Below are 57,671 nucleotides of genomic sequence, written 5' to 3'. Positions count from 1 at the left end.
TGGCATCTCGTCGTAGGCGGCCGTGCGCTACAGGTAAGCGGCTTCGGCGACAGCCCGTTTGCAACTTTCGAAACGGTACAGCTGGAAGAGAAGGCGTCATGGCGAGGGCTGCACCTTCCGGTCGGCCGATTGAAGGAGACGGTAATGGAGGTTCGCCTGGATGAGCGCGTGCTAACCAAAGAGGAAGCGATTTCCAAAGGAATTCAACAAGCAAAAGCTGATTTGATGACCAAAGCGGGGTCGGATGCCGTTATCCTAGCCGAAAAACTTTTGCATGAAAAGACGGAGAATGGTAAAGTTTATTTGAAAGTGCTTTTGGAAGTAGAGCAATCCATCGTTGCAGAAATGCCACTAGTACCCACGCAAGGAGAATGAGTCTATTTGCACAATGAGACGAAGATCGTAAAATTAACGCTGCGCAACGCAGCTGAGGGACTTGCTGTATTCGGCCCCCAAGATCGGTACCTACGGCTAATTGAAAGCCAAATGAACGCTACGATTCAGTCGAGGGATGCGGAAATCGTCATTACAGGCGAGCCAGCAGAGGCTGAATCGTTGGAGCAGCTATTTAGCGTGCTGCTTCAGCTTATCCGTGGCGGCTTTACGCCAACGGAGAGGGACGTGGCGTATGCGCTTGAGCTCTCACGGCAGATGCAAGCGGATCAATTGCTTGACCTTCTGACGTACACGATTACGACAACGTACAAAGGAAAACCGATTCGGGTTAAGACGATTGGGCAGCGGCATTATATTCATACGATCAAGAAGAAAGACATCGTCTTTGGGATTGGGCCTGCTGGAACGGGCAAGACCTACCTGGCAGTTGTCTTGGCTGTTGCATCGCTTAAAGAAGGCGCTGTTAAGAAAATAATGCTTACGCGCCCAGCCGTAGAAGCAGGCGAGAATCTCGGCTTCCTTCCAGGCGACCTGCAGGAGAAGGTAGACCCTTATCTGCGCCCGTTATACGATGCCTTGCATGATGTGCTAGGGCTGGAACAGACGACGAAGCTGTTCGAGCGCGGCATGATTGAGGTTGCTCCACTCGCATATATGCGGGGGCGTACGCTGGATGACTCGTTTATTATTTTGGACGAGGCCCAGAATACGACACCTGAACAAATGAAAATGTTTTTAACCCGGCTGGGCTTCGGCTCGCGGATGGTTATTACAGGCGACGTTACGCAGATCGACTTGCCTCGGGGCAAGAAATCTGGGCTGATTGAAGCGTCGCGTATTTTGCAGGGCATTGACGAAATCGGATTCATTACCTTCTCGGAGCAGGATGTCGTACGCCACACCTTGGTGCAAAAAATTATAACGGCTTACAACCATGACGCGGAAAACCAAGCATAGAGAGGATTGTACGCTGCATGAACCGGAATAAGGACAACCGACCAGGATATTCTTCAAGGACGACAGGATGGAAGCAGAGCGCGGGCGTACGCTACGCGCTGCTTTTTCTGTTCATGCTGCTATTTTATTTTAACTTGTCCCCTTATCTCGTGCCCCAAACGTACGATGTGAAGAAGGGGGCCGTTAGCGAGAAAACGATTGAGGCGCCTAAGCCGATTTTTGATGAGAAAGCGACGCTGCAAGCGCAAGAGAAGGCAGCCGAGGCTGTCGAGCCGAGCTACACCTACGTTGCGCTTCGTGGCGACCAGTTGATGGATCAAATATTCGCTCGCATGGACCAGTTGAATCTTGACGACGGCGTTAGCACAGCAGATAAGATCGAAATTTACCGCAATGAGATACCAGGCAAATATGATGAGTATCTCGACCGGTTCGCGAAGTCGAATCATGGGCTCGGCACTTATAACGACTCGTTGCTCGAAGAAATGCTCCGTACAGCGAAGGAGCAGCGGTACACGGTGCCGGAGGAGACGTTCTATAAGCTGCCGAAGCTGTCGCAAGAGCAGCTTGCCGATATGCGCAGCATTGCGATGGAAGTCGTTCGCAAGCTGATGTCGGAACAGCTTCGGGATGCGGAGACCGCCCGCACAAGAGTGGCGGAGCTGATCAATGCGAGCTCGCTCTCTAACCGTTCTGCACGGGAAGTCGTGCAGGAGCTCGCCCGTTATGCGATTATGCCGAATAAATTTTACGATAAAGAAGAGACCAACAACGCTAAAGCTGCGGCGCGAGAGCAGGCTCAACGGGTTGAAATCGCAGAGGGCGATGTCATCGTCGCGAAAGGCGAATTGATAACGGCTGAGAAGTACGAGCTGTTAGAGAATGCGGGGCTGCTTCAGGATAAACGTTCCTACTGGCCTCAGTTGGGCGCGTTTTTGCTGGCGTTGTTATTCGTCGTCGTATTGTTTAGCTATATGGCGCAATCTGGCGGAATAAGCGGGAGCAAGCCTAAATTCGGCAATCCGCAGTTGCTCATGCTGCTGCTCATCTTTTTTATTAATTTGACCATTATGCAAATCGTAAGTTTGGCGCAGACATCGGCGACCTCTTATGTGGGTTATGTGGCGCCTGTTGCGACGGGCACGATGCTGATCGCGCTCTTGCTAGACATGAATGTAGCCATTGTGGGCTCGTTCTTGTTCGCAATTGCAGGCAGCATCATATTTAATGTTAATCGGGCACAGATATTTGATTTTAATTTTGGATTCGTCATTGCTGTCGTCTCGTTCTCCGCTATTTTTGCCGTGCATCGTGCAAGCCAGCGTTCGACGATACTCAAAGCAGGCATCATGGCAAGCCTATTCGGTGCAGTGTCGGTATTAGCGATTCAATTGCTGGGAGAGAAGATCGACCAAACTGAGCTTATCTATGCGGCGGGATTCGCCTTCGCTAGCGGCTTGATCACTGCAGTATTGGTTATAGGCATTGTGCCCTTCTTCGAGGTTACATTCGGAATATTGTCAGCGCTCAAGCTTATTGAGCTTTCCAGCCCGAATCATCCGCTGCTGCGGAAGCTGCTGACAGAGACGCCTGGCACTTACCATCACAGTGTGATGGTAGGCAATCTATCCGAAGCGGCAGCAGAGTCGATCGGAGCGGACGGGCTGCTCTGCCGGGTCGGTTCGTTCTATCATGATATCGGCAAGACGAAACGGCCGAACTATTTTATCGAGAACCAGACCAATATCGAGAATCCGCATGATTCAATCGAGCCGAAGCTGAGCAAATCCATTATCGTTGCGCATGCGCGCGACGGGGTGGAGATGTTAAGAGGCTACAATATTCCGAAGCCGATTCGGGACATTGCGGAGCAGCATCATGGCACGACGTTCTTGAAGTATTTTTATCACAAAGCGCTGAAGCAAGCAGAAGAGCACGGCGTAGAGGCGGACTTTACAGCAGATGATTTCCGTTATCCAGGGCCAAAAGCGCAATCGAAGGAAGCAGCAATTGTCGGCATCGCTGATTGCGTAGAGGCAGCGGTGCGAAGCTTGCGGCAGCCAACGGTCGAACAGATCGAAACGATGATCCACAAAATTATAAAAGACCGTTTGGATGACCATCAATTTAATGAGTGTGACTTGACGATGAAAGAGCTCGATAAAATCGCGCAGACGCTGAAGGAAGCGGTCATCGGCATTTTCCATTCGCGAATTGAGTATCCAGAAGATGTCAAACCGAAGGAGCGGCTAGCATGAGCTTGCAATTGGATTGGAGCAATGAACAGGACAAAATCGAAATTCCCGAAGCATGGATCACCCGGATCGAGCAGCTGCTGCAGATCGCTGGAGAGCAAGAAGGGCTGACGGAGGGTGATGTATCGCTCACTTTCGTTGATGATGAGGAAATTCACCGGTTGAACCGCGACTTCCGGCATGTTGACCGCCCTACAGATGTCTTGTCATTCGCTATGCAAGAAGATGGCGAAGATGAACCTGAGATCGTATTTGAGGTGGAGTCAGAGGATGAGCAGGACCCATTCTCGGGCATGTTCGGCGATATTATTATTTCGACGGAGCGGGCGCTTGCGCAAAGCGAGGAGTACGGCCATTCCTTAGAACGTGAAATTGGTTTCTTGTTCGTCCATGGTTTTTTGCATTTGATCGGCTATGACCATCAGGATGAGGAAGGTGAAGCGGAAATGACTGCGAAGCAGGAAGCCGTGCTCCAGAAAGCAGGCCTGCCGCGTTAATGCGGACGTTCCTGCAGAGTGCGCGTTATGCGGCAGAAGGGATTGCTCATGCGATTCGAACCCAGCGGCATATCCGATTTCATCTTTCTGCTACTGTACTCGTATGTATGGCAGCAGCATGGGTTGGATTATCGCCACTGGAATGGGCGGTATTGCTGATGATGTGTGCTGTTGTCATTTCGCTTGAAATGATCAATACTGCGATCGAGCTGGCAATAGACCGAATAGGGCTAGAACGCCACCCTCTTGCGAAGGCGGCGAAGGATGTGGCAGCAGGCGCCGTGCTGCTTGCTGTATTATTTGCGATTGTGGTCGGCATCCTTCTGCTCGGCCCGCCAATCTGGCAGCGCTTCTAGCTGAACTGCATGTGGCCCAATAGTAAATGCGGAAGCAAGCAATAGCTTGAAGAAGAGGGGGAGACGGCATGATCGGCAAGGGCGAACAGCCTATGCAGCCTGAGTGGCAGCAACTGATGAATGCGGCACGGGAGGCTCGCGAGCGGGCGTACGTGCCGTATTCCCATTTTCAAGTGGGGGCTGCACTGCTAGATGCGAATGGCCATATTCATTATGGCTGCAATGTGGAAAATGCGGCTTACGGCCCAACGAACTGCGCGGAAAGAACGGCATTGTTTCGCGCAATTGCAGACGGATGTGCGCCACAATCGTTTCGCGCGATTGCGGTGATTGGCGATACAGCAGAACCGATCACGCCATGTGGCGTTTGCCGGCAGGTGCTTATTGAGCTTGGCGGGCCTGCGTTACCTGTCATCATGGGCAACTTGAACGGCGACATTATCGTTAAGACCGTAGGCGAGCTGCTGCCTGGCGCATTTACATCAGCAGATTTACATGATAAAACGATCTAATTGAGATCCGGACAGGAAGGAATTAATGAACGCAATGAAACAGGAATACAACAAGGACAATCAGAACGGCAAACGGAAGTTCCACTCCGGCTTTGTAGCAATTGTAGGCCGCCCGAATGTAGGCAAATCGACGCTCATGAACCATATTATTGGGCAGAAGATTGCGATCATGTCGGACAAACCGCAGACGACCCGAAACAAGATTCATGGCGTTTACACGAAGGATGACAAGCAGATTGTATTCCTTGATACACCGGGCATCCATAAGCCGCAATCGAAGTTAGGCAATTTCATGGTCAAGTCGGCGGTCAATGCGCTTGATGAGGTTGAAGCAGCGCTGTTCCTCATCGACGTGTCAGAGGGCATCGGGGGCGGAGACCGGTTTATTATCGAGCAGTTGAAAAATGTTAAAAACACGCCGGTTTTCCTCGTCATGAACAAAATCGACAAAGTAAAGCCGGAAGAGCTGCTTAAAATTATTACGCAATACAAAGATTTGTATGATTTTGCCGAAATTATTCCGATCAGTGCGCTTCAAGGCAACAATGTGGAGACGCTGCTGGAACAGCTTGGCCGTTATTTGCCGGAAGGGCCGCAGTATTACCCTGCTGACCAAATTACGGACCACCCGGAGCAATTCGTATGCGCGGAGCTGATTCGGGAGAAGATTTTGCACCAAACGCGCGAGGAAATTCCGCATTCCATCGCAGTTACGATCGAGGATATGCGTGTGCAAGAGAATGGCGTCGTCTACATCGGTGCTGTTATCTTCGTTGAACGTGATTCGCAGAAGGGAATCATTATCGGCAAGCAAGGTGCGCTGCTCAAGGAAGTGGGCAAGCAAGCCCGCCGTGATATTGAGACGCTGCTCGGATCGCGCACATTCCTTGAACTGTGGGTTAAGGTGAAGAAAGACTGGCGCAATTCGGACCGGACGCTGAAAGATCTCGGTTTCCGCCACGATTAAGCGCCGATCGATCGATTAACGAATTTTGTCACGGATACCGTGTCACCCTTTATCGCATCCTACGAATGTCAGGGCAATATGTTTGCGATTTCTGACAGGGCGGAAAGGGTGAATACGGAATGCGAGATTTTTCGTGGAAGTATTTTGCGTTAACCGGCAATGTTGACGCGTTTTTGCTCTACAAGGAAATGCACCAATTCAGTCAAGATGAGCTAGCTAGTGACGGCATTCCAGACGAGTTGCAGGAACAGGGCGAGGAAGGGGCGCCGTCCCTGGTGTAGTGACGTGCGGCAACGGGCATCTGCTGCTTACGGCTGGAGAGGCGATAGCAGCGATTGCCTGCGATGGGGGAAATGGGGATGCTTTACCGGACCAACGCCATAATTATTCGGAGCATGGATTATGGGGAAGGCAATAAAATCGTGACCCTGCTGACCGAGGGTGGGAGCAAAGCCGGCGTCATTATTCGAGGCGCTAAAAAAGCCCGAAGCCGGCATGGCTCGCTCGCCCAGCCGTTTACATACGGTGAGTTTATTTTTTTTCGCGGTGGAAGCGGCGGTTTGGGCACGTTGAATCATGGGGAAATTATGGCGTCGAATCATTTGCTTCGGGAACGGCTTGAATTAGCAGCCTATGCGTCATATGCGGCGGAACTTGCTGACCGGACGCTTCAAGATGACGAAGCGGATCCATTTATGTATTCGCAGCTCAAGGCTTGCTTTGAAGCGATGCAAGAAGACAAGGATCCGCAGATCGTCAGCCATTTATTCGAGATGAAAGTTTTACAGCGTGCTGGATACGATCCACAGCTCAATGCTTGTGTATCCTGTGAGTCAGAGGAAGGGCCCTTTGCGCTTAGTGCAGGCGGCGGAGGCGTGCTATGCAGGAGATGCATGCACCGTGACCCCTATGCGATTCGGCTGTCAGAAGGTGCTTTGAAGGTGCTTCGGCTATTTCGCTCGCTTGATTTGCGGCGGCTAGGCAATGTGACGCTAAAGCAGGAAACGAAGAATGAAGTAAAAAAAGCGATGCGGCGGTTGTTGGATACACATATTGGGCTCCAACTGAAATCGCGCAGTTTTTTGGACCAAATGGATAAATACGAGCTCTAACTGGCATAGTTGGATAAATGGAAGGGATGCCCGCATAATGCGGGCGTCTTTTTGTTTATTCAGCGATTATCGTCTCTAGACACGAAATATGCCCATAAATGCGGTTTGACCAACGTTGTTTATGCGCTTACAATGATTCGGAGACAGGGGGCATTGACAGCATGTTTAATAAAAAGAAAATGTCTACAGCGGCGCCCTCCATATCCATATGGGCGTTAACTTGGCCAATCATGATCGAGATGATGCTGCAATTTATGTTAGGCACAGCGGATACTGTTATGGTGAGCCGGATTTCCGACGACGCAGTCGCTGTGGTGGGGATATCGAATCAATTTTTTAACGCCGTCATTATGATGTTCTCGCTCGTATGCAGCGGCGCAGGCATTTTAATCGCCCAGAAGCTCGGGGCAAACAAACATTATGAGGCACGCCAAATCGGCATGATGTCGGTGTCCATAACGGCGATGCTAGGTGTTGTTATCTCGCTGGTTTTGATTTTTGCGACGAATCCAATCATCGCTATGCTGCAAGTGCCAGAAGCGATTCGGCCGCTCGCGCATACCTACATGTCGATTGTCGGCGGCGGCATGATCGTCACGGCGCTTAACTTGTCCCTTAGTACGGCAGTGCGCAATACAGGCGATACACGCTCGCCAATGGTGATTGCAGTCGGCATGAACGTGCTGCATATCGCGCTTAACTATGCCTTTATTTTTGGAGCGTTCGGCTTTCCGAAGTGGGGGCTGTTCGGTGTTGCGATCTCGATGATTATTGCGCGTAGCACAGCGATGCTGTTTCAATTCCGGTTGTTTAGGCATGCCTTCGGTGAACGCATTCAAATGCGCGAGTTTACACGATTCAACGGCAAGCTGCTGAAAGAAGTGCTGAAACTGGGGTGGCCCCTGAGCATGAATGGCGGCTCTTGGACTCTTTCACAGCTAGTTATTTATTCGATTATTGCCTCAATGGGCGCAGAAGAGCTTGCTACAAGAACGTATATGAATACGATTGAATCGTTCGCCTTTTTATTCGGTTGGTCGCTTGCGATGGGCGTTCAGATACGAATTAGTTACTTGTTCGGGGCTGGACGCTATCGTGAAGTTTATTATGATGCCTACAAGGTGCTTGGCTGGGGCGTTATCATCGTGCTCGCCAATACGGTGCTCATGCTCTTGTTCCGGAGCCAGTTGTTAGGATTGTTTACAGGGGACCAATGGATTATCGACACAGCGATGACGCTGCTGTGGCTTAACCTAGTGCTGCAGCCGGGCAAAATGTTAAATATGGCGCTTGGCCAATCGTTAAGCGCGATCGGCGACAGCCGGGTCATTATGCTATACTCGCTGCCGATCATGTGGGTGCTGTCAGTTGGGTTGTCCTACTTGCTTGCTGTACCCGCAGGGCTGGGCCTTCTCGGCATTTACGCAGGGATGATCGCTGACGAGTATATTCGCGGCACGGCAAGCCTTCTGCGCTGGCGATACCATCGCAAAAAAGCGTTCGCAAGCGAGTTTCCGGAACTTCATAACACGAATGCGCCCAATACCGCATCGATTTGACAATGCAGCCAAAAACGAATACTATATTTCAAGGCAATGTGAAATAAGGGCGTTTCCTATGCGCGTTGAAAGAGAAAGTAATCGATCTTGATCGGCCGTCAAGCGATTCGGGGACAGTGCGAGCCCGAGCGGATCATTCGATGAAAGGCACTCTGGAGTGCATACGAAGATTTGAACAAAAGAGGGCGTGAACGCACGGCAGCCGATAGGCTGGCGATGGCGGACAGCCAAGTAGGGTGGAACCGCGGGAGCATGCTCTCGTCCCTACGTCTGATTTATCAGGCGTGGGGGCGGGAGCTTTTTGTGATCTTTACATACCGGCACCTCTTGCTTGCAAATACGGAAGAAGGAGAGAATTTCATGAAAATGAACTTTCAAAACATGATCTTGACGCTGCAGCAATTTTGGGCAGAGCAAAACTGCATTCTCGTACAGCCTTATGATGTTGAAAAAGGCGCGGGAACGCTAAATCCAATGACATTCCTTCGCGTTATCGGTCCAGAACCGTGGAATGTTGCTTATGTGGAACCGTCCCGCCGTCCGGCGGATGGCCGTTATGGCGAAAATCCAAACCGGTTGTATCAGCATCACCAGTTCCAAGTTATTATGAAGCCTTCGCCAGACAATATCCAGGAGCTATATTTGGAAAGCTTGAAACGCCTGGGCATTGACCCTGCGCATCATGATATTCGTTTCGTCGAGGATAACTGGGAGCATCCAGGACTTGGCGCATGGGGCCTTGGCTGGGAAGTATGGCTAGACGGCATGGAAGTCACGCAATTTACGTACTTCCAACAAGTCGGCGGCATCGATATGAACCCAGTCGCAGTTGAAATTACGTATGGCATGGAGCGCCTTGCGTCCTATATTCAAGATAAAGAAAATGTGTTCGATCTGGAGTGGGTTGGCGACGTCAAATATGGCGATGTATTCCTGCAGCCGGAATATGAACATTCCAAATATACGTTTGAAACATCGGACAGCGCGATGTTGTTCAAGCTGTTCGGCATGTACGAGGAAGAGTCGAAGCGAGCGCTTGAAAGCAACCTTGTGTTCCCGGCTTACGACTACGCGCTCAAATGCTCGCATGCTTTCAACTTGCTGGATGCACGCGGAGCAATTAGCGTAACGGAGCGTACAGGCTACATTATTCGTGTACGGAATTTGGCTCGCGCTTGTGCGGCAACGTACTTGGAAGAACGCGAACGTCTTGGATTCCCGCTATTGAAGAAAGGGGATGAGCGCTAATGGCTAAGGATCTGCTGTTCGAAATTGGGCTAGAAGAAGTGCCAGCGCGTTTCGTGCGCGGTGCAGTAAATCAATTGAGCGACAAGCTGGCCAAATGGCTGGATGATTCCCGCATTTCACACGGCGCAGTAGAAGCATATGCGACGCCTCGCCGCTTAGCTGTCCTCGTCCGTGAGGTTGCGGAGAAGCAATCCGATGTGAACGAGGAAGTAAAAGGCCCATCACGCAAGATTGCACTAGATGCTGAAGGCCAGTGGAGCAAGGCAGCATTAGGTTTTGCCAAAAGCCAAGGCGTTGAGCCTGAGCAACTCTTCTTCAAAGAGCTTGCTGGCGTTGAGTACGTATACGGCAACAAGAGCAGCGTAGGCGTTGAGACGGCATCCGTACTGGCTGACGGGCTGACGGGCATCATTACGTCGATGACTTTCCCGAAAAACATGCGTTGGGGCAGCTACGACCTGAAGTTCGTACGTCCAATCAAATGGCTCGTTGCCCTGTTTGGCTCCGCAATCGTGCCACTTGAGATTACAGGCGTACAAAGCGGCAATGTAACGCGTGGCCACCGTTTCTTAGGTGCAGAGACAGCGATAGAAACGCCAAGCGATTATGTGGAAACGCTCCGTGCACAGCATGTTATTGCTGATATTGCAGAGCGTGAAGCAGAGATTGTTCGCCAGATCGAAGCATTGGCGCAAGAGAAGGGCTGGGAGATCGCAATCAAAGAGGATCTGCTCGAAGAGGTCTTGTTCCTCGTTGAGACGCCTAGCGTTCTGTTCGGCACTTTTGATCCTTCGTTCCTTCAAATTCCTCAGGAAGTGCTCATAACGTCGATGCGCGAGCATCAGCGGTACTTCCCTGTGCTGGATAAAGCAGGCAAGCTGCTTCCATTCTTCGTTACGGTACGCAATGGCGACCGTACTTCGCTGGAAGTTGTGGCAAAAGGAAACGAGAAGGTGCTTCGTGCACGCTTGTCCGACGCCAAGTTCTTCTACGCCGAAGACCAGAAGCTTGCGATTTCGGACGCATTGCAAAAACTGGAAACGATCGTATACCACGAAGAACTCGGCACAGTTGCAGATAAAGTGCGCCGGATTCGTGCAATTGCGGACCAATTGGCAACTCACGTGCAAGCGGATGCTTCGGCCGCAGCCGATATTAGCCGTGCAGCGGATATTAGCAAGTTTGACCTGGTTACCCAAATGGTCTATGAATTCCCTGAGCTTCAAGGCATTATGGGGGAAGACTATGCGAGAAAAGCTGGCGAACGCGAAGCGGTAGCTGTGGCAATCAATGAGCATTACCAGCCTCGATTCGCTGGAGACCGTGCACCGGCATCCTTAGCTGGAGCTGTCATTAGCCTATCTGACAAAATCGACACGATTGTAGGCTGCTTCTCGATCGGCATTATTCCAACCGGCTCGCAGGATCCTTATGCGCTCCGCCGCCAGGCGGCAGGCATCGTTCAAACGGTGCTCGCACAAGGGCTTCCGCTTGCGCTTGGCGATCTATTCGATATCGCACTGGCAGTGCATGGGCAACGTGGCTTGAAACGTTCAGCAACTGAAGTGCGTAAGGAGCTGTATGATTTCTTCGGCCTCCGCGTCAAGAATGTATTAACGGAGCAGGGCGTTCGTTATGACGTCGTGGACGCAGTAATGGCTGCGGGGTTTGATGACCTCAAGCTGACAGTTGAGCGGGCTTCCGTCTTAATTGGACGCGCTGCAAGCGAAGAGAAGAACGAGTTCAAGACTGTTGTTGACGCCTTTAACCGTGTCAATAATCTTGCTGCCAAAGCTGAATCCGAAGTGGTTGACGCGTCATTGTTCGCTGAACCAGCGGAGCAAGCGCTGTACGATGCGTATAAAGCTGCCCACCCTGTATATGCGGAACGTTTCCGCAATGGGGATATCGCAGGTGCGCTGGAGCTGCTGGCTGGTTTGAGAGAGCCTATTACCGCTTACTTTGATTCGGTAATGGTTATGGCACAGCAAGATGATGTACGCCGCAATCGTTTGGCGACGTTAGCGGTCATTTCAAGCGACATTGTGAAGCTTGCGGATTTTGCTAAGCTGGTCTGGTAATACGGCCCAATCATAGTGCAGGAGGGGATGGAACATGACAAGTGACGAGCGCAGTTTAGTCGTATATGTCGTGTCTGACTCGGCAGGTGAAACTGGTGAATTTGTCGTCCGGGCGGCAGCCGCCCAGTTCCATCCGATCCATGCCGACATTCGGAGAGCGCCATTTATTCAAGACGTTTCTGCTTTGGAACGGGTAGTTCTCCGCGCTAAGCAAACAGGCGGCATTATTTTATTTACATTGGTTATTCCAGCGCTGCGAGATGAGTTGAAGAAGTTAAGCCAGGCTTATGAAGTGGAGTGCATTGACCTGCTCGGCTCATTAGTATCTAGCTTCGAACGCCAGACAGGCAAGTCCTCCCGCCAAGAGCCAGGGCTTAATCATGTGCTGGATGCCGATTATTTCCGTAAGGTAGATGCAGTTGAATTTGCTGTCAAATACGACGATGCCCGTGATACGACAGGCGTCCTAAAGGCTGATATCGTGCTCGTCGGGGTATCCCGCACATCGAAAACCCCTCTATCGATGTATCTTGCGCATAAGAAGTACAAAGTAGCAAATGTGCCATTGGTCCCTGAGATCAAGCCGCCATCCGAGTTGTTCCATGTGAGGAAAGAAAAAATAGTCGGCCTGACGATTGGCGTTCCCTACTTGAATATCATTCGGAAGGAAAGGCTAAAGGCACTAGGCCTGCCGGATAGTGCGGCCTATGCAACGACACTGCGTATAGAACAAGAGCTAGCCTATGCTGAACAAATTATGAAACAGCTTGGCTGTGCAGTTATTGATGTTTCATTTCGTGCAGTTGAGGAAACGGCAAGCCTCATCATGGAGCAAATTCGGTTGCAATCTTAGCAAAAGCAGGAATTTGCCATGGCTTGCCGTATATACTTTTTAGTACGGCAGTGGATATCAATTTATGGCAATGGGAAAATGCTGATGCTACGATGGAGGCTCGATTTTGAATATGGCGGTTCCGGGATTTACGATATTAGTCGATGGCGATGCCTGTCCCGTCAAACGGGAAATTACAGTGACAGCCGCACAGTTCCATGTGCCTGTATTAATGGTGTCATCCTATGACCACCGGCTTGAGGCGGCAGAAGGTGTACAAGTCCTGCAAGTTGACCGAGGTGCCGATTCTGTAGACCTGCATATCGTTAATCGGGCCAAATCTGGCGATATTGTCGTTACACAGGATTTGGGACTCGGGTCGCTTGCGTTAGCCAGAGGCGCGATCGTATTGTCTCCCCGAGGCGAACAGATCGTAGAGGATGAGATTGGCCATTTGTTGGAACGGCGCCATGAATCGGCCCGAAGGCGCAGGGCTGGCGGGAAAACGAAAGGCCCAAGAGCGCTTACGGAAGACGATCGTCGTCGATTTCAGCAAAAACTGACAAAAGTTTTAATTGAACGGCAGGAGTTTAGCCAACCTTAGCGAATAGTTATTAGGTGCATAAGATAAGGGTGAGTAATGTGGCATACGGAAGAATTCCGGAGTCCGCCATCGATGCGGTACGCAACGCGCATGACATCGTGGAAACGGTAGGCAAATACGTTCATCTCACCAAAAACGGCAAATACATGAAAGGGCTATGCCCTTTTCATTCCGAACGAACGCCTTCCTTTACCGTAACGCCAGAATTGCAGATTTTTCATTGTTATGGCTGCGGCAAGAGCGGGAACGTTATCCGGTTTATCGCAGAAATCGAAGGGTATTCCTTCCCAGAAGCGGTACGTATGCTGGCAGAAGAAGCGAACATTCCGGTTACTTGGTCAGATCCTGCAGATGCAGGTCCGCCTGCCGACCCGAATCGCGATAAGCAGATTGAAGCACATGAGCTCGCTGCTAAACTGTATCATTACTTGTTAATGAATACAGAGCAGGGAAGGTCTGCTTTAAGTTATTTGCGTGACCGCGGCATGTCGGATCGGTTGATCGACCAGTTTTCAATCGGATACGCGCCAGAATCTTGGGATACGTTAGCCCGATTTCTCGAATCACGGCAATTTGCGTTGCCATTGATGGAGAAGGGCGGATTGCTGTCTGCCAAACAGGACGGAAGCGGATATGTCGACAGGTTCAGGGGAAGGGTCATGTTTCCGATATGGAACCGTGAAGGCAAAGTTATTGCGTTTGCTGGACGTGCTCTAGGTGATGTGCAACCTAAATATTTGAACTCGCCGGAATCTCCGTTGTTTACGAAAAGCCGAACCTTATATAACTTCAATAATGCACGCCCGGACATCCGAAAACGGCGTAAAGTTGTGTTATTTGAAGGGTATATGGACGTTATCAAGAGTTGGAGTGCTGGTGTCCATAACGGGGTAGCGACAATGGGAACGGCATTAACCGATGACCATGCTGCCATTCTTAGCCGTTCGGCAGAGGAAGTCATCATTTGTTATGACGGTGACAATGCCGGCAGAGCAGCCGCGATGAAGTCCATTCCAATGTTTGAGAAAGCGGGGATGACAGTACGCGTCGCTATGCTGCCAGGCGGGATGGATCCGGATGAGACGATCGACGCATACGGGCCAGATGCCTTTTTGCGTGACGTCATGGATCACCCTGTGTCCGCCGTGAAATTTAAGCTTATATATTCGCGAAAAAACCATATGCTAGAAGAAGATGATGGGCTTCGCAAATATTTGCTGGAAGCGGCGCGAATCATAGCGGAAGTTCCTTCTGCTATGGAACGTGAAGTATACATGAAAGAGCTTCATCGCGAATTCGAGGTTTCGCTCGAATCGTTGAAGCAGGACGTGCATGCCGTTCGCGAAACCATGCAAAATTTGCAACCTCCAAGGGATAATAACGGGTTTTCGTGGAATAATGGTAGGAATGAAAAGCGTCCCTCGTCCTCAGGGCCTCCTACGCTGCTTCCTGCGTATCAGCAGGCAGAGCGAAAGTTGCTCTCCGTCATGATGCGGGATATGGATACTGCCCGAGTTGTTCATGAACGATTGGGTGATGCTTTTAATGTGGAGGATCACGCAGCGCTTGCTGCTTATTTATATGCATTTTATGCGCAGGGTCATGATCCTGATGTCCAACGGTTCATCTCCACGCTCCAAGACGATCGGTTGGAAAGTACGGCCGCCTCTATTCTGTTAATGGACGGCGATTTCCCATTTAATGAACAATTGCTGGATGATTTTATTCGGGAGATACGTAAGCTGCCGCGCATGCGTGAGCTTGAACAGAAGAAGGAGCAGTTGGTGCGAGCGGAGCGATCCGGAGACATTGCGCAAGCTGTGCAAATTGCAAGTGAGATTATAGCCCTAGAGAGACAGCTGAAAGGACGGCAGGACGATCGTTTCTAGGGAGGAGGGAGTCGGAATATGGCGAATGATCAACATACTGAACTAGATACGGAGCAAAAGCTTGAGCTCATAAAAGACCAATTGATCGAACATGGCAAGAAAAGATCCTCCTTAACCTACAAAGAGATAATGGAGAAATTGTCTCCGTTCGATCAAGATCCGGAACAGATTGATGAATTTTTCGAACAGCTCGATGATCTTGGAATTGAAGTGGTCAATGAGAATGACGAGTCACCAATAAGCCGTGATGATCATGACCGTGAGCGGGATCAGGAAAACGACGAATTTAACTTCGATGACGACTTGGCATTGCCGCCGGGCATTAAAATTAATGATCCGGTTCGCATGTACTTGAAAGAAATCGGACGGGTACCCCTATTATCGGCTGATGATGAGGTGGAACTTGCTAAGCGGATTGAGAAGGGCGATGAGGAAGCGAAGCGTAGGCTAGCGGAAGCAAACTTGCGTCTCGTCGTTAGTATCGCGAAGCGTTATGTCGGACGCGGCATGTTGTTCTTGGATCTTATCCAAGAAGGCAACATGGGCCTAATCAAAGCAGTTGAGAAGTTCGACCATACGAAAGGATACAAATTCAGTACGTATGCAACGTGGTGGATTCGCCAAGCGATTACGCGGGCGATTGCAGACCAAGCACGTACGATTCGGATTCCGGTACACATGGTTGAAACGATTAACAAGCTGATTCGCGTATCGCGCCAATTGTTGCAAGAACTTGGGCGTGAACCTGCGCCAGAGGAAATTGCAGCAGAGATGGAGCTTAGCACTGAGAAAGTACGCGAAATTATGAAAATCGCTCAAGAGCCGGTATCCCTTGAAACACCTATTGGTGAAGAGGATGATTCGCATTTGGGAGATTTCATCGAAGATCAAGAGGCGCTTGCACCAGCAGATGCTGCTGCATACGAGTTGCTGAAGGAACAGCTTGAGGATGTGCTGGACACGCTCACGGAACGGGAAGAAAACGTGCTTCGTCTCCGGTTTGGGCTTGATGATGGACGGACTCGCACGCTTGAGGAGGTCGGCAAAGTGTTCGGCGTAACACGCGAACGGATTCGCCAGATCGAGGCAAAAGCGTTGCGCAAGCTGAGACATCCTAGCCGCAGCAAGCGATTGAAAGACTTTTTAGAATAGATATAAAGGACCTTCTGCTTGAAGCAGCAAGGTCTTTTTTTCCAAATCTGAAGGGGAGCGGATTATGGACCAGCAACGAAGGAAAATCATCGTACAAGAAATTGAGCAGTGGCAGAAGAGTAAACTTCTTCCAGATCGTTATTGTGATTTTCTGCTTAATTTATACTTAGAAGAGCCTGAACAGAAGCAGCCGGATCGATTATCCGGCAGGGCGGCGACTGCTGCAATGCGTGCCTCTGGCAAACAGTGGCTGTTTACAATTGCCTTTTTTTCCTTGATTTGCTTCGTTGTACTTCATTTTAACGCTTTTCATCCGCTATTGCAAATAGGGGTAAGCGTCGTTTCTTTCGCATTATTGCTCATATATGGGCAGCGAATTCGCAAGCGTAACGAGGCTGCGGGGCTTGCTATTATCGGGTTTGACATGCTTGGTTTGCTCGGGATAGGCACCTATTTGCTGAAGCAAAATGAGTGGGATAATTGGGGAGCAAAAGCTGGTTTGCTAATTGGATGCTCCCTTCTTTGGATTGTATACGGGATTTGGTCACGTATGTCATTGCTTCATTTGGCAGGCTGGGCAGCGATTGTATTATTATATGCTTGGGCGCTTTCCCGCCGGGATATGGAGCCAGCTTGGTATGAAGTACAATTGTATTGGGTGCCGATAACATTCGTGTTTGCTTGGTTTAGCTGGTTTGTGCAGCGATGGTCAAGGCCTGTCGCGATGGTGTTATTTGTAGTCGGCTGTTTGATTTGGTTCATGCCTGAATTATATGGGACTTTATTTGTTGATATTGATCTGTCATGGTCGCAGCTGCTTCTATTCGCCAAAATCGCGATCGGAGGGAGTTTGCTGTTCGCATTAAGAAAACAATGGATTGCGTGGGTAGCATAATGAGTGTGAATGTTAAATTATCGGAACGTCTTGAGACGATTGCATCGCTCGTGACGGCTGGTGCAAGAGTAGCAGACATTGGATCAGACCATGCTCTGCTGCCTGTTTATTTGGTATCCACAGGAAAATGCCCTTCTGCTATTGCAGGAGAGCTGAACCTAGGACCATTCGAAGCTGCATCGAAACAGGTGAGGGAAGCAAAGTTAGCTCAACTCATCAACGTCCGCAGAGGAAATGGCATGGCCGTGCTCACTCCGGGAGAAGCTGATACCGTAACGATTGCAGGGATGGGCGGTCAGCTCATTGCTACGATTTTGGAAGAAGGGCGCGTGCAAGGGAATCTGGAAGGGGTAAAAGAGCTAGTGCTTCAGCCGAATGTTGGTGAAGATACGGTCCGGTATTGGCTTTCGGAACACCATTGGTTGTTGGTTGAAGAGCGGATATTGGAAGAGGATGGCAAGATATACGAGATTCTTCGTGCGGTTCGGGCAGATGGGACCCGTGCTGCAGAGCAGCTTGCGCAGATATATAACCCCGCATTGCTGCCTCTTGCGATTGGGGCGGATGAAGCCGTAGGGCTGTTATACCGCTTTGGGCCATGGCTGATCCAACAGCCTTCTGATGTGCTGGTGTGCAAGTGGGAGAGCGAATGGCGGAAGCTTGAGCGCATCTGTGTCCAAATGGAGCAATCCGGCAATGCAGATGCAGTGGCAAAAGCGGTTGAGTTCCGCAATGATATGAAACGGATGGAAGAGGTGCTCGCGTGTTTGCGAAAGGACAAACGATAGCCCAGCTTATGGAGCAGCTTGCCCCTAAGCATTATGCGGTAGAGGGCGACCGTATCGGGCTTCAGCTTGGAACATTGAATAAACCAATACCTAAAGTGTTGGTCGCATTGGATGTTACGGATGAGGTTGTTGAAGAAGCCATTCGCGAAGGCGCGAATCTAATTGTTGCGCATCATGCCATTATTTTTCGGCCGCTTGCGAAGATCGATACTTCAACGCCAGCGGGACGTTTGTACGAGAAGCTAATTAAGCATGATATTGCAGTGTACATTGCGCATACGAATCTGGATGTTACGGATGGTGGCATTAATGATTGGATGGCGGATCTGCTTGGCATTGCACAGGATGGCCGCGCGAGCTTAGAGGATGTCCATATGGACAAGCTATTCAAGCTGGTTGTGTTCGTGCCGGCAACGCATAGTGAGCTAGTTCAGCAAGCGCTATGGAATGCTGGTGCGGGTACAATTGGACAATATGACCGTTGCAGCTTTTTAATTGAAGGAACAGGCACGTTCCGGCCAGGTGCAGGCACAAATCCGTTCATCGGTGAGCAAGGCAAGCTGGAACATGTGAAGGAAGTCAGGATTGAAATGATCGTTCCCCATAGCGTACATCGTGGAGCGATTCAGGCAATGTTGAAGGCACATCCTTATGAAGAGGTTGCGTATGATCTGTATCCGATCGATCTTAAAGGCCGTTCGGTCGGGCTTGGCCGTGTAGGCAAGCTGGAGGATCCGGCAACGTTAGGCGAATTGGCGGAACGCGTGAAGGCTGCGTTCGAAGTGCCCTTTGTTCGGGTTGTTGGCGATCTCGACGCAACGGTGCGCAAGCTTGCTGTACTAGGCGGTTCTGGTGCAAAATATGTGCGCCATGCGACGTTCGCTGGTGCAGACGTGCTGGTAACAGGCGATATTGATTACCATACCGCGCATGATGCGCTCGCAGCGGGCATGATGATTATTGATCCTGGCCACAATGTGGAGAAAATAATGAAGCAGCGCGTTGCACAATGGCTGTCAGAGAAGCTGGCAGAACGCAAATCGACGACAATTGTTATTCATTCGGCGTTGTCCACCGAGCCCTTCCGGCTCGTATAGCTTCAGCTATATGGTAGGCGATGCTGATATTGATCGCAATGCCAGAACATAAGTAGTTGAGCTTTCGTACAAATCCGAGTATACTTACTAAGCACCGGAAAGTTTGACAGACAATCGCTGGCGGCTATGCCGCGAGAGGAAAGTCCGGGCTCCGCAAGGCAGGATGCTGGATAACGTCCAGTCAGCGCGAGCTGAAGGATAGTGCCACAGAAATGGACCGCCGATGGCCGGCTTTCGAGCCGGATCAGGTAAGGGTGGAACCGTGGTGTAAGAGACCACGAGGAGCATAGGTGACTATGTTCCTGGTAAACCCCATCTGGAGCAAGACCGAGAGAATGCAGCGCCTTGTGCGCAGCCCTTGCCTGGGGCGCATTCGGGTTGGTTGCTTGAGCCGTACAGCAATGGACGGCCTAGATAGATGATTGTCGCTTTGTAGGTGGGAGGGTCGTTCCCGTTCGCACCACCGACAGCACAGAACCCGGCTTATGGCAAACTTTCCGCACGGCCTTAATGAACAAACAATAAGAGCTGGTCTAACGTCAGTATTCTGACAGTTAGAACCAGCTCTTTTTTGTTGTGAGGCGTTTAATTGCAGAGGCTTAGCTTAGTTTAGCTTCGCTAAACGCCTCGCTGCATTTTGTGGATAACGCTGCAGCGACACCGACGACTGCTTGGCAGCATCGAGCGCTTTTACAATATCGATCTGGCCGTAGCCAAAGTACTTATCTTTGCCTTTCGTGCCAAGGTCCTTGGCAGTCTGCCGCATAATGTCCATGACTTCGGTGTTCTTTAATTCCGGATTGACGGAACAAATTAACGCCGCGAGCGCCGCGACATGCGGACTAGCCATCGAGGTGCCTGACAGTGCTGCATACTGGTTGCCTGGGTAGGTGCTGGCTATGCCATCGCCTGGAGCCGCAACATCGATATATTCGCCGTAGTTAGAGAACGATGCACGGGCGCCTTTTTGATCCGTTGCGCCTACGGCAAGCACTTCTGGGTAAGCAGCAGGATAGCCAGGGCGTTCGGAATTGTCATTGCCGCTCGCAGCAACGATGACGACATCGTGATCGAAGGCATATTTGACTGCATCATGCAAGAAATCGGCTTGGGCATAGTTGCCCAAACTCATATTAATGACTTTGGCGCCATGGTCCGTTGCCCAGATTACGCCTTGGGCTACGGAGTAAGTCGAACCTGCGCCGCTAGAGTCGAGCACCTTGACCGGCATGATTTTGTTGTACCAAGTTAATCCAGCGACCCCTTCGCCATTGTTGACCGATGCGGCAATAATGCCAGAGACATGTGTGCCGTGGCCGACGTCATCATCAGGTGCGTTGCCGTCGTTTACGATGTTTGTCCCTTTTACCAAACGCCCTTTGAGGTCAGGGTGATTCGCCTGTACGCCAGTATCCAGTACCGCGACGATGACGGCGTTGCTGCCTTTGCCGACACTCCAGCCTTGCTCTGCATCAATGGAAGGCAAGTTCCATTGGTATTCTTCATATAATGCATCGTTCGGTATGACTGCCTGATGGCCTTCAGACATGGCAGTTGGCTTCGCCATAGATGAATGGCTGTGATGAGGGGAACTATTTTTCAAATCGTTGGTCATGTACAAATAATGAGGTTCAACGTAAATTGGATTCCAACGTTCGCGGAAGTAAGCCATCATCGCTTTCGCTTCCAGCTTGCTTGAACGGAATACATACGTGTAACCGAGCTTCTGAATCGTATCTGCTTGAACGTCCCGCTTAATGGCAGCCAATTGCTGTGGCGTCGGGTCCTTCCGGAATCGGACAACGACATCATTTACGTGATAATGGCTTGCGCCGCCATTATCTTCGCCCGTGCGTACTGTCGTTTCTTTGGTCGAATTAGCTTTGACAGACTCGATTTTGTAATGGCCTTCAGCGGGATAAGGGACGAGGCGCAAGTTGCGCCGCTGGTGGCGCTCGACTTGCCCGACGACATCTTGCTTCACAAGCCCGAGCACGCCGCTATTCACATGGCGAGGCTCAGGAACGCCAATAATAAAATAACGATGCCCTCCGTACAAGAAAGGCTTGGAAATAAAACGTTCGCCTTTAGCAGCGGTTTCACGGGCTTGCTTAAGCAGCTTGTCTGCTTTCTCATGCAGATCGGGCGGAACGCTTCCCCGAACGACGGAGCGCTTCGCATTAAACCAACTGACATAGAGCATATGGGGATGCATGCCCATCATATGGTTGATCTTCTCGCTTTTTGTTGCCCCTTCGGATTGGCCGGAAGCAAGCTTCGTAAAATCTTTGGTACATTCGGTCGTACATAACATGGCCGTGGCATCCATATCGCGTTGCAGCGTATGCAGCTTGAGCGTCGTTTCGTTTTTGACGGCTGCCGCCCGTTGTTTGGACGGCGTGTCGGTGTGCCCGGTTTTATTTGGGGCAAACCAAGGGGTAAACGGAATAACCAGTATTGCGGCTACTGCGATTGCCAGCCAGCCGATCCATTGTTTTCCTCGCATTCAAAGTCCTCCATCCCTAATGGGCGGTACACGCCTGCATACGGTTAGATTAAGGCATAGAGCCATAAATTATACGGGATGAAATGAAGGCAGGGCAGTACCACAACAGGTTGGTTTATGGTACGATAAGAAGGATTAAGATTTTTCTGTTTGTATCTAGAAAGGGGATCAACTTACTATGCCATCAACTAACATTAAATCGTTAAGCGAGTCCACTCACACCAAACTTAAAGAAGCTATCGTACAATTGGAATCGTTCCTGAATGAACATGCAGTGCCGCAATTGCTGAACGGAGAACAGAATGAAGAAGCGGCACTCTTCTATAGAGGCCTGCTCGCGGACCTTCGCCATTTGCTTGTATTCTCGGAGACGGTATATGAGAAAATCGGCATCGTGCTTCGCCGTCCAAACTTTGATACGGAAGCAGCAGAACGCAGCCTGTATGATGCTTACCATCAAGCAGTTGCAGCATTCTTCTATCCGAAAAATGAGTGCTACTCGGAAGATGGCCGTTACGCATACACCGGCCAAGATGCGATTCGCTTCCGTTTCAAGCCAATTCGCCCAGCGCGCGAGATCGTATTATCCGTATCCAAAGTATACGAGGAATTGCGTGATGACCTGTCTTACTATGAGAATGACTACATGACCCAGCGCCGTATGCAAGGGCAAAAATAACCTCGAATGCACTCACCTCCGTCATGGGCAACCTAATGGCGGAGGTGATTGTTTATGCCAAATGGCGTAAAATGCAGCGTTGCTAACTGTGCCTTCTGGGCCAAAGGAAACAATTGTAATGCAGACAGTATCTCGATTGATCTAGACAAACATGCCTCATCTTTTTATGCCGAATTCGCTAATGAATCTTTTGATGAACATCAAGATGAGGCGAGCCAATCGTCCGTCACATGCTGCCAAACGTTCCGTAAGGGGTGATCAGACATGGGAAACGATTGGGAAAACTGGTCGTCTCAGCCTGATGAATCTTCGCACGATGATGGGCAGCACCGTATAGATCCAGTGCCAAGAAGAACCGCATGGCGCCGCAAACGCCGTGAAGACGCTGAAATGTCTGCAGAAGCGGGCACATTCCCGACAAATACAGGTTATGTGCCAAGCGTGAAGCGGCATGAGTCGTATCAATACCGTGATTCTGATCGAAACTCGTTATCGTTCTCGTCAACGGTGGGTTGGATCGGGCTTGTATTTGCGATCGCGTCATGGTTTCTGTGGCCTGTCTTTTTGGGACCGACTGCAGCGGCGCTTGGTGTATATGCTTATTATTCCGGGAGCCGGGCGCTAGGGGCTTGGGCGATGGCATTAGGCTTGATCGCTGCAGCCGCTTACTTAGTGCTCATCCCGTTGTATTACGCAGTAAGGTGAATCCGTCTTCTATGGAGAAAACCGCTAGCCACCTGTGGGCTGGCGGTTTTTAGGTTATTCATGGAGGATGCGGTTGGGACTGGCGGACGGGGCGAAAACGATGTAAAATAAAATCGAATCCTGTATTATATATAGCCGATTACATGCCGTTATACATAGTAGTTAAAGCTATCATACCGATTGTCGGGAGTGTGAATATGAGCATAGATCCGCGTTTACTCAAAACGATGCTGCAATTGCAATGGATGAATAGTTTGGACAATAACGCTTCCTCGTCGCCGCTCAGTTCGGCTGATTCGACAGGCAGCACCTCTCTGTTTGACTCCATTTTATCGCAATACATGGCGACAGGCGGCCAAGTGGGCGACCTGAGCGGCTTGAATGAATCATTAACTTCATTAACCTCATTGTCGCAATTTGGCGATACGATTGCCCCTCCGCTAAGCGGGGTTGGCTACGATGCCGCCAATACGCCATACAGCAGCACAGCGCCAGCGGAATTGAACAGCATTATTCAAGCCGCGGCTGCCAAATATGGCGTAGATCCTAATTTGGTACGGGCGGTTATTGGTACGGAGTCGTCCTTCCATACGGATGCTGTGTCCGGCGCTGGCGCCAAAGGGCTGATGCAACTGATGGATAGTACAGCTAAGAGCATGGGGGTTACGAATCCGTTTGACCCGATTCAAAATATCGACGGCGGTACGCGTTACCTGTCTTATCTGGTGAACAAATACAACGGCAATGAAAAAGTTGCATTGGCTGCCTATAACGCAGGGCCTGGCCGCATTGATCGGCTGGGGATTTCGACAGACGAAGAACTTATGGCGAACTTGTCGAAGCTGCCTGCCGAGACGCAGCGTTACGTTTCCAAAGTGCTTGCAGCACGTTAAGATGTAAGCAACTAGCATGGCACGGCCTAGTGCCCTGTTCCATTCGTTGTCGAGAAGGCTCCGTAAGGGGCTTTTCTTGTTTGTAATGGAAAAAATGGTAAACGATATGAATAAGAAGGGGGCGCAGCTTGATGCGTTATTTTGATCATTGTGCCTCGACTCCTCCTCATGAAGATGTCATCGTTACGCTCGCAGAAGTGATGCGAATGCATTATGCGAACCCGTCATCCATTCATCAAGCGGGGGCGGATGCGGGGCAGCTTATTGAACGGGCGCGTGCTTTAATCGCCAAACAGTTTGGCACGAAGCCGGAAGAGTGGCTGTTCACGTCCGGAGGGACGGAGAGCAATAACTTGGCGATCAAAGGAGCAGCACGCAAATATGCAAATCGCGGCAAACATCTCATTACCAGTGCTGTCGAGCATGCTTCGGTCTACGAGACGTTTCAGCAATTGGAGAAGGAAGGCTTCCGTGTTACTTATGTTCCAGTGGACGAGCAGGGGGCTGTCTCTGTTCAGGAAGTTGCAGCAGCACTGACGGATGAGACGATACTCGTTAGCGTGATGCACGTGAATAATGAGGTGGGAACGGTTCAACCGATTGCTGCGATTGGAGCACTGCTTGCCAGCCGTCCGAAGACGCTGTTTCATGTCGATGCTGTCCAGAGCATTGGCAAGCTGCCAATCGATATAAAGGGCTGGGGAATCGATTTGCTGTCAGGCTCTGCACATAAAGTGCGCGGTCCCAAAGGAGTCGGCATTCTGTATGTAAGAGCCGGCGTGAGCCTTGAACCGCTCCTTACGGGCGGAGAGCAAGAGCATGGCTGGCGTGCAGGAACGTCCAATACGCCTGCAATTATCGCCTCTGCTAAAGCGTTCCGAATCGCAATGGAGGAATCGGGCATGATGCATGAACAATATATGGCGCTGCGGGAACGTTTAACGGATCATATCGCCCAGATGCCAGAGTTGGTTCTCAATAGCGCCACAGAGCGTGCGCACGGTGCGCCACACATCGTCCATTTTAGCTATCCAGGCATGAAGCCGGAAGTTATCGTGCATTCGCTGGAGCAGGAAGGCTTTATCGTTTCGACGAAGTCGGCATGCTCATCTAAGGATGAGAAGCCAAGCCGGGTGTTGATGGCGATGTCGAATGACCATCGGCGTGCAGCAAGCGGCATACGCGTAAGCTTTGGGCATGAGCATGCGATTTCGGATATAGACGCATTGGCTGATGCGATCCGCAAGACGATCAGTGGGCTTAAACCGCTGGAGAGGAGAATTTAATTGTCGAACATGATTTATGATATGGTACTGCTGCGGCTTGGCGGCGAAATTACGGTAAAGGGGAAAAATCGGGCGAGGTTTGAGAAGGTGCTGGGGGACCATGTGCGTAAGGCGCTGCGCTCATTTGAGAACATTGTCGTAAAGCAAACATACGGCCGATTGTATGTGGAGCTGAATGCCCATCCCTATGAGGCAGTAGCTGATGCGCTTCGGGACGTTTTCGGGCTCGTTTCGTTCAGCCCTGTCAAACGGACAGATGCGGAGCTTGATGCGATACAGGCAACTGCATTGGACGTATTCCGCGCGCATGGCAAACAGCCCGAAACATTCAAAGTTACCGTCAAACGCGGCTGGAAACAGTTTCCCCATGATTCGATGGAAATGAATCATTTGGTCGCTTCCCATGTGTTGCGGGAAACGCCAGAACTAAAGGTTAACATTCGAAATCCAGAAGTTGAACTGCGAGTGGATATCCAGAAGGAAGCCGCTTATGTGTATTGTGATACGGAAGCGGGAGCCGGGGGGTTCCCATACGGAGCGAATGGCAAGGCGATGCTCTTGCTCTCAGGCGGCATTGATAGCCCGGTAGCGGGGTGGCTTGGCATGCGCAAGGGACTTGAACTGGAGGCGGTACATTTTTACTCCTACCCATTTACGAGCGAGCAGGCTAAGGAGAAGGTAGTGACGCTGGCCAAACGGTTGCTGCACTTTACAGGCGGCAAGTTTAAGCTTCATCTGGTGCCATTCACCGAGATTCAGACACGATTCGCGCAATCGGACCAAGAGCGGCTCATTATTACGCTAATGCGCAGGGCGATGCTCCGGATTACTGAAATCATTGCAGCCCGCGAGAGCGCGCATGCGATCGTCACAGGCGACAGCCTTGGACAAGTGGCAAGCCAGACATTAGGCAGCATGACTGTTATTGGGCGAGTCGCCGAGCTGCCTATTCTTCGCCCCCTTGTCATGATGGACAAGATCGAAATTATTCGAATCGCGGAACGGATTGGGACGTACGAAACGAGCATTTTGCCATTCGAGGACTGCTGCACGCTATTCGTGCCGAAGTCGCCAAGCACGAATCCGAACCTGTCGATCGTTGAAAGCGTTGAAGCGGGCATTGACAACCTTGATGCAATGATTCAACAAGCGGTGAAGGACACGGTTACCGTTGTTATGAAACGAGAGACTGTGAAGGCAGCACCAGAAGGCGCAGAAGCAGCAGCAACAGGAAGCAATGATACGAGGGCGGAAACAGATGAGGACCGTTGGTTCTAAATCTCACATAAACTAACAGGCCAGGGGCTCCTAAGCGGAGTCCCTGGTGCTGCTTACTGCAGCTTGTTTATTGCGTTTAACGACATTCGTCAACAGGCCTGCCAAGACAACAACGACGATCATTACGGCAATGAAAGACCAAGAGAAGAAGCTGCTGCGCTCGAAGTAATGTTTAATTTCAGGCTCATGCGTAATCATTTTGGCTGCGGTATAAGCAAGAACGCCTGATCCAATGTAGACGATCCAGGGGAACTTATTGATGAGTTTGATGAACAGCGTGCTGCCCCACACAACGATTGGAATGCTGATTAATAAACCGAGGACTACGAGCAGGTCATTGCCATGGGCTGCGCCTGCTACTGCGATGACGTTATCCAGCCCCATTGCAGCATCTGCGATGACAATCGTTCGGATCGCCTGCCATAAGGTGCTGCCGGCTTTAATGTTATCGTGGGTTTCTTCCTGTACGAGCAGTTTATAAGCAATGAACAATAGGAGGAAGCCCCCCACCAATAGCAACCACGGTATTTCAAGCAAATGGACGACGAGCAGCGTGGCGACGGCACGAATGACGACCGCGCCCACTGTGCCCCATAGGATCGCTTGCTTTTGCTGTGATTTTGGCAGGCTGCGTGCGGACATGCCGATGACGATGGCGTTATCCCCTGCAAGGACAAGGTCGATGAAAACGATTTGCATGAGTGCTACAGCGAATGCCCATGATAAAATTTCCAACTCCATGATACGTACCTCCTAATTGGCGAGCAGAATATGTTCTCCTTTACGAGCCTTTCGAGCAAGCGTTCCAAAATATATTCCTCTCATATTGGCGGCAATTTGGACATACAGCTGTTGAAGAGGGGAGCGTGTACAAGTTGGATAGCTTAATCGTATTTATGCAAATCGTGTTGATTAATATGCTGCTTAGTGGAGATAACGCCGTTGTAATCGGGATGGCGAGCAACCAGCTTCCTCCGGCACAGCGCAAACGTGCAGTCTGGTGGGGAAGTGCTGTTGCGGTACTGCTGCGGTGCGTTCTGACAATCGTCGCGGTTACGCTGCTGCAAATTCCGTATTTGCAAGCGACAGGTGCCGTGCTGCTTGGCATTATTGCGGTCAAGCTGTTTCGGGACGCGTTTAATGGGGTGGAAGAGGAAGGCAAGCCGCTTGGAGCCAGGAAGGCGACGTTGTTTGCTGCAATCCGGACGATTATTGCAGCCGATTTTGTTATGAGCTTGGATAATGTGCTTGCAATAGCAGCGGTAGCTGATGGTGAGCCTGTACTTATTATATTGGGGATTATTGTAAGCATACCGATCATTATTTGGGGGAGCCACTTCGTAGGGGCGCTGCTGCGCAAATATCCTCCGCTTGTCTATCTAGGATCAGCATTGCTGGGCTATGCGGCTGGAGAAATGCTCGTCAATGATCCAGGGCTTAGCCGATTGCTGTATCATGGCACGTCGACGATGCATGACGCGATCCCACTGTTTTGCGTCCCGATCGTATTGATTATTGGCCTTATTTCACGCCCCAAAACGGCACTCCGATAACCAAACTGATGAACGAACGCCGGCTACTCCGTGCATAACGGGCAGCCCGGCGTTCTTCTTTTTGTTTCACCGCATGTTTGCTCTGGTTTTTTACGCTCAGTTCTATTACACTAGAGGTTGCGAGAAGTTACGGGATCGTGTCGTCTTTCGTCGAATGCGGAAGGCATCGATACCGATTGTAACCGGAACGATCGGGGGGAGGCTTTTTGTCTAGACAACATTATGCGGGAATTGCTCTGCTAGGAGCAGGGCTTGTTATTCTGCTTGGCAAAATGGGCTTTTTCAGCTTTATCGGCAGCGTGTTATGGCCAGTCGCGCTGCTCGTTGGCGGCATATTGCTACATGTGCTGTACTTCGGAAGGCTTTTGCCTACGGCAACTTTAGTGCCAGCGGGCATACTTTCTGTATACGGGTTGCTCTTTTTGTTCTGCAATCTGTTTGGATGGTCGTTTTTTCATCAGCTTTGGCCGTTACTGCTGTTCGGTCCTGCTGCCGGGCTGTATGAATACTATGCGTTTGAACCGTTCAAGCCTAGAATGGCACTGCAGTTAGCGATAGGCTTAGGCGTTGTGACAGCCGTTTCGTTCGGATTTATTCTGATCACGAGCTGGAGCATCTACCTGATCGCGTTATTGCTAATCGGAGCCGGCGCTTGGCTAACGTTTGGACGCGGGCGCAGATCGCAGTGGTAAAGCGCGCCCATCGATTGTTTACCGGTATATCCTATAGAAGAGAAATTGGAGTGGATGATGACAATGAAGGAAAGACAAAGCATTCGCAATATCGCAATTATCGCACACGTTGACCATGGCAAAACGACGCTGGTCGACAAGCTGTTGCAACAATCCGGCACGTACCGCGATCACGAAGCGGTTCAAGAGCGCGCGATGGACTCGAACGATATCGAACGCGAACGCGGCATTACAATCCTAGCGAAAAACACGGCAATCAACTACAAAGACTACTTGATCAACATCGTGGACACGCCTGGACATGCTGACTTCGGCGGCGAAGTAGAACGTATTATGAAAATGGTTGACGGCGTATTGCTCGTTGTTGACGCATTCGAAGGCTGCATGCCGCAAACGAAATTCGTATTGCGCAAAGCGTTGGAATCGAATCTGACGCCAATCGTAGTCGTAAACAAAATTGACCGTCCGAATGCTCGCCCAACGGAAGTTATCGATGAAGTGCTTGACCTGTTCATCGAGCTTGGCGCGAACGACGAACAACTCGAATTCCCAGTCGTATACGCATCGGCGCTTATGGGAACATCTAGCCTTGATCCAGAGAAACAAGACGAAAACATGCAAGCCCTGTATGACACGGTTGTTGAGCATATCCCTGCGCCGACGGAGAGCGTAGAAGAACCGCTACAATTCCTCGTAACGCTGCTCGATTTCAATGAGTACTTGGGCCGTATCGCAATCGGCCGCGTTAATCGCGGTATCGTAAAGCAAGGCCAGGCGATCGCAGTCATGACGCGCGAAGGCGCTGTAAAGCAAGCCCGTATCGAGAAATTGTTCGGCTTCCAAGGCCTGAAGCGGGTTGAAGTAGAAGAAGCAGGCGCAGGCGATATCGTTGCAATCGCAGGCATCAAGGACATCAACATCGGTGAAACGCTTGCTGATCCAGCTAATCCAGAAGCGTTGCCAGTCCTTACAATTGACGAGCCTACGCTCCAGATGACGTTCCTCGTTAACAACAGCCCGTTCGCAGGCCGTGAAGGCAAATGGGTAACATCCCGGAAGCTTCGCGACCGCCTGTTCAAAGAGCTGGAGACAGACGTAGCGCTTCGCGTAGAAGAGACAGACAGCCCGGATGCATTCGTTGTATCGGGACGCGGCGAGCTTCACTTGGGCATTCTCATCGAGAACATGCGCCGTGAAGGGTACGAGCTGCAAGTATCGAAGCCAGAAGTTATCATTAAAGACGTTGATGGCGTAAGATCCGAGCCGTACGAGCGCCTGATCATCGATGTGCCAGAAGAGCACATGGGCGCTGTAATGGAAAGCCTGGGCTCGCGTAAAGCGGATATGGTGAACATGATCAACAACGGTTCGGGCCAAGTTCGCCTTGAGTTCATCATTCCAGCACGCGGCCTGATCGGCTACCGTACGAACTTCCTGACGCTTACGCGCGGCTATGGCATCATGAACCATGCTTTCGACAGCTACGGCCCAGTGGCAGGCGCCCAAGTTGGCGGACGTCACCAAGGTGTGCTCGTATCGAGTGAAAACGGCACATCAACGTTCTATGGCATGATGGGTGTTGAGGATCGCGGCATCTTGTTCATGGAGCCGGGCATGGAAGTATACGAGGGCATGATCGTCGGCGAGCATAACCGCGACAATGATATCATCGTCAACATTTGCAAAGAAAAAGCGCTTACGAACGTACGTTCGTCCGGCAAGGACGATACGGTTAAGCTCAAAACACCGATCTTGTTCTCGCTTGAGGCAGCATTGGAATACTTGAACGATGACGAATATTGCGAAATTACGCCGAAGACGATTCGCCTTCGCAAGAAAATTTTGAACAAAAGCGAGCGCGAGCGTGCGGAGAAACAACGCAAAACGGCGCAGGCTGGCGTTTAATGCGCTTTCAGTTAAGGGAGGTCTAGCGCGATGCAGGATTGGTTCAGCAACCATCCGGTCATTACGTACGTCTTAATATTGGCGTGTATCCTTTACATTTTTAACGCGGTGTTCCGTGTTCAACGGCTGCCAATATTGAAGGAAGTCCTCGTTCACATCATTATGATGATCGGTGCTTTCGTATTGTTCGTTCTACAAATCGACAAGCTGCCGATCATCCAATGCATGTCAGTTGCCATTATCATGATGCTGATGCTTCGTGGGCGGCAATTGTACGATAAGCTGCGCAACAAGAATGGCAAGACGGAGGCCAATACGGAAACCGGACAGCCTTAAGGCGTGCCGTTCGGAGACAAGGAGCGGATCGGATCGGATGAAGCTCGAGGATGCTCTCTTTAACTGGTTACAGATTGATCGTGTAGCAGAGGCGCGCCCGGATGACCGGGCTGCCCTCGATACGCGGGATTTTTTCCTGCAAGTGCTGCAAGAGGATCACGGTGTCGTCCGCGTCAGCGTCTCAGCAGAGGATGCGACAATGATACATGTTCGAATCGAGAAGGAGAGCGGCACGAAGCTCTTCTTTTTCGATAGAGAGGCAGCTGAAGGGCTCGTTAATGACATTGCCGCCAACCCTCGATATCAAAGTTGAACGACATGGATTGAAGGTGACAGACGATGGATTCAAATACTCCACTGCCGCCCCGGTCCTCCAACAAGCGAGCAACCGGGAGCGCACAGTCGAACAAACCGATTAAAACGGGCAAACCGATGAAGAAACGCAAACGCATTCGCTGGGGAAGAATCATTCTTCTTCTCGTCGTAGCTGTCGTATTATTCGTCGGTTGGTTCGTCGTTGACCTATACTTCAAGGCAGATAAGGCCATTGGCGAGATTGCCCTTCCTGGCCAGAAAGTAACGGTTCCGCCAGACCAATCCGTAAAAGTTAAGCCTACTGCGGTTCTGCTGCTGGGGCTTGATTCACGGGTAGCGACCGGCACGATGAATACCGATGTCATCATGATTGCGGCGATGAACCCGCGCACGAAGAAATCGACAATCGTTACTGTGCCTCGCGATACGAGAATTGAGATTAATGGATATGCAAGCCACAAAGCCAACAGCTATTATTCTGCTTTCTATCACCAGGCATTAAAGGATACGAAAGATAAGGACCAGGCTAGGCTCGAGGCGCTTGATGAGATGAAGACGATGTTCGGCAGGTACTTTGGCATCGAGATCGGATATGCGTCTATCATCAATTTCCAAGGCTTCTCTGATGTGGTCGATGCGCTTGGCGGCGTTGAGGTTGATGTCGATATGGATATGCATTACGTCGATAAGGCGGATAAAACGACGATCAATCTAACGAAAGGCCGCCATACGCTGGATGGAGACGAGGCGTTGGACTTTGTCCGTTACCGCAAATCAAATGACGGCAAAAACATGTCGAGCGATTTTGATCGCAATAAGCGGCAAGGTGAAGTGATTGGAGAGATCGTCGATCGGCTGAAATCGCTCGGGGGAGCGACGAAGATCGGATCGGTAATCGAAGCGGTAAGCGGCAACTTGAGGACGGATATTCCGGAATCGGAGCTGCGCCAATTTATGTTCACGTATTTCGGCATGGGACGCAGTGATGTGGCATTCAAGCCGCTTGAAGGCAAATGGGTAAGCCCTTATGTGCGCGTCAACGAACAGAGCTTAGCCGACACCCGTCAAGCGCTCCGCACACAATTGTCCGAATAGCTGTAGTAGGAATGAAGTGGACTATGCTATACTAAGCATACGCACAGGTCGTAACAGAAGACAAGGGGGTCATGCGGATGGCCGAACCGATCGTGGTAATGCCCGAATCGTTGTTCGCGAACATGCAGCAATCTTTCGTTACTCTTCATGGGATTGGCCATGCGGTGCCTGCCGAACTTGCAGCGGCTGCCGTATACAGTTGTGCTGTGCTTGAAAGCGAACGCATCAAAGGTATGCCATGCAACAAAACAGATAATAAATGGGCGGCAGAGAACTGGGATGGACGAGTTTCTGCTGCGATAAAAAAAGCCTAGCGGTGATCGCTAGGCTTTTTGTGTACTTTTCATGAATTTGGTGCGGTTAGAGGTGTTTCTTCATCTTAGGGCCATCTTCCTTGCCAGGTTCAGGCTCATGCGGAATCGTATCCCGCGGCATCTGCGGCACGATCCGGCCGATGATGTCGGACATTTCTTCCGCGAATCCAGCGAACGGACGGCCACGCCGGATATCGGCTCCAATTTCCTTGAGCCGTTGGGACAAATCCATGTCTGCTGTTACAACCGCATCGATCCCGTAAGGGTCCTTGCGGAAGGCCTCTGCGACGGAATATTTGATCGTGCCGATCCGGGCTCGATCGAGCGTACTTTCCACGTCAATGCCAACGACTGCAAGATTGCCAGCGATGACACAATGAGCATTTTTAACGCCCTTAATGCCTTTCGCTAGCGCTTCAAGATGAGCCTCTACTTGCTTAGGATCGCTAATCTTTTTAGCTCTAGGCTCTGTCTGTTGAGCTTTGACGTGATTATTATTCTGAGGAGAGGGTGATGTTTCGTTGCGTGCAACGGTGCCGCATCCTGCCACCAGCAGGCAGATGGCTGTCGCCGACGCTAGGCAACTGAGGAACGAGCGCATATGGCCACCAGACCTTTCACTAGTCACTTTTTGTCGTCGCTGCATAGTTTGCCCGAAGTTGAATATGGTTATGTATGCCTTTCGTTACCAGTTCTATTTCCGGCGCCAGGAGGGTCCGCGATGAAAAAAATTTTCGTGCTCGATACGAACGTGCTGCTGCATGATCCGCAAGCGATCTTCGCATTCGACGACAATGAGGTCATTATACCGGCGGTGGTACTCGAGGAGATCGACTCTAAGAAGCGGCTCGCCGATGAGCTTGGCCGTAATGCACGCTCCGTTTCGCGCCTGCTTGATGGGATGCGCGAGGAAGGGCATCTGCATGAGGGCATCCTATTAAAGAACGGTGGCTTGCTCAAGGTTGAACTGAACCACCGGAGCTTTGTCCGCGTCCAAGAGATGTTTGGTGAAATGTCAAACGATAATCGCATACTGGCTGTCGCACTGAATTATCATTTGGAAGAGCTAGAGAAGGGCACCAATGCCCACACCGTACTGGTAAGCAAAGACGTGCTGGTTCGCATTAAAGCGGATGTGCTTGGGCTGGAGGCGCAAGATTACTTGTCTGACCGGACAGTATCGGCCACCGATCTTTATGCAGGGTACTCGACGCTGCATGTCCATCCTTCTGTGATCGATGAATTTTACACCTATCGGTTCTTATCCGTCAAGAGCTTACAGATTGCGTCCAGGCTTTATCCGAACGAGTTTATTATTCTGCGCGACGAGATGGGAACATCAAAATCAGCGCTGCTGAAGGTTAGCCAAGACGGTGTTCGGCTCGAGCCGTTATATCTCAGCAACGATGCGATTTGGGGCATTACAGCACGCAACGCACAACAGCGCATGGCACTTGAGCTGCTGCTCAATGACGATGTGCCGCTCGTTACGCTGACGGGCAAGGCAGGGACTGGCAAAACGCTTCTCGCGCTTGCTGCGGGTCTGCTGAAGGTTGAGGATGAGCATAAGTACAAGAAGCTGCTTATAGCGCGTCCAGTCGTGCCGATGGGCAAAGATATCGGGTATTTGCCAGGAGAGAAGGAAGAGAAGCTGCGGCCTTGGATGCAGCCGATCTACGATAACCTGGAATACTTGTTCGATACGAAGAAAAGCGGCGATATCGATAAAATTTTGATGGGGCTTGGCAGCATTCAGGTCGAAGCGCTCACGTACATTCGCGGACGCTCGATTCCTGGCCAGTTCATCATTATTGACGAGGCGCAAAACCTGACGAAGCATGAGGTGAAGACCATTGTGTCGCGTGTTGGGGAAGGAAGCAAAATCGTTCTGATGGGGGACCCCGAACAGATCGACCACCCGTATTTGGATTCCATCAGCAACGGGTTAACCCATATTGTCGAAAGGTTCAAGGCAGAGGGCATAAGTGGCCATATGACGCTGGAGAAAGGCGAACGCTCTAAGCTGGCACAGCTGGCGGCGGATTTGTTATAAGGGCTAATAAGGAGGCGGACGCGGCTGCGCGTGCGCCTTCTTTTTTTAATAGAGACAACAAACGTTGCCGTTTGCTATGATGGAGATATACGTTTTACAAATATACGACAAAATAGGAAAGGAAGGTAGCCGTGTATCGCAAATCCTCGATGCTGATGTTAATCCTATCGTTCGTGGCGGTCATCATTGTCTTGTTGTCTCTGCTGAGGCTTCCTGTTGGTCCTGCCTCCGATTCGAAGCCAGGGGGCAAGCAAGCCGTACTGCCCCCTTCGGGAGAGAAAATAAGCGAGCCACAAGTGATTAACGTAAGCGTTTCCTTGCCAGAAAGCCAATATGAAAGCATGATGAGGTCGGTTGATCGATTTGAGGAGCAGAATCCAACGATTACTGTCGTGCTGTCTAATATAGAGCAAGATGAGGCATATGCCCAATGGAAGAAAGATGGCCAGCTTGGGAGCGGGCCTGATGCCGTATTGATGGATAACGCATGGGTTAGGGAGTTCGCCGTGCTAGGCTATTTGAAACCGTTGGATGACATGATGTCCAGCCTGCCAGCACAATGGCTAGATGGGCTCGTTGAGCCGGTGAATTGGAACGGTTATTGGTGGGGGGTTCCCAAGGATGCAGACCCACTGGTTGCTGTATGGAGCCTTCCATTGCTCGATTCATTGACCAGTAAAGGAGTGCCGGGCAATTGGGGCTCATTCGTTCAGCTCGCCGTCTCGGCAGGCACTTCAGCACCGAAGGTGCCAATCGTCCATTGGGAGGAAAATCAGAGCGAGCAGATGCTTGCATGGCTTGATTCCTTCGGGATCGAGGGGCAAAGGACAGAAAAGCTGGGGGCATTTGACGAGGAAACGTTGAAACGGTTCGATTTTCTGGCAAAAGGTTCCGGTTCCGTATTTACGGTCAGCCGATCTCATGAGCCGAATCTAGCGGACAAGCTGGCTGAAGGCAAAATATTGTCTGCTGTGATGCGGTGGTCGGATTATGAGCAATTGTCGCCAGAGCTTCAATCGCTAATTGGAGTCGGTTATCCTCACGGCTGGTATGGCGGGCGCAGCTTTGTTGTGTTGGCGCATAGCGAGGGCAAGGAGGAGGCGCTGAACCGCTGGATGCAGCATATAGCTAGCGAAACGGAGCAGCAGGCTACATACGACCAGTTCGGGCTCCTGCCAGTGATCAAGCCCATATATACGCAGTTTCCAGGGCAGCTGCAAGAAGCTGGCGGAAGCAGGAGAGGGAGCAAGGAATGGCTGGATGATTTGAGCCGGAAACCTTCCCAAACGCCGGATCCGGCTTGGCCACGGCGCCTAGAGCGTTGGCAACAATTATGGAGGAATAGTGTTGGATCAGGCGATTGGCTAGAAATATTGGCATTACAATGGCAAAATGGCAAGGATGAAGCAAAAAGCTCCGGTTCATCCCAGCCATAGGGACGGGAATAAACGAGAGCTTTCGGCGGCATTGTTATAATTTTACTTTCAAGGTGAGAATCAATGTGCCATTCTCGATGCTGACGCTCTTGGCGGTCAGGAAGGAAACGATTTTTTGGGGATAGAAGTTCAGGTCGAATTGCTTCTCCAGTTCCTTCCTTGTCGTGTCGGGCAGCGCTAGATCGTTGAATTTTAACGACTCGACATGGAACTGAATGCTGCTGCTTGGTTCCGTTTCGACTGTGTAGCTTCCGGATACCTCGACAGATATGCCATCTCGCTCTCCGCTGGCAATGACTTTGCCGTCTTTGAATTGGAAAGCGAAAGCGTTGAAGAGCTCATTTTGTTCGCGCAAGAAATCATTCAGCGCTTGCTCAGGTATGCGCAACGTGTACTCGAAGCCACTGATCTCCAATAACTCCTTATGATCTTGCACCCAATCGGGCAAATGCTGCATCGCTTCCGACAACGCTTTGAAGTATGTCCGAACCTCGGTTAAGCCGACATTGTTCCAGTAGCTGTTCATTTCTTCCATCAGCAGGCGAAGTTTATCCGCATCGGAGCGTCCTTCAAGCGTAATATTCATTTCTTGTTGCAGTTTTGCAACGCGTTCCCGCTGCTTGCGCAGATTAGCCTCTGTCTCAGCCAGCTTGTTCTTTTCTTTGGTTTGCCGGTCATATTGTTTGCGCAGCAACAGTGACTGCTCGGCATATTGTTCGAGCACTTCGCGGTCACGGGCCAAAATAAGATCCATATAGTCCAGCAGCATAAACCATTGCTGCAAGGAGTTGAAAGAGAACAATGCGGCCAGCAGCCAATCGCGTTCGCCCATATAATAGGAGCGGAGCACTCTGCCTGCTTTTTCGCGCTGCTTCACGGCAGCCTGCTCTTGCTTGCTTATTTGGGCAGAAGTATCCGACAAGGAAGCTTCCAGCTTTGTTTGTTCCGCTTGAACGCGGGTGATCTCTTTATCAATTTCTACGACTGACAGGCTCTTTTCAAGCAATTCCTTGACGGCTTGTTCAGCAGGCGTTAGTGCAGCGGCTGCTCCGACTGTTTGTCCGAAAAATACAGTAACGGCTAAAGCGAATACAGCGGCACGACGCAGGAAAGCAGGCATGTTCGAACCCCCTTATTCGCCATCATTGCCCCTAATGTGCATGAGACAAGCATTTATTCAATGTATGCTTCCAATTCTCCTATTATATCTCATTAATCTCAAGGGGGAAGTGCAAATATGAGCGATAGATTGGAAACGAAAGCAACGATGGGCCAGAAAATAAGAGAAGCAATTGGGAGGGAGGGCGTATCTGCCATCCCTTGCCCTATAGAGGGCGTACAGTTGCCTGTCTCCTGTACAGCTATTCCATTCCAACGGTATATGGAAATTTGTTTATATGATGAGCAGTGGGGCTATTATCGCAGCGGCGATGTTCGTACAGGCGCAGATGGCGATTTTTATACGAGTGCTGCGATTGGCGGCTTAATGGGGGAGCTGTGGGCCCGAAGGCTGCGGGAGCTAGCGGCGATCCAACAAGGTGATGGGGCGAATGTCCATATAGGGGAATGGGGGGCAGGGGCTGGAGCGATGTCAGGGCGCATGCTCGATTATTGGGTGAGTGAAGCGCCGCAGTGGCTCGCTTCGATTCATTTTTTTACCGTGGATGACCATTTGAATCATGTAGCGGCAACCCGATCTAGGGTAAATCAGCTCATTTCCGGGAAAGGCCTTGAACCAGCATCGGTCCAGCATATGGGCTCAGCAGAAGCAGCCGGATATTTAAAGGATTTGGCGGAAGATGCAATCGTGATGGTCGCTGCAAATGAACTGCTGGACGCAATGCCCGTCCACCGCATTGCCATGCACGAAGGCAATCTGATGGAGCTTGGCGTATATGCCCATCCAAATTTAGAAGGCAGCACTTTAGGCGAAGGCAAGCAGCCGACGGCCATGTTTGGCTACGCCTATATGCCATTAAGCACTCCGGCGCTTGCAGCTTCGCTTGAGGCGGATGGCGTGCCGCTGCTGGAGGGGCAGGAGACCGAAATGAATTTGGCTGCCGAAGCGTGGCTTGCCCAGATGGGGCAAGTGATTCGGAATGGCATGCTGCTCATCTTCGATTATGGGCACGAAGCGGAAGAATACCGTGCTGAGCATCGCATGAAAGGAACATTGCTTTGTTATAAGCGGCATATCGCGCATGATGATCCGTTTCTTGCGCCAGGCGAGCAGGATTTGACCGCGCATATCAATTTCACTGCAATGATGCGTGCGGCTCGTAGAGCGGGCTGGGAAGTTGCTTATATGGAGACCCAGAAGCAATTTCTTCTCGATGAGGGCATCTTGCAGCTGTTGTCTGACGATGCGGGGCGTGACCCGTTTAGCGAAACAGCCAAACGCAACCGTGCGATTCGGCAATTGCTGCTGTCGGATAACATGAGCGAGACATTCAAAGTGATGGTGTTGACGAAAGGTTCGTTCCGATGGGCGAGTAATGGGGCATAACAGATGGGCTAGAAGGCGTGCAGCAAAAAAACAGCCGGAATCTTGAGATTCCGGCTGTTTTTTCTATGGTGTCATTCGTCTGAAGTTGTATTAGAACGGGAGTCCCATTTTGAATACGGTCCAGTAACTGAATCCTACAAACGATACGACCATGTAGCCCCAGAACATCAATATGTATGTACGTTCTGAGAAGTTCAGATAGCCGAGCAAGATGAACGCGGCGGCTTGCATGAAGAACAAGAGCGACATTTCGGTCATGTCTCCTGCAAACGACATCAGTGCAATCACTAACGTCCAAAAGCCGAGAACTCGAAACATGCGTGCCATTCCCCATCCCCCTCTCTTTCATTCGACCTTTTTTTCTATTGCCAATTATAACGTTACGTACAAGCAGTGTAAACAGTATCCACGACAATCTGGAAACTTTTTTATGGACGCGCGGCAGGCGTGTCTTTTATAAGTTTGTGCATTTGCCTTAACAATCATGTATGAGCACAGAAAAAAATGGATATAAGAAATAGTATCCGATAGATTCTATGAATTCTACCAAGGGCATAGAGATAATTAAGCGCCTTTAACGTTAGGAGGTTTGGGTAGCATGACAGCAGTCAGACAAGATGCGTGGAGTGCGGATGATGATATCATCCTAGCTGAGGTAACGCTACGGCATATTCGTGAAGGGGGCACACAATTAGGTGCCTTCGAGGAGGTGGGCGAGCGGATCGGAAGAACCTCGGCTGCTTGTGGATTCCGCTGGAACAGCTGCGTACGCAAGCGTTATGAAGATGCGATCCAGATCGCGAAGCAGCAACGGCAGAAACGCAATTATTTGAAGAAACAATCGCTTGTGGCGGCACCGCATGTCTCGTCTCTATCGATTGTAGACGAGGATTCGAAAGCGATAAAGCACGAGACGCTTTCCGAAGAGAGTATAACGATAGAGGGCATTATTCGGTTTTTGCGGCAATGGCGCGGTGCCTACCAAGAGCTGCAACGCCAAGTGAAGCTGTTGGAGAAAGATTTGCTTGACCGCGAGGAAGAGGTTGCTGATCTTCGCGATGAGAATCAACGGCTTTCAAGTGAAGTATCGAATGTGCAAACGGATTATCGGACGGTTAATGATGATTATAAGACCCTTATCCAGATTATGGACCGAGCGCGTCGCTTAACTGTACTGAGTGAAGAAGAGGAACAGAAGCAGCGGTTTAAAATGGATGCGAACGGGAATTTGGAACGCATTGAATAATTTAATGGCCTTGCCTAAGAAGCGCCCCTTGCATGAGTAGATGCGAAGGGCGCTTTTGCGTTAGGATAGAAGGATATAAACCATCAACAGGTTGGGAGAGTGGCAGCATGCGTGTAATGGTCGTAGGCGGCGGGGCGATTGGCCTCTTATTTGGAGCGAGGCTAGCGATGGCAGCGCATGATGTGACGATCTGGACGAGAACGGACAAGCAAGCAGCGCTATTAGCGGAAGAAGGAATCGAATTCGTCGAACGGGATTGCGTGCATGCCGTACCGGTCGCTGCTTTTGCTGTAATGGACAAGCATCAGGTTAACCATAAGTTATCGCAAGTCCGAAGCGTTGTGTTCGTGACGGTTAAACAGCCACAGCTCACGGACGGTTTGTTGAGCCATATTGCTTCCATCACGCAGAGCGGCGATGTGGTCGTTGGCATGCAGAATGGGATTGGGCATATGGAGAAGTTGAAGCTTGCCTTGCCAGGACGGATCGTATTAGCGGGCGTTACGACGGAAGGCGCCCTTCGCCATCATCCTCGAACGGTTGAGCATACGGGCGAGGGACAGTTGTACATAGGGGATATTGAGGCGGGCGCAACAGCGATTCGCGGCGGATCGACGCAACTAGACGGGAGTGCGCAGGAATCCGGGCAAAAAATGTTGGTGGACATGCTGCAGAAGGCAGGATTTACAACGATTCTGTCGAATGACATGAGTAATCGCATTTACCAGAAATTGCTCATCAATGCGGTTATTAATCCATTAACAGCTATTTATGATGTGCAAAACGGGGCATTGCCTAATCACTCAGCACGGCGATCTCTGATGCGTGCGCTTCATAAAGAGACTTATGACGTGTTGGCTGCCGCGGGTTACCAGGATCAAGGGGATGCCGATAGCTGGGATCAACTGCTATTGGTATGCGAGCGAACAGCGCAAAACGTTTCGTCTATGTTGGCGGATATCAGGCGCGGGTCGGTAACGGAAGTCGGTTGGATTAATGGCGGCGTTTGCCGGCTGGCAGATCAGCTCGGTTTAACAGCCCCATTGAATGCGGCGGCCGTATCGATGGTGAAGGCATTAATGAAATAAGGGGAGGGGACGGCAGGCATGTGGTTATGGGAGAGCGTTCGGCTTATTTATGCGTTCCTTGCGGTCATTCCGGTCGTTCCGTTCGCCATTATTTATTGGGCATACGGTGCCTACAGCAATAACCGCAAAAAAGCGTTCGGAATCGCGATGGATGTTACGACCGTTTTGTTGATCGGTTGCGTTGCCGTGCTGTATGACTACATATTTGTTAGTGATTTTGGCTTATATTTAATTTTATTAGTGCTTCTTTTATTAGGCGGCTTCATCGGCAATATGCAATTTAGAAAGCGGGGCGCCGTTGATACGAAGAAGGTTGTTCGCGCGGTGTGGCGCATCGGATTTTTGTTTATGAGTGTACTTTACGTGCTCTTTATGTTTATTGGGATTGGCAAAGTGCTGCTCGCGCCGATGTAATCGTAATAACGTAATGGCGCGCTGAGCGGCTGAATCGGCCGTTATTGAATGGGCCTTCCTGCGGGAAGGCTTTTTATTTGGGCATTTTTATAGGCTGTTGCTTTGACGCTGCGCCGTTCGATTGTGTACAATGGGAGTTATGGCAAGCCAAATTCAGCGAATAAGCGCAGATGCGCATTTCGTGGCTTACCACCCATTTTGATGCGGATCGAGGGCTGATTAAAGAAATGACATCTACGGATTATTACGAGTTTCCTTCTTCACAGCCTCTGAGCGAAGCTTATGGGAAGCGTACAGACAGCCGGTTGGACTCGTTGCTGCATAGCGGCCATCCTTCTGTCAAACAAGCGTGGCTCGCGCGAGCAGAGCGGCTTGATCAATCGGCAGGGATGCGCGTGCCAGCGTCTAACGCCGCTGAGGCACTGCGCAGCTATAATGCCCGAATTGGCATGTCTCCTGAAACAGAGTCTCAACTAGATGTAATCGAACAAGGTGCATATGTCGTCGTGGGCGGCCAACAGGCCGGCTTGTGGACGGGACCTCTTCTAGTTATACATAAGGCTGTTACTGTCATAAGTGCAGCCAAGCATGCATCGTCCATACTCGGCAAGCCTGTTGTCCCTGTATTTTGGATCGCGGGCGAGGATCATGATTGGGATGAAGCCAATCATATTGCCGTGTCATCCGAACAAGGCGTTCGAAAGCTTGCAGTAGCAAGGCCAGAAGGCCCGAGAACGTCAGTGAGCCGTACGGCGCTGGGGCTTGAAGCGTGGGAAGCGGCGATCTCTGATCTGGAAGGGCAGCTCTCTGGCTCGGAGTTTAAAGAGCCCATGCTGGAGAAGCTTCGTTCGTGGATCGGAGAGGGCGTCACGCTAAGTGACGTTTTTGCCCGGATCCTCGCATGGCTATTTGGCAAGGAAGGCCTTGTGCTGCTTGAAGCCGATGATGCGGCGCTTCGCCGTGTAGAGTCGCCGATGTTCCGTAGGATGCTCAGCGATAATGATGCGTTGGAAGCTGCATATGCGGAAGCTGGCAAACAAGTGCAAGCGCTGGGCTATTCCACGCAAGCTGCTGCGGTGCCAGGCTGTGCCAATCTATTCTTGTTCCGGCCAGAGAGCCAAGGTGCCGGGCAAGCAGGGGACCGCGTGCTGCTCTATAAGCGTGACGGCGGTTTCACGGATAAGAAAGGCGAAGCCTTCTGGAGCTCGGATGAGCTGCTGGCTTTGGCTGAAAGCAATCCAGAGCAATTCAGCAACAACGTATTAACGCGGCCGATCATGCAAGATTATGTGCTGCCTGTCTTGGGCGCTGTTCTTGGCCCTGGAGAAATTGCATATTGGGCGCAGACGGGCGAAGCGTTCCGCCGCTGCGGGATGGAAATGCCAATACTTGTGCCGCGTATGTCATTTACGCTTGTCGAAGGTACGGTAGCTAAGCATATGGACAAATATGGGCTAACGTTCGAGGATGTCGCCGTCCGATTCGAGGAGCGCAAGCAGGCTTGGCTGGCGGAGCAGGACCGATTCGATATCGCGAATCGATTCGCTGAGGTGAAACGGGAATTTACTGCGCTATACGAGCCAGTGGTAGAGCTGGCAGCTGAAGTGCAAGCAGGCTTGAAGGCGCTCGGTACGACGAATATGAACAAAATCGTTGAGCAGATCGCGTTTCTAGAAGCCCGTACGACGGATGCATTCCGTAAAAGCAATGAAGCGTCCATCCGGCATTGGGACCGAATAGGGGCTGCGTTGTGGCCTGCTGGGAAGCCCCAAGAGCGTGTATTAAACATGACAGCTTATTGGAACCGCTATGGCTCCAGCTGGCTGGAGAAGCTGCTGGAACTGCCGTATGATCCGAATGGCGGCCATCGCATTGTGTATTTATAACTTTCATTATTAAATAAAATGAATAAGAAGGGCAGTGGAATCATTGAGTATTGATGCAAAACAAACAAGTATCGTAGCAGACATGGCGCTTGCGCCAGAAGGACATTTGAAAATCGATTGGGTTAGCGCACATATGCCGGTACTGAACCGGATTCGCGAGCAGTTCGAGAAAGACCAGCCGTTCAAAGGCCTGAAAGTAACGATCGCCCTCCACTTGGAAGCGAAAACGGCTTATTTGGCGAAGGTTGTTAAAGCCGGTGGAGCAGAAGTAACGATTACGGGCAGTAACCCGCTCTCTACGCAGGATGATGTCTGCGCGGCATTGGTCGAAGACGGCGTAACGGTATTTGCGAAATACAATCCAGAGCCTGCCGAGTACAAAGCGCTTATGCTCAAAGCACTCGATACGAAGCCAGACCTCATTATCGATGACGGCGGCGATCTCGTAACGATTCTTCACTCCGAACGCCAAGACCTGATCCCTAACATCCGTGGCGGCGCAGAAGAGACAACGACGGGCATTATTCGCCTGAAATCATTGGAGAAGGAAGGCGCTCTGCAATTCCCAATGGTTGCTGTTAACGATGCGTTCTGTAAACATTTGTTCGACAACCGTTATGGCACAGGCCAATCGGTATTTGATGGCATTAATCGTACGACGAACCTTGTTGTATCGGGCAAAACGGTTGTTGTCGTCGGCTATGGCTGGTGCGGCAAAGGCGTAGCGATGCGTGCAAAGGGCCTCGGCGCGAACGTTGTTGTAACCGAAATCGATGCAATCAAAGCGGTTGAAGCATACATGGACGGCTTCGCGGTTATGCCAATGATCGATGCGGCTAAGGTGGGAGACATCTTTGTAACGGTAACAGGCAACCGTGATGTTATCCGCGGCGAGCATTATGAAGTGATGAAAAACGGCGCTATCTTGTCCAATGCTGGCCACTTCGATATTGAAGTTAACAAGCCAGAACTTGAGGCGCTGTCGACGAATATTCGTACGGTACGCAAAAATATCGAGGAATACCAACTGAAGGACGGCCGCAGCATCTATCTGCTCGCAGAAGGGCGCCTGGTCAACCTTGCAGCTGGTGACGGGCATCCAGCTGAAATTATGGATATGACGTTCGCGTTGCAAGCATTGGCGCTTCGTTTCGTAAACGAACAATATGCGTCGTTGGGCAGCAAAGTGGCGAACGTGCCTTATCATCTCGATGAGCAAGTGGCTCGTTTGAAGCTGGAATCGCTTGGCATTGGCATTGATGCATTGACTGATGAGCAGAAGGCTTACTTGGAAAGCTGGAGCTCCCACGAGTAATCAAGACTATAGAAGTAGGACTTAAGACGGATCACCATTGGGCGATCCGTCTTTTTGTTGTGGCCTTCTACGTAATTAATGTTTTATCACATAAAATTTATGATTTAATCACGTTAGTTGAGAAGGAGTTTTATGATAGGTGGCGAATAAGTGTGACTTAGTGGTGAAAAGTGGGGCGATGTGGAGGACTTAGGGGGAGAGGTGGAGCGGTCGTGTTCATGGGTGAGCATCAACACAGCATTGACGACAAAGGCCGCATCATTATTCCGTCGAAGTTCCGGGAATCCCTTGGCGACACCTTCATCGTTACGCGAGGCCTTGATAACTGTTTGTTCGTGTATCCAAGAAGCGAGTGGAGTGTGCTTGAGCAGAAGCTTAAAGCGCTGCCGCTAATGAAGTCGGACGCTCGTGCGATTACGCGGTTCTTCTTCTCAGGGGCGACCGAATGCGAGCTGGATAAACAGGGAAGGGTAAATTTGCCGAAGCATCTTTGCGAGTACGCGAAGCTGGACAAGGAATGTGTCGTGCTAGGCGTTTCGAGCCGCGTGGAAATTTGGAGCAAGGAAACGTGGGCTGGCTATTATGAGCAGTCTGAGGAAGCATTTAATGAAATCGCCGAAAAGCTCGTCGATTTTGATATCAACTTTTAGATGATCAGCTAGAATAAACAGCAGGAATGGGAGGCCTACCGCGTGTTTCAACATGTTACAGTGCTCATGGAAGAGGCGATCGATGGATTAGCCGTTAAGCCGGATGGAATTTACGTCGACTGCACTCTAGGCGGTGCAGGCCACAGCTCGGGGATCGTATCCCGGCTAGGTGTTGGCGGTCGGTTGATCGCATTTGACCAGGATGATTGGGCGCACGATAATGCGCGTGTTAGACTCGCATCCAGCATGGATAAAGTCACGTTAATCAAAAGCAACTTCCGTTATCTAGAACAGCGTCTGCTCGAGTGTGAGGGCGTCCCGCAGAAGGATGGCGTTCCGCAAGTAGACGGCATATTGTTCGATCTCGGCGTATCTAGCCCGCAGCTTGACGAAGCGGAGCGTGGGTTTAGTTATAACCACGATGCACCGCTCGACATGCGGATGGACAGGGATATCGGGCTAACAGCAGGCGACATCGTCAATACATGGGACGAGCGCGACATCGCGCGCATTCTAATGGAATATGGCGAAGAGAAGTTTGCGCGCAAAATTGCACGGGAAATCGGTGCTGCAAGAGCGAAGGCGCTGATCGAAACGACAGGCGAGCTCGTCGAATTAATCAAAGCAGGCATTCCTGCTGCTGCACGCCGTACGGGCGGGCATCCGGCCAAGCGTACGTTCCAAGCGCTGCGCATCGCGGTGAACGATGAGCTTGATGCGGAAGAGGATGCTTTGGAGCAGGCGATACGGTGTTTGAAGCCTGGCGGCCGTGCATCCGTCATTACGTTCCACTCGCTGGAGGACAGGATTTGCAAGCAAACGTTTGCGAAGTACTTAGAAAAGTGCAGTTGTCCGCCAGATTTTCCGTTATGCGTATGCGGCGGGAAAGGCACGCTTAAGCTTGTGAACCGGAAGCCGATCGTTCCAAGCGATGAAGAGCTTGAGGTAAATCCTCGCGCCCGTTCAGCCAAGCTGCGTGTAGCAGAAAAGCTTTAATCTAATTTCGGACACAATGAATAAAACATATAGAGCATGTCGTCGATCCAGTTGAGCGGGATTTTAAAGGGGGGATCATCATGCCTTACACGAATGGGAACTTGGCATTGCAGCCCAAGCGTAAGCATGAACAACAGAAGCAGGTCGTCCGGGAAACGACACGTACGGTTGTTACGAAACGTACACTGCCAATGGGGGAAAAATTGAGGTATTTATTAACGATTGTTGGTGTTGTGCTCGTTCTATTTTTTATTGTTTTTCGTTATGCGGATGTGTATCAAATTAAATATGACACGAAAAAGATGGCCGATGAGCAATCGAAGCTAGCTACGGATATCCAAGAATTGCAGCAGCAAGTCGAGACGTTGAAGAGCCCTGATAATTTCAAAAAGCAGGCTGAGAAGCTAGGTTATTCTTTTCCGGCAGATGACAAAGGCAAAGAGATAACCGTTCGCAAAAAAAACACCGAGTCGGCGCAGACCGCTAGAAACTAGGTGACAAGATGAGAAAAAGAATACAATTGCGTGTGATCTTCATGATCGGAGGGTTCGTAACCCTCCTTTTTGTTATCCTCATTGGCCGCCTCTATTGGGTACAGGTAGTGAAAGCAGATTTCTGGCTAGGCAACGCAGAGGTGTATTGGTCGGCATCCGAGAAGCTCGTCGCCAAGCGCGGCGAGCTGCTGGACCGAAATGGCAATGTGCTGGCGATGGATGGAAAGTCGTATACGGTGGCCGTTAGCCCCAAGCAGCTAGACAAGCTAGGCATTTCAGACAAGGTATCTTCGAAGCTAGCGCAGTTGCTAGGCATGTCAGAATCAGATATGAGGGCGATTGCGACAGCAAAAAATAACGGTGTCTTATACCCGCAGAGAGAGGTTCGCCCAAAAGGTTGGAAGATAGACAAATTATTGGGTGATAAAATAGACGCTTACAAGTTGGAATTGCAAAAAGCGACGAAGAGCGTTGACGTTGGCATTTATTTGATCGATGAGACGAAACGCTATTATCCGAAAAACAGCATGGCTGCACAATTAATCGGATATGTGGATAAGGAAGGCGATGCAAAAACGGGTTTGGAGTCATTCTTTAACGATGAACTGAAGGGCGAGAATGGTTACCGAAAGTATCAGAAGGATGGAAACCGCATCCAACTGGACAGTGGGAAACTCGACTATAAACCTTCACGGGATGGCAAGAACGTAACGTTAACCATCGATTCTGAAATTCAGAATTATGTGGAGCAAGCGATTCAGAAGGCAAATGATACTTATCGGCCAAAGAGCATCACGGCTATTGCGGTTGATCCGAACACGATGGAGATTTTAGGTTTGGCGAATTTGCCGAGCGCGAATCCGAATGTGTATTGGACACAGGAGACGAGTGGCTTCTATAACCATGCGACTCGCTCCTTATATGAGCCGGGGTCAACGTTCAAAATCGTCACGCTGGCTGCTGCCGTACAAGAAGGGATATTTGATCCCAATGCTAGCTACATGTCTGGTCAGATCGATATCGGGCATCACGAAGTTATCAGGGACATCAAACGTGGCGGCTGGGGGTCAATCACTTATTTGGAAGGGCTGAAACGCTCCAGTAACGTTGCTTTCGTCCACCTTGGCTACGAGGGGCTTGGTGAGGAGAAGCTTCTTAGCTATATTACGAATTTCGGGTTTGGCGTAAAGACAGGTGTCGAAATGCCGGGGGAACTGGCTGGCAGAATTCGATTGCAATTTCCTCGGGACTACGCAAATGCAACGTTCGGGCAAGGGGTCTCGGTTACGTTGATCCAGCAGGTAGCTGCGGTTGCTGCTGTAGCTAACGGAGGCAAGCTGTTAAAGCCACAAATTATTAAGCAGATTGAAGACCCGATAACGGGAGCGGTTGAGGTGCGTAAAACTGAAGTCGTTCGGCAAGTCATTTCGCCGGAAACATCGCGCAAGGTGGGCGAGTACTTGGAGCAGGTCGTATCCGACAAGGATATTGGCACAGGCAAAAATGCTTATATCGAAGGCTATACGGTTGCCGGCAAGACGGGTACAGCGCAAAAATGGGATAATACATTAAAAGGCGGAATCGGAGCCTATTCCAATGAAAAGTATGTTATGTCGTTCATCGGCTACGCGCCGGTAGAAAATCCGAAAATTCTCGTTTACGTCGTTATCGATGAGCCGAACGATAAAGATGCAGGCGGCGGCAAAGCGGCAGCACCGGTATTCAAAGAAATCGTTCAGCAAAGCCTGCGCTATATGGGCGTGAAGCCGCAGTATCCGGATGGCGTTTCGGAAGAAGCGGTCGCAGCTGGCAAGTCGCCTACGATGACGATGCCGGATTACAGCGGAATGAATCTTGCGAATGCTAAGTCCAAGCTGGACAAAAACGGGTTGCAATACGAGGTTGCAGGCAAGGGGGCGACTGTGCTACAGCAAATCCCGAGCCCAGGGACGGTTATTTCCTTGTCCCAACGCGTCTATCTCATTACTGAGAAACGCGACCAACTCGCAGTGCCGAACATGGTTGGATCATCACTGCGGGATGCGATGGAAGTGAGCACGCTGCTAGATATTCGTACGGTTACCGAAGGGCAAGGATACGTGGTTTCGCAAACGATAACGAAACAGAATGGCGAACGTGTACTGAAACTCGTTCTGTCACCGGATGTAAAGGATATTCCTGCTGATAGCAAAACTGATGCTGATAACAAGGCATCTGGAGCGGAAAGCGATAAATCCAGCAAGCCCGGCAGTCCTTAACGGACGCGGGCTTGTTCTATTGCTCCCTTGTCCCGAATACGATTTTCGTAAGGTCGGGAGGAGGAGAACGATAGTGAAAGTATCGAATGTAACCGTGCGAAGGCGCATGTTTATCGCATTATTATGCGGCATTATCGCATTCGGGGGCTTAATTGTCCGACTAGCTTACGTGCAGCTCGTGAAGGGTGAAGATCTGTCAGCTAAAGCGGAAGATTCATGGCGCCGGGAAGTGCCGTTCACGCCTAAGCGGGGCGAAATTTTGGATCGGAACGGATCACGGCTTGCTTATAATATTAGCTCGCCGACCATTTGGGCGATTCCTGTTCAAATTAAGGACAAGGAAGGCACGGCCAAAGCGTTAGCGCCATTACTCGGCATGACGCCGGAGAAGCTGCTGCCGATGCTGAAGAAGAAAGAGACGAACGTTAAGTTACAGCCCGGCGGGCGTAAAGTGACATTAGAGAAAGCGCAGCAGATTCGAGCGCTTGCGCTGCCGGGCATCGTCATTGGCGAAGACAATAAGCGTTATTATCCTTATGGCAGTCTCGCTGCCCATGTGTTAGGCTTCACGGGCATTGATAATCAGGGTCTTACGGGAATTGAAGCAAAATATGACGAGAACCTGAAGGGGATTCCCGGCAACATTGCGTACCTATCAGACGCTGCCGGCAACCTGATGCCAGGTTCTGGCGATACGTACCATGCGCCGAAGGATGGGTTAAGCCTCCAGCTCACGCTAGACAAGCAAATTCAGACGATAATGGAGCGGGAACTGGACCAAGCGATGGCAAAGCTTCATCCGGATCACATTATTGCGATTGCGATGAACCCCAAAAATGGGGAAGTGCTTGGCATGTCCAGCCGGCCGACCTTCCAGCCAGACCAATACCGTAATGTCCCGACCGAAGTGTACAATCGTAACTTGCCGGTATGGATGACCTACGAGCCGGGCTCTACCTTCAAGATCATCACGCTTGCAGCGGCCATTGAAGAGAAGAAGGTCGATCTTAAGAACGAACGGTTCTTCGATCCTGGCGCTGTCGAAGTGGGCGGCGCACGGCTGCGCTGTTGGAAGAAGGGCGGGCATGGCAGCCAGTCATTCTTGGAAGTTGTGCAAAACTCGTGTAACCCCGGCTTCGTCGCCTTGGGCCAACGTTTAGGGAAAGAAACGCTATTCGATTATATTCGCAACTTCGGCTTCGGCAAGAAAACGGGCATCGATATTAGCGGAGAAGAGAACGGCATTCTGTTCAAGCTGAGCCGCGTAGGCCCGGTTGAGTTGGCGACAACCGCATTCGGCCAAGGCGTATCCGTAACGCCGATCCAACAGATTGCCGCTGTAGCGGCAGCCATCAATGGCGGAACCCTTTATAAACCTCATGTCGCCAAAGGCTGGATTAATCCAGATACAGGCGAGACGGTAGAATCGATTGATCCAGAAGCCGTACGCACCGTCATTAGCGAATCAACGTCTAAGCAGGTTCGTGAGGCACTTGAGAGCGTCGTAGCGCAAGGGACAGGCGGGAATGCGTTCATCGACGGGTATCGGGTTGGCGGCAAGACCGGTACGGCGCAAAAGGTTATTAACGGCCGTTATTCGCCGAATGAGCATATCGTATCGTTCGTAGGCTTCGCTCCTGCTGATGATCCACAGATCGTTGTCTACCTGGCGGTCGACAATCCGCAGGGCATTCAATTCGGCGGCGTCGTGGCAGCGCCAATCGTTCGCAATATTCTTGAAGATTCGCTTCATTATCTCGGCGTTCCGCCGCGCACGCAGCAGATTGATAAAGAATACAAGCTGGGCGAGAATAAAATTGTCACTGTACCGAATTTAATAGGCAAGACGGTAGCTGATATTTATGAAGACATGAATATGAACTTCAACTTAAGCACGGCTGGCACAGGCACAACGATCATCCGGCAGGCACCGGCTGCTGGCGCTCGTGTGGAGAAGGGATCGACCATCCGGATTTATCTCGGCAGTGAAGCGAGTTTAAGTGAAAGCGCCCAGCCGCATCAGCATGGAAACGGAGAACCGCCATCTGCCAGCCCGGAATGACTTTTGATTTGAATTTCGGTTCGAAACGCGCATAATAGTGTAATAACGAGACGGAGGGATGCTCATCATGATCATGACATTGAATGAAATCGCAAATTGGTTTGTTGCCGCAAAGCTAGAAGGCGACGGCAATGTACAAATAACCGGACTAGACAACGATTCTCGCTCCGTTCAGCCAGGTACATTATTTTTCTGTCTGCCCGGCCATAAAGTAGATGGGCATGACTTTGCAGCAGCAGCGGCGTCCAAGGGCGCTGCTGCGCTTATCGTTGAGCGCAAGCTAGACGTTGCTATTCCACAATTAATTGTGAAGGATTCGCGTTTGGCGATGGCGATCATCGCGGACCGCTTCTATGATCATCCAAGCCAAAAGCTTCGCCTAATCGGCGTGACGGGAACGAACGGCAAGACGACAACAACGTATTTGATTGAACGCATTCTATCGGACGCCGGGCAATCAGCTGGCGTAATCGGTACGATTGAAACGCGTTATGCGGGCAAGACGCTTCCGATGTCGGGCACGACGCCGGGAGCGCTGCAGCTCCAGCAGTATTTGGCCGCGATGGCGGATGCCGGCGTGGATAGCTGTGCAATGGAGGTATCCTCCCATGCGCTGGATCAAGGGCGAGTGTGGGGCTGCCGTTTCCGCATTGGCGTGTTTACGAACCTTACGCAAGACCATCTCGACTATCACGGGACCATGGAGCAGTATGCGGCGGCAAAATCACTGCTGTTTTCACGCCTTGGCAACACGTATAGCGAGGCGGAGGCAGAGCGCAGCTATGCGGTGTTGAATGCAGATGATGCAGCTTCAGAAACGTTTGCGAAAGCAGCAGCAGTTGAGGTTCTTACATATGGAATAGACCGTGAAGCGGATGTTCGCGCAAGCAACATTCGAATAACGTCGAGAGGCACGACATTCCGCTTGGAAACGTTCCGCGGCGGGGCTGATATTTCGATCCGGATGGTTGGCAAGTTCAATGTGTACAATGCGCTGGCTGCTACGTCGGTTGCATTGCTTGAGGGCATCAGCATAGAGGCGATCAAGCAAAGCCTTGAAGCTTTGCCAGGCGTTCCTGGCCGCGTGGAATCGGTAGATGCAGGGCAGCCATACGCTGTCATCGTCGATTATGCGCATACGCCGGATGGGCTGGAAAACGTGCTTCGCACCGTTAAGGAATTCGTAGAAGGCCGTATCATTTGTGTCTTCGGCTGTGGCGGTGACCGGGATCGGACGAAGCGCCCGATTATGGGAAGCATTGCAGCGAAGTATGCTGATGTATGTGTCATCACAAGCGATAACCCGCGATCAGAAAACCCGCATGCGATTTTGCTCGATGTAGAAGAAGGGCTGAAGGCGGATGGCATTGCATCTGATCGATATATGCTTATCGAAGACAGAAGGCATGCGATTGAAAAAGCGGTTGAAATGGCAAGCCCGGGCGATGTAGTATTGATTGCGGGGAAAGGCCACGAAACGTATCAAGAAATTGGGAAAGAAACATTTTCCTTCGATGACCGGCTCGTGGCGGAAGAAGCGATAAGGGGAACGAAATCGTGATAAGACGAAATTTAGGGCAAATCGCTCGAATGTGCGGAGGGACGCTGGCCAACGGGCAACGGGATGCACAAATTGCAATCAACGGCATAACGAAGGATTCCCGGGCAGTTGAGCCCGGCCAGTTATATGTGCCATTAATCGGAGAAAATTTCGACGGGCATGAATTTGCTGCACAGGCGTTAGCTGCTGGGGCGGCTGGATCGCTGTGGGAAGAGGGCTGTCCTGTACCGGACGAATTGGCGGAAGCGCCGCTTGTGCTAGTGCCGGACACGCTATCAGCTCTCCAACGGCTTGCTTCGGCTTACCGTGAAGAGCTTAACATCCGCATTATTGGAATTACAGGCAGCAATGGCAAAACAACAACGAAGGACCTGACTGCCGCTGTGCTTGGCACAATGTACCGTGTCCACAAGACAGCTGGCAATCTGAACAATCATATCGGCGTGCCGTTGACGATTCTCCAGCTTGATGAAACGGTCGAAATTGCGGTGCTTGAGATGGGCATGAGCGATTTTGGCGAAATTGAGCTGCTATCGACGATTGCTTCGCCAGATGCTGCAATCATTACGAACGTGGGCGATGCGCATATGCTGCAGCTTGGCTCGCGTGCGGGCATTGCGGAAGCGAAGCTTGAGATTGTAGCGGGACTGCTGCCAGGAGGCGCACTAGTATTTAATGGCGACGAGCCGCTGCTTCGGGAACGGCTTGCACAGATCGAACTGCCGGAAGGGACGGAGCTTGTGCCATTCGGCAATGCAGCGGATTGCCAATGGTCAGCAGCAAACGTCCAGATCGGCTCGGATTCATCTGCTTTCGATGCTGTGTCGGCGTTGCTGCCTGGCGAGGACGCTGAGCAACTGCGCGGCTTAACGCTGCCTGTGCCTGGTGTTCATAATGTGATGAACGCATTATCGGCAATTGCGGTTGCCTATCGGTTTGGCGTACCTGTGGCTAAGATCCGTGAAGGTCTGGCTACTGTTACGATGACGGGCATGCGCATTCAACCGGTGACTGCGTTTAATGGGGCGAAGATACTGAATGATGCTTATAACGCCAATCCTACCGCTGTGCGGGCAGCAGTCGACTTAGTCGCTGAGCTAGACAGCTATAGGAGGAAGTGGGTCGTGCTCGCTGACATGCTCGAACTAGGCCCGGAGGAAGCGGAGCTGCATCGTGGAATCGGGGCGTATGTGACGCCAGAAAAGGCAGATGCCGTACTCACATGGGGACCGCTTGCGCAATATATTGCAGATGGAGCAGCGGAGGCTTTCGCAGCTGCCGGCCGTGCGGACGATGTACGGCATTTTGAGGACAAAGAGCAATTAACAGCGTGGCTGCGAAGCCAGTTGCATGCCGATGATCTCGTGCTTGTGAAAGGCTCCCGTGGCATGCGTATGGAGCAGGTCGTCCAAGCTTTAGAGAATTGACGAGGGGGTGAGAATATGGACATTAAGGTCATTTTACTGACAATCGGAGCATCGTTTCTACTAGCGGTACTGTTCGGGCCTTTGTTCATTCCGCTCCTGCGTCGCCTGAAATTTGGGCAGCAGATTCGGACGGACGGCCCGCAAAGCCATTTGAAGAAACAAGGAACGCCTACAATGGGCGGGATTATTATTATGCTGGCTCTGCTGCTTGCCTTCTTGAAGTTTGCAGACAAAACAGCAGATTTCTGGGTACTGCTTGTCGCATCGCTCGGATTTGGACTAGTAGGCTTCTTAGATGATTATATTAAGATTGTATTCAAACGTTCGCTCGGCTTGACCGCTAGGCAGAAGCTAGCAGGCCAACTGTTGTTCAGCATCATCGTCTGCATTCTGTTTAATCGAATGGGCCACAGTACAGAAATAGGGGTTCCTGGAACTGACTTTTCCTTTGATCTTGGCTGGTTCTATTATGTCTTTGTCGTCATCATCATGTTTGCGACGAGCAACTCGGTCAATTTCACGGACGGCCTTGACGGGCTGCTTGCCGGCACAAGTGCAATCGCATTCGGCGCATTCACGATTCTCGCGTTAAGCGTAAGCGAGTATGAATCTGCGGTTTTCTCGGCTGCGATGGTAGGCGCTGTGCTTGGGTTCCTCGTGTTTAACGTACATCCAGCTAAGGTGTTTATGGGAGATGCAGGGTCATTGGGCATAGGCGGGGGACTAGCCGCAGTAGCTATGCTCACCAAGATGGAGCTCATTCTGATTGTCGTCGGCGGCGTGTTCGTCTTCGAGATGCTGTCGGTTATCATTCAAGTCGGATCGTTTAAACTGCGTGGGAAGCGGGTATTCAAAATGAGCCCAATTCACCACCACTTCGAACTGTCGGGCTGGTCTGAATGGCGAGTCGTCACGACGTTCTGGATTGTCGGCTTCATTCTAGCAGCTGTTGGTCTCGTCCTCGGCAACGTCTTTTAGAGGGATTGGAAATTACGAACGGATACCGAATAACGGCGCCGTCCTTTCGCTAGCCGAGAGGACGGCGAAGCCGTTTTCAGATGATCTTAAGAGTTGGATAGAGAGAGAGGTCTTTGGCTATGGAGCATCCGGCATCATACCGGAACCGGCGCGTGATCGTGCTCGGACTTGCAAGAAGCGGCGTTAGCGTAGCGAAAGTATTTCATGCGCTGGGCGCGAATGTAATCGTCAACGATATGAAGGAGCGGGAGCTAAGCCCAGAAGCAGGTGAGCTTGAAGCATTAGGCGTTACCGTTATTTGTGGCTATCACCCCGAAGACCTTGTAACGGCAGATACGGCTTTATTAGTGAAAAATCCAGGCATTCCTTATACTGCAAGCCCGATAAAACAGGCTGAAGCGCTCGAAATTGAAATTGTTACCGAAGTGGAGGTCGCGTACTTATTGTCGCCTGCCCCGATTATCGGGATCACAGGGTCTAACGGCAAGACGACGACAACGACTTGGATTGGCGAGCTGCTGCAAGCAGCTGGAATGAAGCCCATCGTGGCAGGGAATATTGGGACACCGCTATGTGAAGCAGCGCAGGAGGCTGATGCCGGCCATACGCTTGTTGCTGAGCTAAGCAGCTTTCAGCTTAAGGGCACAACGTCGTTTCGCCCGCATGTGGCGCTGCTGCTGAATGTTGTCGAGACGCATCTTGATTATCATGGCGGCATGGAAGATTACGTAGCCTCTAAGGCAAAGCTGTTCGCCAATCAGACTGCAGATGATATTGCGGTTCTTAACTGGGACGATGCTATCTGCCGTACGATTGCCGAGCAATTAAACAGCCAGCTGCTGCCATTCTCGTTAACGCAGCGTCTGGATAAAGGGCTTTATATTGAACCGCCCTATGAGATTGAACCTGAACAGCCCGAGGGCAATGCGCGTTCGGCTGCAGAGGATACCGCGTTTGAAGGATCTTCTCATACGCCAGTGCGCCATGTTGTTTATCGGGATGCGCAAGGCGTTACAACGAGCATCATTCCAGTTGATGAGCTAGGCATTCCGGGCAAGCATAATGCGGCGAATGCGATGGCAGCCATTGCAGCAGCCATTGCGTCAGGTGCTTCGATTGCTAAGCTGCAAGAGCCGCTGCGCGAGTTCCGAGGCGTCGAACACCGTCTTGAGTATGTATGTGAGCGCAATGGCGTCACGTATTACAACAATTCCAAGGCTACGAATCCAGCAGCTACGATTGTGGGGTTAAAGTCGTTCCCGTTAGATCGGATCATATTGATCGCTGGCGGGCTTGACCGCGGCTCTGATTACATGGAGCTCTTGCCATGGTTCGCACAGCTCAAAGCAGCGGTGACGCTCGGCGAAACGCGTGGCAAACTTGCACATGTGGCACAGCTGGCAGGTTTAACAGCAGTCGAAACGGTCGAACCTGAGGGTGACGCCGAAGCGACATTGCAAGAGGCGGTACGGCGTGCATCCGCGCTGGCCGAATCGGGCGATGTCGTGTTATTGTCGCCTGCATGCGCTAGTTGGGATATGTTCAAATCCTATGAGCAACGCGGGCGCATTTTTAAACAATCGGCGCATACCTTGTAATAGGGGGCATGTCCCTACTATTTACGGTTTAGAGGTGTCAGCGCGATGGCTAAAGCTCGGTCCGCCCCGGACGTATGGATGATTGGCTCGATTGTTTTGATTCTGACGATCGGCATTATTATGGTGTATAGCGCCAGCGCTGTACTCGCCTTTCATGATTTCGGCGATAAGTTCTACTACGTAAAGCGCCAAATGCTCTTTGCTGCACTGGGCATCGGCGCGATGATTTTTACGATGAATTTGGACTACACCATATGGAAACGTTGGGCGGGCATCGGCTTGCTCATCTGTTTTGGCTTGCTAATTATGGTGCTTATCCCCGGAATCGGCGTCGTTCGTGGCGGAGCCCGCAGCTGGCTTGGCATCAGCTCATTCGGCATACAGCCTTCTGAGTTTATGAAGCTTGCCATGGTCATGTTTCTAGCTCGCTGGCTGTCAGATAACCATCAGCAAATCACGCTGTTTAAGCGGGGACTGCTCCCGCCGCTCGCCTTTATGGGAACAGCTTTCGGGCTGATCATGCTGCAGCCGGATCTAGGTACAGGTGCGGTTATGGTCGGCGCCTCCTTGCTTATTATATATACAGCAGGTGCGAAGCTGTCCCATCTGGGCTCGCTTGCGCTTGTAGGTGTAGCAGGGCTTGTAGGGCTGATTGCCGTAGCTCCTTATCGGCTTCAGCGCATCACGGCTTTTCTAGATCCATGGCAAGATCCGCTTGGCGCTGGTTACCAATCGATTCAGTCGCTATATGCAGTAGGCCCTGGCGGGCTTATTGGGCTGGGGCTCGGGATGAGCCGCCAGAAGTACAATTATTTGCCTGAACCGCAGACGGACTTTATTTTCTCGATTCTTGCAGAAGAGCTAGGCTTTATTGGGGGCTCGCTTCTCATTGGGCTATTTCTGGTGCTTGTATGGCGTGGCATTCGGACGGCAATTGCTGCACCGGATA

55 protein-coding genes and 1 other RNA gene (2 of these 56 cut by a window edge) are annotated in these 57,671 nt (G+C 51.0%); 51 read left to right on the top strand and 5 right to left on the bottom strand.

Features of this window, described 5'->3' with window-relative positions; all coding sequences use genetic code 11:
- The 20 genes from yqfD to rnpB all read left to right on the top strand — a co-directional run.
- Positions 1 to 375: the end of a sporulation protein YqfD gene (gene yqfD, locus GON22_RS05280; protein ID WP_160395059.1), read on the top strand. 819 nt of this gene lie to the left of the window's left edge; 375 of the gene's 1,194 nt are visible here — the last part of the coding sequence; its start codon lies off the left edge, out of view; it ends in the stop codon at positions 373 to 375.
- A 6-nt stretch (positions 376 to 381) separates the two neighbouring features.
- Positions 382 to 1,353, top strand: a complete 972-nt coding sequence (locus tag GON22_RS05275) for a PhoH family protein (protein WP_160395058.1) — start codon at positions 382 to 384, stop codon at positions 1,351 to 1,353.
- 17 nt (positions 1,354 to 1,370) lie between these two features.
- On the top strand, positions 1,371 to 3,611 hold the full coding sequence (locus GON22_RS05270; RefSeq protein ID WP_160395057.1) for an HD family phosphohydrolase: 2,241 nt from the start codon (positions 1,371 to 1,373) through the stop codon (positions 3,609 to 3,611).
- Complete coding sequence (gene ybeY, locus GON22_RS05265) at positions 3,608 to 4,105, top strand: rRNA maturation RNase YbeY (protein ID WP_160395056.1); 498 nt, start codon at positions 3,608 to 3,610, stop codon at positions 4,103 to 4,105. The genes GON22_RS05270 and ybeY overlap by 4 nt, the downstream gene beginning before the upstream one ends.
- A complete protein-coding gene (locus tag GON22_RS05260; RefSeq protein ID WP_160395055.1) occupies positions 4,105 to 4,461 on the top strand; it encodes a diacylglycerol kinase family protein in 357 nt (118 codons plus the stop codon). Before ybeY ends, GON22_RS05260 begins: the two co-directional genes overlap by 1 nt.
- A gap of 68 nt (positions 4,462 to 4,529) precedes the next feature.
- Complete coding sequence (locus tag GON22_RS05255; RefSeq protein ID WP_237179027.1) at positions 4,530 to 4,973, top strand: cytidine deaminase; 444 nt, start codon at positions 4,530 to 4,532, stop codon at positions 4,971 to 4,973.
- A gap of 25 nt (positions 4,974 to 4,998) precedes the next feature.
- The gene (era, locus tag GON22_RS05250) at positions 4,999 to 5,940 is read left to right on the top strand and encodes a GTPase Era (protein WP_442954353.1); all 942 of its coding nucleotides are present in this window, start codon (positions 4,999 to 5,001) and stop codon (positions 5,938 to 5,940) included.
- Positions 5,941 to 6,059: 119 nt separating this feature from the next.
- Complete coding sequence (locus GON22_RS05245) at positions 6,060 to 6,221, top strand: YqzL family protein (protein WP_006036300.1); 162 nt, start codon at positions 6,060 to 6,062, stop codon at positions 6,219 to 6,221.
- Positions 6,222 to 6,299: 78 nt separating this feature from the next.
- On the top strand, positions 6,300 to 7,052 hold the full coding sequence (gene recO / locus GON22_RS05240; protein WP_160395054.1) for a DNA repair protein RecO: 753 nt from the start codon (positions 6,300 to 6,302) through the stop codon (positions 7,050 to 7,052).
- A gap of 161 nt (positions 7,053 to 7,213) precedes the next feature.
- A complete protein-coding gene (locus GON22_RS05235; RefSeq protein WP_160395053.1) occupies positions 7,214 to 8,611 on the top strand; it encodes an MATE family efflux transporter in 1,398 nt (465 codons plus the stop codon).
- A 366-nt stretch (positions 8,612 to 8,977) separates the two neighbouring features.
- Complete coding sequence (glyQ, locus tag GON22_RS05230; protein WP_160395137.1) at positions 8,978 to 9,859, top strand: glycine--tRNA ligase subunit alpha; 882 nt, start codon at positions 8,978 to 8,980, stop codon at positions 9,857 to 9,859.
- The gene (gene glyS, locus GON22_RS05225; RefSeq protein WP_160395052.1) at positions 9,859 to 11,940 is read left to right on the top strand and encodes a glycine--tRNA ligase subunit beta; all 2,082 of its coding nucleotides are present in this window, start codon (positions 9,859 to 9,861) and stop codon (positions 11,938 to 11,940) included. The genes glyQ and glyS overlap by 1 nt, the downstream gene beginning before the upstream one ends.
- Positions 11,941 to 11,974: 34 nt before the next feature.
- Positions 11,975 to 12,793, top strand: a complete 819-nt coding sequence (locus GON22_RS05220) for a pyruvate, water dikinase regulatory protein (protein ID WP_160395051.1) — start codon at positions 11,975 to 11,977, stop codon at positions 12,791 to 12,793.
- 112 nt (positions 12,794 to 12,905) lie between these two features.
- A complete protein-coding gene (locus GON22_RS05215; protein WP_160395136.1) occupies positions 12,906 to 13,376 on the top strand; it encodes a YaiI/YqxD family protein in 471 nt (156 codons plus the stop codon).
- 38 nt (positions 13,377 to 13,414) lie between these two features.
- Positions 13,415 to 15,265: a DNA primase gene (dnaG, locus tag GON22_RS05210; protein WP_160395050.1), complete on the top strand. Its 1,851-nt coding sequence runs from the start codon at positions 13,415 to 13,417 to the stop codon at positions 15,263 to 15,265.
- A gap of 18 nt (positions 15,266 to 15,283) precedes the next feature.
- The gene (gene rpoD, locus GON22_RS05205; RefSeq protein WP_160395049.1) at positions 15,284 to 16,417 is read left to right on the top strand and encodes an RNA polymerase sigma factor RpoD; all 1,134 of its coding nucleotides are present in this window, start codon (positions 15,284 to 15,286) and stop codon (positions 16,415 to 16,417) included.
- 64 nt (positions 16,418 to 16,481) lie between these two features.
- Positions 16,482 to 17,312: a hypothetical protein gene (locus GON22_RS05200; RefSeq protein ID WP_160395048.1), complete on the top strand. Its 831-nt coding sequence runs from the start codon at positions 16,482 to 16,484 to the stop codon at positions 17,310 to 17,312.
- The gene (locus tag GON22_RS05195) at positions 17,312 to 18,100 is read left to right on the top strand and encodes a tRNA (adenine(22)-N(1))-methyltransferase (RefSeq protein WP_160395047.1); all 789 of its coding nucleotides are present in this window, start codon (positions 17,312 to 17,314) and stop codon (positions 18,098 to 18,100) included. The genes GON22_RS05200 and GON22_RS05195 overlap by 1 nt, the downstream gene beginning before the upstream one ends.
- On the top strand, positions 18,076 to 19,197 hold the full coding sequence (locus tag GON22_RS05190) for a Nif3-like dinuclear metal center hexameric protein (RefSeq protein ID WP_160395046.1): 1,122 nt from the start codon (positions 18,076 to 18,078) through the stop codon (positions 19,195 to 19,197). The genes GON22_RS05195 and GON22_RS05190 overlap by 25 nt, the downstream gene beginning before the upstream one ends.
- Before the next feature lie 98 nt (positions 19,198 to 19,295).
- An RNA gene (gene rnpB, locus GON22_RS05185) (RNase P RNA component class A) lies at positions 19,296 to 19,698 on the top strand.
- Positions 19,699 to 19,801: 103 nt separating this feature from the next.
- On the opposite strand, the gene GON22_RS05180 is transcribed toward rnpB, so the two are convergent.
- Positions 19,802 to 21,703: a S8 family peptidase gene (locus GON22_RS05180; RefSeq protein ID WP_160395045.1), complete on the bottom strand. Its 1,902-nt coding sequence runs from the start codon at positions 21,701 to 21,703 to the stop codon at positions 19,802 to 19,804.
- 178 nt (positions 21,704 to 21,881) lie between these two features.
- Between GON22_RS05180 and GON22_RS05175 the strand changes: the two genes are divergently transcribed.
- The 6 genes from GON22_RS05175 to thiI all read left to right on the top strand — a co-directional run bounded on the left by GON22_RS05175 (position 21,882) and on the right by thiI (position 26,544).
- Positions 21,882 to 22,382, top strand: a complete 501-nt coding sequence (locus GON22_RS05175; protein WP_160395044.1) for a DUF3907 family protein — start codon at positions 21,882 to 21,884, stop codon at positions 22,380 to 22,382.
- Positions 22,383 to 22,436: 54 nt separating this feature from the next.
- Positions 22,437 to 22,640 (top strand): DUF1540 domain-containing protein, encoded by a 204-nt coding sequence (locus tag GON22_RS05170; RefSeq protein ID WP_160395043.1) that lies wholly within the window; start codon positions 22,437 to 22,439, stop codon positions 22,638 to 22,640.
- Between the two features lie 6 nt (positions 22,641 to 22,646).
- Positions 22,647 to 23,087, top strand: a complete 441-nt coding sequence (locus GON22_RS05165; protein ID WP_160395042.1) for a hypothetical protein — start codon at positions 22,647 to 22,649, stop codon at positions 23,085 to 23,087.
- A 197-nt stretch (positions 23,088 to 23,284) separates the two neighbouring features.
- Entirely contained in the window at positions 23,285 to 23,980 is a 696-nt protein-coding gene (locus GON22_RS05160) for a lytic transglycosylase domain-containing protein (RefSeq protein WP_237179026.1), read from the top strand.
- Between the two features lie 131 nt (positions 23,981 to 24,111).
- Positions 24,112 to 25,266 (top strand): cysteine desulfurase family protein, encoded by a 1,155-nt coding sequence (locus GON22_RS05155; protein ID WP_160395041.1) that lies wholly within the window; start codon positions 24,112 to 24,114, stop codon positions 25,264 to 25,266.
- Between the two features lie 9 nt (positions 25,267 to 25,275).
- The gene (thiI, locus tag GON22_RS05150) at positions 25,276 to 26,544 is read left to right on the top strand and encodes a tRNA uracil 4-sulfurtransferase ThiI (protein WP_160395134.1); all 1,269 of its coding nucleotides are present in this window, start codon (positions 25,276 to 25,278) and stop codon (positions 26,542 to 26,544) included.
- A 30-nt stretch (positions 26,545 to 26,574) separates the two neighbouring features.
- Here thiI and GON22_RS05145 read toward each other — a convergent pair whose 3' ends face one another.
- Positions 26,575 to 27,285: a TerC family protein gene (locus GON22_RS05145; protein WP_160395040.1), complete on the bottom strand. Its 711-nt coding sequence runs from the start codon at positions 27,283 to 27,285 to the stop codon at positions 26,575 to 26,577.
- A gap of 134 nt (positions 27,286 to 27,419) precedes the next feature.
- On the opposite strand from GON22_RS05145, the gene GON22_RS05140 reads away from it, so the two are divergent.
- The 7 genes from GON22_RS05140 to GON22_RS05110 all read left to right on the top strand — a co-directional run bounded on the left by GON22_RS05140 (position 27,420) and on the right by GON22_RS05110 (position 32,754).
- Positions 27,420 to 28,097 carry a TerC family protein gene (locus tag GON22_RS05140; protein ID WP_442954354.1) on the top strand — a complete coding sequence of 226 codons (678 nt, stop codon included), beginning with the start codon at positions 27,420 to 27,422 and terminating at the stop codon, positions 28,095 to 28,097.
- 206 nt (positions 28,098 to 28,303) lie between these two features.
- Positions 28,304 to 28,789 (top strand): hypothetical protein, encoded by a 486-nt coding sequence (locus GON22_RS05135; protein ID WP_160395038.1) that lies wholly within the window; start codon positions 28,304 to 28,306, stop codon positions 28,787 to 28,789.
- A gap of 63 nt (positions 28,790 to 28,852) precedes the next feature.
- Positions 28,853 to 30,694 carry a translational GTPase TypA gene (gene typA, locus GON22_RS05130; RefSeq protein WP_160395037.1) on the top strand — a complete coding sequence of 614 codons (1,842 nt, stop codon included), beginning with the start codon at positions 28,853 to 28,855 and terminating at the stop codon, positions 30,692 to 30,694.
- Positions 30,695 to 30,724: 30 nt separating this feature from the next.
- Positions 30,725 to 31,030 (top strand): YlaH-like family protein, encoded by a 306-nt coding sequence (locus tag GON22_RS05125; RefSeq protein ID WP_160395036.1) that lies wholly within the window; start codon positions 30,725 to 30,727, stop codon positions 31,028 to 31,030.
- A gap of 37 nt (positions 31,031 to 31,067) precedes the next feature.
- Positions 31,068 to 31,343, top strand: a complete 276-nt coding sequence (locus tag GON22_RS05120; RefSeq protein WP_160395035.1) for a hypothetical protein — start codon at positions 31,068 to 31,070, stop codon at positions 31,341 to 31,343.
- A gap of 26 nt (positions 31,344 to 31,369) precedes the next feature.
- A complete protein-coding gene (locus GON22_RS05115) occupies positions 31,370 to 32,440 on the top strand; it encodes an LCP family protein (protein ID WP_160395034.1) in 1,071 nt (356 codons plus the stop codon).
- Between the two features lie 77 nt (positions 32,441 to 32,517).
- The gene (locus tag GON22_RS05110; RefSeq protein ID WP_160395033.1) at positions 32,518 to 32,754 is read left to right on the top strand and encodes a hypothetical protein; all 237 of its coding nucleotides are present in this window, start codon (positions 32,518 to 32,520) and stop codon (positions 32,752 to 32,754) included.
- Positions 32,755 to 32,800: 46 nt separating this feature from the next.
- On the opposite strand, the gene GON22_RS05105 is transcribed toward GON22_RS05110, so the two are convergent.
- Positions 32,801 to 33,382 (bottom strand): YhcN/YlaJ family sporulation lipoprotein, encoded by a 582-nt coding sequence (locus tag GON22_RS05105; RefSeq protein WP_336604265.1) that lies wholly within the window; start codon positions 33,380 to 33,382, stop codon positions 32,801 to 32,803.
- 93 nt (positions 33,383 to 33,475) lie between these two features.
- Here GON22_RS05105 and GON22_RS05100 point away from each other — a divergent pair, with 93 nt between their 5' ends.
- Both GON22_RS05100 and GON22_RS05095 read left to right on the top strand, forming a co-directional pair.
- Positions 33,476 to 34,807 carry a PhoH family protein gene (locus GON22_RS05100; protein WP_160395032.1) on the top strand — a complete coding sequence of 444 codons (1,332 nt, stop codon included), beginning with the start codon at positions 33,476 to 33,478 and terminating at the stop codon, positions 34,805 to 34,807.
- Positions 34,808 to 34,938: 131 nt separating this feature from the next.
- Entirely contained in the window at positions 34,939 to 36,243 is a 1,305-nt protein-coding gene (locus GON22_RS05095) for an extracellular solute-binding protein (protein ID WP_160395031.1), read from the top strand.
- A gap of 34 nt (positions 36,244 to 36,277) precedes the next feature.
- Here the strand turns inward: GON22_RS05095 and GON22_RS05090 are convergent, their stop codons facing one another.
- Complete coding sequence (locus GON22_RS05090) at positions 36,278 to 37,363, bottom strand: hypothetical protein (RefSeq protein ID WP_160395030.1); 1,086 nt, start codon at positions 37,361 to 37,363, stop codon at positions 36,278 to 36,280.
- A 117-nt stretch (positions 37,364 to 37,480) separates the two neighbouring features.
- Here GON22_RS05090 and GON22_RS05085 point away from each other — a divergent pair, with 117 nt between their 5' ends.
- Positions 37,481 to 38,749: a class I SAM-dependent methyltransferase gene (locus GON22_RS05085; protein WP_160395029.1), complete on the top strand. Its 1,269-nt coding sequence runs from the start codon at positions 37,481 to 37,483 to the stop codon at positions 38,747 to 38,749.
- Between the two features lie 90 nt (positions 38,750 to 38,839).
- Here the strand turns inward: GON22_RS05085 and GON22_RS05080 are convergent, their stop codons facing one another.
- A complete protein-coding gene (locus GON22_RS05080) occupies positions 38,840 to 39,076 on the bottom strand; it encodes a DUF2626 domain-containing protein (protein WP_006036332.1) in 237 nt (78 codons plus the stop codon).
- A gap of 271 nt (positions 39,077 to 39,347) precedes the next feature.
- On the opposite strand from GON22_RS05080, the gene GON22_RS05075 reads away from it, so the two are divergent.
- The 15 genes from GON22_RS05075 to spoVE all read left to right on the top strand — a co-directional run.
- Positions 39,348 to 39,995: an RsfA family transcriptional regulator gene (locus GON22_RS05075; protein ID WP_160395028.1), complete on the top strand. Its 648-nt coding sequence runs from the start codon at positions 39,348 to 39,350 to the stop codon at positions 39,993 to 39,995.
- Between the two features lie 107 nt (positions 39,996 to 40,102).
- Positions 40,103 to 41,083, top strand: coding sequence for a ketopantoate reductase family protein (locus GON22_RS05070; RefSeq protein WP_160395027.1), 981 nt, complete (start codon positions 40,103 to 40,105; stop codon positions 41,081 to 41,083).
- A gap of 18 nt (positions 41,084 to 41,101) precedes the next feature.
- Positions 41,102 to 41,497, top strand: a complete 396-nt coding sequence (locus GON22_RS05065; RefSeq protein WP_160395026.1) for a DUF3397 domain-containing protein — start codon at positions 41,102 to 41,104, stop codon at positions 41,495 to 41,497.
- Positions 41,498 to 41,667: 170 nt separating this feature from the next.
- On the top strand, positions 41,668 to 43,383 hold the full coding sequence (gene bshC / locus GON22_RS05060; RefSeq protein ID WP_237179025.1) for a bacillithiol biosynthesis cysteine-adding enzyme BshC: 1,716 nt from the start codon (positions 41,668 to 41,670) through the stop codon (positions 43,381 to 43,383).
- 43 nt (positions 43,384 to 43,426) lie between these two features.
- A complete protein-coding gene (locus GON22_RS05055; protein ID WP_202113095.1) occupies positions 43,427 to 44,698 on the top strand; it encodes an adenosylhomocysteinase in 1,272 nt (423 codons plus the stop codon).
- A 212-nt stretch (positions 44,699 to 44,910) separates the two neighbouring features.
- Entirely contained in the window at positions 44,911 to 45,348 is a 438-nt protein-coding gene (mraZ, locus tag GON22_RS05050) for a division/cell wall cluster transcriptional repressor MraZ (RefSeq protein ID WP_160395024.1), read from the top strand.
- 42 nt (positions 45,349 to 45,390) lie between these two features.
- Positions 45,391 to 46,344: a 16S rRNA (cytosine(1402)-N(4))-methyltransferase RsmH gene (rsmH, locus tag GON22_RS05045; protein WP_160395023.1), complete on the top strand. Its 954-nt coding sequence runs from the start codon at positions 45,391 to 45,393 to the stop codon at positions 46,342 to 46,344.
- An 80-nt stretch (positions 46,345 to 46,424) separates the two neighbouring features.
- On the top strand, positions 46,425 to 46,838 hold the full coding sequence (locus GON22_RS05040) for a septum formation initiator family protein (protein WP_160395022.1): 414 nt from the start codon (positions 46,425 to 46,427) through the stop codon (positions 46,836 to 46,838).
- A gap of 8 nt (positions 46,839 to 46,846) precedes the next feature.
- Positions 46,847 to 49,096 carry a penicillin-binding transpeptidase domain-containing protein gene (locus tag GON22_RS05035; RefSeq protein WP_160395021.1) on the top strand — a complete coding sequence of 750 codons (2,250 nt, stop codon included), beginning with the start codon at positions 46,847 to 46,849 and terminating at the stop codon, positions 49,094 to 49,096.
- 73 nt (positions 49,097 to 49,169) lie between these two features.
- Entirely contained in the window at positions 49,170 to 51,158 is a 1,989-nt protein-coding gene (locus tag GON22_RS05030; protein WP_160395020.1) for a stage V sporulation protein D, read from the top strand.
- A 73-nt stretch (positions 51,159 to 51,231) separates the two neighbouring features.
- A complete protein-coding gene (locus GON22_RS05025; protein WP_160395131.1) occupies positions 51,232 to 52,719 on the top strand; it encodes a UDP-N-acetylmuramoyl-L-alanyl-D-glutamate--2,6-diaminopimelate ligase in 1,488 nt (495 codons plus the stop codon).
- On the top strand, positions 52,716 to 54,146 hold the full coding sequence (locus tag GON22_RS05020; RefSeq protein ID WP_160395019.1) for a UDP-N-acetylmuramoyl-tripeptide--D-alanyl-D-alanine ligase: 1,431 nt from the start codon (positions 52,716 to 52,718) through the stop codon (positions 54,144 to 54,146). The genes GON22_RS05025 and GON22_RS05020 overlap by 4 nt, the downstream gene beginning before the upstream one ends.
- Before the next feature lie 15 nt (positions 54,147 to 54,161).
- Positions 54,162 to 55,124, top strand: a complete 963-nt coding sequence (mraY, locus tag GON22_RS05015) for a phospho-N-acetylmuramoyl-pentapeptide-transferase (protein WP_160395018.1) — start codon at positions 54,162 to 54,164, stop codon at positions 55,122 to 55,124.
- Positions 55,125 to 55,243: 119 nt separating this feature from the next.
- The gene (gene murD, locus GON22_RS05010; protein WP_160395017.1) at positions 55,244 to 56,722 is read left to right on the top strand and encodes a UDP-N-acetylmuramoyl-L-alanine--D-glutamate ligase; all 1,479 of its coding nucleotides are present in this window, start codon (positions 55,244 to 55,246) and stop codon (positions 56,720 to 56,722) included.
- A gap of 45 nt (positions 56,723 to 56,767) precedes the next feature.
- On the top strand, positions 56,768 to 57,671 hold the 5' portion of the coding sequence (spoVE, locus tag GON22_RS05005) for a stage V sporulation protein E (RefSeq protein ID WP_160395016.1). Its footprint extends 194 nt past the window's final position; only the first 904 of its 1,098 coding nucleotides appear in the window; the start codon lies at positions 56,768 to 56,770; the stop codon falls past the right edge of the window.

It is taken from the genome of Paenibacillus sp. MMS18-CY102, from assembly GCF_009789195.1.
Taxonomy (GTDB): Bacteria; Bacillota; Bacilli; order Paenibacillales; family Paenibacillaceae; genus Paenibacillus_T.
This window is presented reverse-complemented; position numbering and strand designations above follow the sequence as displayed.

What these genes read in the sequence shown, in the direction of transcription:
- GON22_RS05270 (WP_160395057.1), top strand. Translation starts at nt 1,371, where the DNA reads ATGAACCGGAATAAGGACAACCGACCAGGATATTCTTCAAGGACGACA.
- ybeY (WP_160395056.1), top strand. Translation starts at nt 3,608, where the DNA reads ATGAGCTTGCAATTGGATTGGAGCAATGAACAGGACAAAATCGAAATT.
- GON22_RS05260 (WP_160395055.1), top strand. Translation starts at nt 4,105, where the DNA reads ATGCGGACGTTCCTGCAGAGTGCGCGTTATGCGGCAGAAGGGATTGCT.
- GON22_RS05255 (WP_237179027.1), top strand. Translation starts at nt 4,530, where the DNA reads ATGATCGGCAAGGGCGAACAGCCTATGCAGCCTGAGTGGCAGCAACTG.
- era (WP_442954353.1), top strand. Translation starts at nt 4,999, where the DNA reads ATGAACGCAATGAAACAGGAATACAACAAGGACAATCAGAACGGCAAA.
- GON22_RS05245 (WP_006036300.1), top strand. Translation starts at nt 6,060, where the DNA reads ATGCGAGATTTTTCGTGGAAGTATTTTGCGTTAACCGGCAATGTTGAC.
- recO (WP_160395054.1), top strand. Translation starts at nt 6,300, where the DNA reads ATGCTTTACCGGACCAACGCCATAATTATTCGGAGCATGGATTATGGG.
- GON22_RS05235 (WP_160395053.1), top strand. Translation starts at nt 7,214, where the DNA reads ATGTTTAATAAAAAGAAAATGTCTACAGCGGCGCCCTCCATATCCATA.
- glyQ (WP_160395137.1), top strand. Translation starts at nt 8,978, where the DNA reads ATGAACTTTCAAAACATGATCTTGACGCTGCAGCAATTTTGGGCAGAG.
- glyS (WP_160395052.1), top strand. Translation starts at nt 9,859, where the DNA reads ATGGCTAAGGATCTGCTGTTCGAAATTGGGCTAGAAGAAGTGCCAGCG.
- GON22_RS05220 (WP_160395051.1), top strand. Translation starts at nt 11,975, where the DNA reads ATGACAAGTGACGAGCGCAGTTTAGTCGTATATGTCGTGTCTGACTCG.
- GON22_RS05215 (WP_160395136.1), top strand. Translation starts at nt 12,906, where the DNA reads ATGGCGGTTCCGGGATTTACGATATTAGTCGATGGCGATGCCTGTCCC.
- rpoD (WP_160395049.1), top strand. Translation starts at nt 15,284, where the DNA reads ATGGCGAATGATCAACATACTGAACTAGATACGGAGCAAAAGCTTGAG.
- GON22_RS05200 (WP_160395048.1), top strand. Translation starts at nt 16,482, where the DNA reads ATGGACCAGCAACGAAGGAAAATCATCGTACAAGAAATTGAGCAGTGG.
- GON22_RS05195 (WP_160395047.1), top strand. Translation starts at nt 17,312, where the DNA reads ATGAGTGTGAATGTTAAATTATCGGAACGTCTTGAGACGATTGCATCG.
- GON22_RS05180 (WP_160395045.1), bottom strand. Translation starts at nt 21,703, where the DNA reads ATGCGAGGAAAACAATGGATCGGCTGGCTGGCAATCGCAGTAGCCGCA.
- GON22_RS05175 (WP_160395044.1), top strand. Translation starts at nt 21,882, where the DNA reads ATGCCATCAACTAACATTAAATCGTTAAGCGAGTCCACTCACACCAAA.
- GON22_RS05170 (WP_160395043.1), top strand. Translation starts at nt 22,437, where the DNA reads ATGCCAAATGGCGTAAAATGCAGCGTTGCTAACTGTGCCTTCTGGGCC.
- GON22_RS05165 (WP_160395042.1), top strand. Translation starts at nt 22,647, where the DNA reads ATGGGAAACGATTGGGAAAACTGGTCGTCTCAGCCTGATGAATCTTCG.
- GON22_RS05160 (WP_237179026.1), top strand. Translation starts at nt 23,285, where the DNA reads ATGAGCATAGATCCGCGTTTACTCAAAACGATGCTGCAATTGCAATGG.
- GON22_RS05155 (WP_160395041.1), top strand. Translation starts at nt 24,112, where the DNA reads ATGCGTTATTTTGATCATTGTGCCTCGACTCCTCCTCATGAAGATGTC.
- thiI (WP_160395134.1), top strand. Translation starts at nt 25,276, where the DNA reads ATGATTTATGATATGGTACTGCTGCGGCTTGGCGGCGAAATTACGGTA.
- GON22_RS05145 (WP_160395040.1), bottom strand. Translation starts at nt 27,285, where the DNA reads ATGGAGTTGGAAATTTTATCATGGGCATTCGCTGTAGCACTCATGCAA.
- typA (WP_160395037.1), top strand. Translation starts at nt 28,853, where the DNA reads ATGAAGGAAAGACAAAGCATTCGCAATATCGCAATTATCGCACACGTT.
- GON22_RS05125 (WP_160395036.1), top strand. Translation starts at nt 30,725, where the DNA reads ATGCAGGATTGGTTCAGCAACCATCCGGTCATTACGTACGTCTTAATA.
- GON22_RS05120 (WP_160395035.1), top strand. Translation starts at nt 31,068, where the DNA reads ATGAAGCTCGAGGATGCTCTCTTTAACTGGTTACAGATTGATCGTGTA.
- GON22_RS05115 (WP_160395034.1), top strand. Translation starts at nt 31,370, where the DNA reads ATGGATTCAAATACTCCACTGCCGCCCCGGTCCTCCAACAAGCGAGCA.
- GON22_RS05110 (WP_160395033.1), top strand. Translation starts at nt 32,518, where the DNA reads ATGGCCGAACCGATCGTGGTAATGCCCGAATCGTTGTTCGCGAACATG.
- GON22_RS05100 (WP_160395032.1), top strand. Translation starts at nt 33,476, where the DNA reads ATGAAAAAAATTTTCGTGCTCGATACGAACGTGCTGCTGCATGATCCG.
- GON22_RS05090 (WP_160395030.1), bottom strand. Translation starts at nt 37,363, where the DNA reads ATGCCTGCTTTCCTGCGTCGTGCCGCTGTATTCGCTTTAGCCGTTACT.
- GON22_RS05085 (WP_160395029.1), top strand. Translation starts at nt 37,481, where the DNA reads ATGAGCGATAGATTGGAAACGAAAGCAACGATGGGCCAGAAAATAAGA.
- GON22_RS05080 (WP_006036332.1), bottom strand. Translation starts at nt 39,076, where the DNA reads ATGGCACGCATGTTTCGAGTTCTCGGCTTTTGGACGTTAGTGATTGCA.
- GON22_RS05075 (WP_160395028.1), top strand. Translation starts at nt 39,348, where the DNA reads ATGACAGCAGTCAGACAAGATGCGTGGAGTGCGGATGATGATATCATC.
- GON22_RS05070 (WP_160395027.1), top strand. Translation starts at nt 40,103, where the DNA reads ATGCGTGTAATGGTCGTAGGCGGCGGGGCGATTGGCCTCTTATTTGGA.
- GON22_RS05065 (WP_160395026.1), top strand. Translation starts at nt 41,102, where the DNA reads ATGTGGTTATGGGAGAGCGTTCGGCTTATTTATGCGTTCCTTGCGGTC.
- bshC (WP_237179025.1), top strand. Translation starts at nt 41,668, where the DNA reads ATGCGCATTTCGTGGCTTACCACCCATTTTGATGCGGATCGAGGGCTG.
- GON22_RS05040 (WP_160395022.1), top strand. Translation starts at nt 46,425, where the DNA reads ATGCCTTACACGAATGGGAACTTGGCATTGCAGCCCAAGCGTAAGCAT.
- GON22_RS05035 (WP_160395021.1), top strand. Translation starts at nt 46,847, where the DNA reads ATGAGAAAAAGAATACAATTGCGTGTGATCTTCATGATCGGAGGGTTC.
- GON22_RS05025 (WP_160395131.1), top strand. Translation starts at nt 51,232, where the DNA reads ATGACATTGAATGAAATCGCAAATTGGTTTGTTGCCGCAAAGCTAGAA.
- mraY (WP_160395018.1), top strand. Translation starts at nt 54,162, where the DNA reads ATGGACATTAAGGTCATTTTACTGACAATCGGAGCATCGTTTCTACTA.
- murD (WP_160395017.1), top strand. Translation starts at nt 55,244, where the DNA reads ATGGAGCATCCGGCATCATACCGGAACCGGCGCGTGATCGTGCTCGGA.